This is a genomic window from Flagellimonas oceanensis (assembly GCF_003992595.1).
In the GTDB taxonomy this organism is placed as follows: domain Bacteria; phylum Bacteroidota; class Bacteroidia; order Flavobacteriales; family Flavobacteriaceae; genus Flagellimonas; species Flagellimonas oceanensis.
Map to the genome: position 1 here is coordinate 172,748 of NZ_RZNA01000052.1, position 57,444 is coordinate 230,191.

Below are 57,444 nucleotides of genomic sequence, written 5' to 3' on the forward strand. Positions count from 1 at the left end.
TCGTAATGCAGCAGGCGATCAGGAGCTGAAGGATAATGGCTGTAACGATTTCTTTTTTGAGGTAGGGACCTTTCAACTGCAATTGAACAGTCCTACGGAAAGTTTGACCTTGTTGAATCCGGGAAATAATTTATCCATAGCCGCATCAAGTTCGGTGGTGGCGGATTTTACCTTGACCGTTAACGGTAACATCGTGGATACATCCATTGGAACCGAATATATCTACGATGATGTGAACATCACAGAAAATTCACAGTATACCTTGGAAGCCGAAAGTGGAGGGGAAACCCGTACTGAAGGCTTCATGGTTGTGGTTAATGTGGAAGAAGAGGCAGTTCCCGTTGGAATGATGGACGGCATCAATTTGGACCCAAACGATGATACATCCGCAACATTGGTCCTTTATGCGCCCGGGAAGGAGATCGTCCATCTCATTGGGGATTTCAACAATTGGACCATTGGAAATGATTACTTGCTGAAAAAGGACAGTGCCCAAAATCGTTTTTGGATAGAGTTGACAGGGCTTACCCCTCAAACCAATCATCTATATCAGTATGTAGTGGATGGGGAGATTACAGTGGCCGACCCATATTCCACCCTTATTTTGGATGAAAACAATGATTCGTACATAGATAATTTTACCTATCCAAATTTGCCAGAATACCCCACGGGACAAACAGAACACGCTGTTACGGTACTCAGAACGGGAGACCCGGAATACAATTGGGTTAATAATGATGTGGCATTGCCGAGCAAGACCGATTTGGTCGTTTATGAACTGTTGATAAGGGATTTTGATGAACTGCACAGTTTCGATGCCGTACGCGCTCGGTTGGATTATCTACAAGCGCTTGGTGTAAATGCCATAGAACTAATGCCCGTTTCCGAGTTTGATGGAAACGAAAGCTGGGGCTATAATCCATCCTTCCATATGGCCTTGGACAAATATTATGGGAATGCCGAAGCCTTCAAACAATTGGTGGATGAATGCCACGGCAGGGGCATGGCTGTTATTTTGGACGTCGTTTTCAACCATGCTACGGGACAAAACCCATATTATCGACTATGGAATACCGACAACGGAGGTTATGGAGGAGCAGCTAGCGGGGAAAGTCCATTTTTCAATGCAGAACAGACCCATTCCTACAATGTTTTCAACGATTTCAACCATAGCCAACAAGCCGCCCAGGATTATGTGAAACGTATTTCACAGTTTTGGATTGAGGAATATAATATTGATGGTTATCGCTGGGATTTGACCAAAGGTTTTACCCAAAACTGCACTGCTTCCGATGAAGGCTGCACGGGCAGTTATCAAGCTGATAGGGTTGCCGTACTCAAAGAATATGCGGACTATCAATGGGAGGTCAACGAGGATTTCTTGGTCATTTTTGAGCATTTGGGTACCAATGAGGAAGAAACCGAGTGGGCCGAATATCGATTGGATGAAGGCAAGGGAATCATGTTGTGGGGCAATCTTAATGGTCCATACAGTGAGGCGGCTATGGGTTGGAACGACAACTCTGATTTCTCGTGGGTATCCTATCTAAACCGAAACTGGACGGTTCCTTCCAACGTGTCTTATATGGAAAGTCATGATGAGGAGCGCATGATGTATCGTAACCTGAATTACGGAAATGCATCAGGCGATTACAATATACAGGAACTCTCCACCGCTTTGGACAGATTGGAACTGGCAGGAGCCTTCTTCTTTACCATTCCGGGTCCGAAAATGATCTGGCAATTCGGGGAACTGGGATACGATTACTCCATAGACTACAACGGAAGAATCGGGAACAAACCCATCCGGTGGGATTATTTCGACAATGCCGATAGAAAAGAGGTATACGACACATGGTCGGACCTAAACCTTTTGGCAGTGGAAGAACCCATTTTTGAAACCGCTGATTTTTTCTTGGATGCGGATAGTTCCACTGGCTTAAAAACCATTCATTTAACCAATGCTTCAGCAGGAGTTGATGAAATTGGTTACGTGACCATTGTGGGGAACTTTGGAGTGGAAGAACAGGAAATCGACCCAAAATTTCAAGAAACAGGCGTATGGTACGAGTTTTTGGTGAACAATCTAAAACATGTCGTGGTCGATGTGAACGAACCGTTGGTTCTGGCTCCAGGGGAGTATCGCATATTTGGCAACAACCCAACTGGCCTTTTTCCAAACGATAATCCACCCGATGAAGATTCCGATGGGGTTGTTGATGCTAACGATCTTTGTCCAGGCACAACTCTCGGTGCAGTGGTAAATGTAGATGGTTGTGAGGTTTTTTCCTTGCCAGAGGAGAACTTTACTGTAATGACCAGCAGCGAAACCTGTAGAGGAAGCAACAATGGAAGCATAACAGTCACGGCTATCGAGTCACTCGCTTATACAGCGAGCTTATCAGGGAGTACAGAGGAATCTGCCAATTTTGAGGATGAAGTTGTGTTCGAAAACTTATCAGCAGGAAGCTATGAACTTTGTATCACGGTTTCTGGACAATCCAACTACCAGCAATGCTATGCATTGACCATTACAGAACCTGAGTCCTTGGAGGTGTATTCCAATGTCAACAAGAATAGTAATGTACTTTCCTTGGAACTCAAGGGTTCCGATTTTTATACGGTTCAAATCAATGATGAGGTGTATTTGACATCCAAGGGGTCATTCGAAATGAAGCTGAATCAATCGGTGAACAAGATGAAGGTATCTACCGATAAAGATTGCCAAGGAGTGTCCGAAGAAACGTTTTTGCTAGCAGATAAGGCAACAGCCTACCCGAATCCCATAGTTGATGAAAATACCGTGTCGGTCGATCTTGGTTTTGATATCAATAATGAAATGAACGTTCAAGTTTTTGATTTGAACGGAAAGCTCCATTGTTCCAACAGTATCGAAGCACAGTTTGGCAAATTTGACATCGACCTATCCGGTTTTGCCAATGGCATGTACTTTATTAAAGTATCCGGCAAGGAAACGTCACACGAATTTAAAATCATAAAACAATGAAAATAGTCTATAAATATCTCGTTCTTTTCATGGTGTTGCCGCTATTTTCTTGTGGAGGTGGAGGCGATGACCCAACACCACCTGAACCTGAACCAGAGGTGCCCGCTCCATCGGCAGCCACATTGATTTATCCAGATAATAACGAGGCGTGCACCGAGGGAGTATTGGTTTCCGAAACTGAGAGCCAGGTTACTTTTGAGTGGACAGCTTCTGAAAATACAGATACCTATACCCTTGTGTTGACCAATCTGGAGACTGGGGCGGAAAGCTCTACCAACACATCAAATATTGATATTCAGGTAACGTTGGAGCGAGGCACTGCCTATTCATGGTCGATTGTCTCCAGTGCTGAGGGAACCAATGAAACGGCTTCAAGCGAAATATGGCGTTTTTACAATGCAGGAGCCGCCATAGAAAATTATGCACCTTTCCCGGCATACGAACCTTACCCAAGAATGGGGGAAGCCATTAATGCTGGAACAATCAGTTTAGCATGGGAAGGAGCGGATTTGGATGGGGATGCCTTGTCCTACACCATTTATTTGGGTACATCAAGTCCGCCAAGCTCAGTTTTGGGGGAAACAGATGCAAATAGTTTTGAGACCACCATAAATGCTGATACGGTTTATTATTGGCAAGTGGTCACTGTGGATAGTGCAGGAAATAGTTCCACATCAGAAATTTTTGAGTTTAAGACCAACCCTTGAAATGGTCTTTTAGTTTAGTTGGGATAGGGGCTTTTTGCCCCTATTTTTTTGGTTGTGATCAAGAAAAAATAACGGTCTTGTTGTTGTAGACCATTGTTTTCCGTGCTACGTGAAGCTGCACGGCACGTGAAAGGACTATGCGTTCCAAATCCCTTCCCTTCGCTATGAAATCCTTGACGGCGTGGGTATGCGAAACCGTAGTGACGTCCTGTTCGATAATGGGTCCTGCATCCAAATCTTCGGTAACATAATGGCTGGTGGCACCGATGATCTTTACGCCCCTTTCAAATGCAGCATGATAGGGTTTTGCACCAGCAAAGGCAGGCAAAAAAGAGTGGTGGATATTGATTATTTTCTGCGGAAACACATCAATTACCTTTGGTGATACAATCTGCATGTACCTGGCCAAAACTATAAAGTCTACCTCGTACTGCTCCAAAAGTTCCAACTGTTTGTCCTCTGCTTCACTCTTGGTCGCTTTGGTCACAGGGATATGGTAATAGGGAATATCAAACTGCTCTGCGACATACTCCAAGTCCTTGTGGTTGCTCAAAATAAAAGGGATGTCCACAGCTAGTTCGCCCGAGTTGTATCGGCTCAGTAAATCATACAGGCAATGGTTGTACTTGGATACGAAAATGGCCATTTTGGGTCGGTACACATCGGTATAGGCATCCCATTCCATATGGAATTTGGTGGCCAACTCTTTTCCGAAATCCTTCTTGAACTGAGATAGGTCCAATTCCTGCTCAAATTCACTCTTCAAACGCATAAAAAACACGCCCGCTTGTTTGTCCACATGCTGGTCCAAATAGACCACGTTTCCCTTTTGCTGATGGATAAAAGTGGTTACGGAGCGGATGATTCCCGATTGGTCGGGGCAGTTGATGAGAATGGTCAGTTTCATTGGACACATTTAGGGGGATAAAATTATGGTATTCAAAAAAGGAAGCCCAAACATTTATTATTTTTTGTATAATCTTAATCAAAACCAATTTTCAGTTGCATTTTCTGTAAATTGCAGTGCAAAATCAGACCTTTTATTGCAGATGGAACAAATTAAACCCTACACGCCCAAACACAAAATAAGAATTGTTACCGCGGCCTCCCTATTTGATGGACACGACGCGGCCATCAATATTATGCGAAGAATCATCCAGGCCACTGGGGTAGAGGTGATTCATTTGGGGCACGATAGGAGTGTTGCCGAAGTCGTGGACTGTGCCATTCAAGAGGATGCCAATGCCATTGCAATGACCTCATACCAAGGGGGGCATAACGAATACTTCCGTTACATGTTCGATTTACTGAAGGAAAGAGGGGCTGGTCACATCAAAATATTTGGCGGTGGTGGCGGTGTCATCCTACCAGAAGAGATCAAGGAACTGATGGATTATGGTATCGAACGAATTTATTCCCCAGATGATGGCCGGGAAATGGGGCTTCAGGGAATGATCAATGATTTGGTGGAACGTTGTGATACTGAGGTTCCCGATTTGGATGTCCCCAAAGGGAAATCTTTGGAAGATGAATTGCAAGCAAAACGACCCAACACCTTGGCACGTTTGATCTCTTTGGCAGAGAACCGTCACGAAACGTTCGAGAAGTATCAAACCATTATTGAGAAAGAAGAAAATAGTGTTCCTGTTTTGGGGATTACCGGAACTGGCGGAGCCGGTAAGTCCAGTTTGGTAGATGAGCTGGTACGTCGATTTTTGATGGACTTTCCAGATAAACACATCGGAATTGTGTCTGTAGATCCATCTAAACGGAAAACAGGAGGTGCGCTTTTGGGGGATAGAATTCGAATGAACGCCATCGACAGTGATAGGGTATATATGCGCTCCTTGGCGACAAGACAATCCAATTTGGCCTTGTCCAAGCATGTTTCAGAAGCGGTCCAAGTGCTGAAAGCGGCAAAATACGACCTGATTATTTTGGAAACCTCTGGAATTGGTCAATCCGATACCGAAATACTGGAGCATAGCGATGTATCGCTCTATGTAATGACGCCCGAATTTGGTGCAGCAACTCAATTGGAGAAAATTGATATGTTGGACTTCGCCGATATTGTTGCCATCAACAAGTTTGATAAACGTGGGGCTTTGGACGCCATTCGCGATGTAAAAAAGCAATACGCCCGTAACCACGGCTTGTGGCATACCAATGAAGATGAACTTCCCATTTTTGGGACCATTGCTTCGCAGTTCAATGATCCAGGAATGAACAGTCTCTATAAAATGGTAATGGACACCTTGGTGGAAAAAGCAGGTTCCAGTTTAAATTCCACCATCGAGATTACCCAGGAAATGTCGGAGAAAATTTATGTGATCCCGCCCTCTAGAACGCGGTATTTATCAGAAATAGCTGAAAACAATAGAGGTTATGATGTCAAAGTGAAGGAAGAAGCCAAAATAGCCCAGAAGCTGTATGGTATCTTTTTAACGCTGGCATCGGCCATGGAAATGGACCAAGAGGAAGCCGAAAGATTATGTTTGGATAAAGCTGGTTTGAATGAAGAGGAAATTGAGAGGCACATCAAAAATGAGGAATCCAAGGAATTGATAAATCTCCTCATCAAAGAATTTGATCGAGTCAAGATGCACTTGAACCCTCATCATTGGGAAGCCATTTTAAAATGGAAGGAAAAGGTTGCCCGTTATAAAGCGGAAATCTACTCCTTCAAAGTGCGGGACAAGGAAGTGAACATAAAAACACATACCGAATCATTGTCGCATAGCCAGATTCCTAAAGTTTCCTTGCCCAAATACAAAGCTTGGGGCGATATTTTACAATGGATATTACAAGAAAATGTTCCAGGTGAATTTCCATATACTGCAGGACTTTATCCTTTCAAAAGGGAAGGGGAGGACCCGACCCGAATGTTTGCAGGCGAAGGTGGTCCGGAGCGCACCAATCGCCGGTTCCATTATGTGAGTATGGATATGCCCGCCAAACGCTTGTCCACTGCTTTTGATTCGGTGACTTTATATGGAAACGACCCCGACCACCGACCGGATATCTATGGAAAAATAGGAAACGCTGGAGTTTCTATTTGTTGTTTGGATGATGCTAAAAAGCTGTATTCTGGGTTCGACCTGAGTAGTCCAATGACCTCGGTGAGTATGACCATCAATGGTCCTGCACCGATGATCTTGGCCTTTTTTATGAACGCAGCCATAGATCAAAACTGCGAGAAGTATATCAAGGAAAATGGCTTGGAAAAGGAGGTCGAAGATAAAATCAAAACCATTTTTAAGGATAAAGGAATAGCGCAGCCCTCTTATTATGGTGAACTTCCCGAAGGGAACAATGGTCTTGGTTTGATGTTGTTGGGCGTAACGGGAGACCAAGTGCTACCTGAAAACGTTTACCAAGAAATAAAAACTAAGACGCTGAACCAAGTTAGAGGCACGGTACAGGCCGATATTTTAAAAGAGGACCAGGCGCAGAACACCTGTATTTTTTCTACCGAATTCGCGTTACGTTTGATGGGGGATGTGCAGGAATATTTTATTGAACAACAGGTGCGCAATTTCTACTCGGTCTCCATATCTGGCTATCATATTGCCGAGGCGGGTGCCAACCCCATTACACAGTTGGCCTTTACACTTTCCAATGGTTTTACCTATGTGGAATATTACCTGAGCCGCGGCATGGACATCAATAAGTTTGGTCCCAACCTTTCGTTTTTCTTTTCCAACGGCGTAGACCCGGAATATGCGGTTATTGGGCGCGTAGCTCGACGCATTTGGTCCAAGGCCCTAAAAGAAAAATATGGAGCCAATCCCAGGGCACAGATGTTGAAATATCACATCCAAACCTCAGGACGGAGCTTGCACGCCCAGGAAATCGACTTCAACGATATACGTACCACCCTTCAGGCATTGTATGCCATTTATGATAATTGCAATTCCTTGCACACCAATGCGTATGATGAAGCTATCACCACGCCGACAGAGGAGTCCGTCCGTAGGGCGATGGCGATACAATTGATCATCAACAAAGAATTGGGTCTGGCCAAAAATGAAAATCCAATACAAGGGTCATTCATTATTGAGGAGCTTACCGATTTGGTAGAGGAGGCCGTTTTACTGGAGTTTGATAGAATTACGGAACGTGGTGGCGTACTTGGTGCTATGGAAACAATGTACCAACGTTCCAAGATTCAAGAAGAAAGCCTTCATTATGAAACCTTGAAGCATTCTGGGGAGTATCCTATTATTGGGGTAAACACATTTTTGAGCTCCAAAGGTTCGCCGACTATTTTACCTGCAGAGGTGATTCGCGCTACCGAAACGGAAAAGGAAAATCAGATAAAGACCTTGCAGAATCTTCATAAGCGCGAAGCTGATGAAGCCGCGAAACAGTTGAACGAACTTCAGGAGGTCGCTATCAAGAATGAGAACATTTTTGAAAAATTGATGGAAGCCGCCAAATATTGCTCACTAGGACAAATTACGGAAGCATTGTTCCAAGTAGGAGGGCAGTACCGAAGAAATATGTAAAGGGAATCAATCGTTTTTGTTGATCAAGGACTTTCTCCATTTTTTAAAGGAAACACGGAATATGCGAATCTCTTTTCTTAGAAGGTTCAAGTATTCCTTCTCTTTGACCCCGTCGCGTTCCAAACCATTACAATAGGCCAAAATATTGCGGGTCATGATGTTTACGTAGGAAAGACTTCTCATACGAACGGATGGGCAATTGCTCAATGCAGCCTGTTCTACCTCTTTGGTGATCAAATCGGCATCGGCCAATAAGGATTTGGAAATATCATCCCGGAAAGAATCTATTTTGCGCAAGGACAAAATCTCCCTGTTCTGGGCAAAATAAGCCGCAACCGCCTCGCTCATATCACGAAGGGCCAAAGATCTACGGTATACACCAAGGGAGTTAAGAGAATTTCTCTCCATTTTCATAGCAATTTTGTAGTATAAAATTAAGCACGAATTAAATTTTTTTACTTTTGTTACTAAAGCAATTATTCGATTTTACTTTCGATAGTAAAAAAGTAGTGGTAAATTTCTTTATATATGAAGATAGATGACTTGAATTGGCAAATATTGAACCATTTGCAGCAAAATGCGAGGGAGTCGTTTGCCAATATTGGAAGGAAAGTTGGGTTGACGCCACCGGCTGTAGCGGAACGTGTAAAAAAGATGGAAGACCTTGGAATCATCGAACGTTATGGTGCCAACATTTCCTATGTGGAAGCAGGGTATCAGCTCAAGGCCATCATCATGTTACGGGCTTTTATGGGGAAGTTGAAACCCTTTTTGGACAAGGTGAAAACCTTTCAGGAGGTGGTGAACTGTTATCGGATAACGGGTAATGAGAACATTATCATGGAGGTGGTGCTTCGGGATCAATCCCATTTGGAGAAATTTATTGATGAGCTTATTGTGTACGGCGAATGTAGGACCCACATCGTGTTGTCCAATGTTGTAGCCAACTCGCCCATAAAAAAAAGTAGGGCCAATAAATAGTTTTCTTGTTAAATTGATGAATGAGTGGCATACTTTGGCCAGATTTTTGTGAAATTAGTATTATGAAAAAGATATACTCGCTAACCTTTCTGACCTTTTTTTGTGCATTTTCCCTTTTCTCACAACAAATGGTCTTTCAAAAAGGAGAGATTATTGGGAATCTCTCTATAACTGATACCACTGAAAATACATATTCCATTTATTTGCCCAAAGCATTTTCCATGGACAGGGAGTGGCCATTGCTCATGGTGTTTGATACGGATGGGAATGAAGAAAAAGCACTTTCCATGTTTATGACGTCAGCGGAAAAAGAAGGCTATGTGTTGGCTGCGCCAAAACTGGTGGATACCATCTCGCTGACTAAAAATATGATGTTGACTACCAGGGCCATTCAAAAAGTTGCGAGTTTGTTTCCAATCAAACGAGAGAGGGTCTATGCTGCTGGAGAAGGAGATGCAGCCCAGTTTGCTAATTTGATGCCTGTCCTTGTTCAAGGGGTAAATGGTGTTATTTCCATAAATGCAGCGCTGACCAATAGGGAATTGATGAATAGGAAGACTCCCTTTCATTTTGTTGGCATCGTTAACAAGGAAGACTTCAATTATCCATTTTTGCTTACAGATGCCAAACTTTTGGACAGATATAAGTTTCCTAATCAGGTTTTGTTGTACGATGGTACAGGTAAGTGGCCGCATGCATCCTATGTTCAAAAAGGAATGCAGCTTTTCACACTGGATGCCATGGGAAGAAAATGGATTCCAAAGGATACTGCATACATAAAGAACGCGTACAAAGATGACTTGGAAAAGGTAAATCAGCTGAAAGAAATCGGAGATCTATTATGGGCGGAACAGTACATGACCGAAATGATGTCCATGTATGGAGCATTGAAGAATATGGACTCCCTTAGGTCGGAGCAAAAGGATCTGCGCAGGGATAGGGCGTTCAAAGTGATGAAGAGGGCCGAAAACGCGGCTTTTCTAAAAGAATCCATGCTTCGGGAAGATTACCAGTACTATATAGAGGATGATGTATATACACATAACTTCAACAATTTGGGATGGTGGAAATATCAAATGACCGAAATAGACAAGTTCATCTCGGGTTCAAAGCCCTTTGAAAAACAAATGGGGCATAGGTTGAAGGGTTATGTGAATGCCTTGGCCGAGGACAACATCAGTCTTATTTTATCCGATGAAGTTATAGATGAAGATGCATTGGCGTTTTTGTACATGCTCAAAACCATTTTGGAACCGGACAATCATGAATTTTACCTCCATACCATATCACTGAGTGCCAAGAACGATGATTTTGGAACTTCCCTCTTCTATTTGGAAGAGCTCTTGAAAACTGGGTTCAACGACAAGGATGAACTTTACAGTTTGGAGAATACGGCACTTCTTCGGATTACCCCGGAGTTCAATGAGCTTGTTTCAAAGTATTTGGAAGATGCCAGGTACGATATCAAAATCGAGGAAAACAGACCTTAGGCAAAGATTTTATTTCTTACAGGTTTAAGCTGTATTTTAGCATAAATCTCATTCAGAATGAAATATACCATCTTACTTTCTCTATTTTTTTTGATGTCCTGCGGACAGGGTAAAAAGTATCATGATGACGAAGAAACCGTGAAGGTGGAATCCGATTTGGTCGCGGATATCCTGGAATTCCAAAAGGAACTGGATGAAAGCTTCAAAGACCCTGATTCATCCCCCTTGCCCGATAAGTACCGTAAAGATTTTGAAGGGCTTGATTTTTATAAACCCGATACCACTTATGTTGTAAAAGCCCGTTTTGAGCGTACTCCAGAAGCAGAACCTTTTTTGATGCCCACTACAACCGATAGGCAAACGCAAGAGGTTGTTTACGGAATCGCCCATTTTACTTTAAATGGGGAGGAGCATCAACTGGAAGTGTATCAAAGTTTGGGTTTAATGGATGATGAGAAATATGAAGATTACCTCTTTTTGCCTTTTTTGGACAATACAAATGGGGAAGAAACCTATGGGGGAGGGAGGTATATTGATTTGACCATTCCCGAAGGGAATACCTTGGTGATCGATTTCAATAAGGCCTATAATCCTTATTGTGTGTACAACAAAAAGTACTCCTGCCCTCTAGTGCCAAGGCAAAACTATTTGAGAACTAAAGTGAGAGCAGGAGTGAAAAATTTTAACAAGGACTAAAAAAAGCCCTCATCCTATTTGGAGAAAGGCTTTTTCATGTCATATCTATCTATGATGTTTCTTAGAAGGAGTATATGGCAGCTATCAAAATGGAAGACTGATTGCTGGTAAGAGCTCCGTCACTATCGGTATATGGTTCCACATCATTTCCCCATGTATCCAAACGAACTTCTGGTTTGATGATAAGGTTATCTTTTGTGAAGCTACCGGTTAACGTCAGTCCTAAAACAGGAGAGTCATCCTCAACGGCATCATCAGTGAAGGTCATGTACTCACCACGAAGTCCAATCGCAAAATTGTCGGATGTCGTCAATTGTGGGTAAATGGCTGCTCCATAGAAGCCAGTACCTGTTTCAGAGTTGTCATTATAAGCTGCATTGATTCCAAAGAAGAAATCCTCAGTCACGTCAAATCCACCGGTGTAGTCAATTTCAAAACCAAGACCACCGCTTTTTCCGCTGTCGTAGTAAAGGTTCAAGAATTGACCATAAAAACCTAGTTGACCACCCAAAGAATATTCTCCAGAATCGCTTATGTCGTTGGTGTCCCATGGATTCATTACCGCAAGCATTAAGCTAACATCATCGGATAGTGCAAAATCCGCTTTAACCCCCAAATGTGAAAATGGTCCGTTGGAGAATAGGTAGGAAACACTATAGTTGAAGTTTGCTTGTGGAGCGATTACTTCATAGCCCAAAAAAGTATTGAAACGACCCATGGTCAAGGTAGTACCCTCGGACACATTCCAATAAACGTATGCCTGATTGATGATACCGTTAAGAACATCGTTTTCAAAAGTGGCTTCGGTACCTCTTGGACCAAAAACCAAATCAACCACGACACCTGTGTCTCCCATATCGTATGTACCTACCAGATTGGCCATACCCAAAGCAAAACCAGTTTGGTTGGCAAAGGAGGTATAAGTACCGGTTGTGGCATCCCCTGCATCATGGAAGGTAGTTCTGTAATAGGCATCCACAGAGCCACTAAGGCTAAATTTTGAGGCCTCTTCCTCCTCCTGTGCGGAAGCTGAAAATGTTACTAATGAAACTATGGCAATAGCCAAAAATTTTCCGAAATTTGTATTTATAATCGTTTTCATATCATAATCGTTTAAGTTGTCCTTTTTTGTTTAAGGACAGTTGTTTAATTGTGAGTTTGATTGAAAAGGTTATTAAACGGAGCGTTTGGCAGAACGCTCCGTTCCTTTTTTTACAATCTTGTTTGTTGTTGTGAGTTTGAAAGACTTATTTTATTTGTCCTGGGAAATGTGTTCTGGGTAAGCTTCCACACCGTGTTCGTGGATATCCAGACCTTCAACTTCCTCTTTCTCAGATACTCTAAGGCCAATAGTTTTCTTCAAAATGAAGAGTACTATAAAGGAAGCAACGGCAGCCCAAACTATGTAAGCCAATGATCCATAGGTTTGTACCCAAAGTAGTTTTCCACTACCTCCGTAGAATAATCCGCCATCCAGTGCAAAGAGGCCGATAAGTACGGTTCCTAGGAAACCACATACTCCGTGAACGGAGATGGCACCTACAGGGTCATCTATCTTAAGCTTTTTATCGATAAATTCAATGGACAGTACCACGACGAGACCACATACCAAACCAATGGCAAGAGCTCCCCATGCATTTACGGAACCACATCCGGCGGTAATACCCACCAAACCGGCCAAAGCACCGTTCAAGGTCATGGAGATATCGGCTTTACCATATCTGGCCCAAGTAAAGAACAGGGCTGCAATGGCACCGATGGCGGCTGCTAGGTTGGTGTTGATGATAACGCTTGTGGCCCCGACAGTGTCACTACCGCCCCAAGCCAATTGGGAACCTCCGTTGAACCCGAACCATCCCAACCAAAGGATGAATACTCCAAGCGCACCGAAGGCCATATTGTGACCTGGAATCGCCTGTGCCTTTCCATCTACGTATTTACCAATTCTTGGGCCTACCAAAATAGCGGCTACCAAAGCAGCGGCACCACCTACGGCGTGTACTACGGAAGAACCTGCAAAATCGACAAATCCTGCGGTGTTCAACCAAGCATCGTCATCGAATGGCCAGTACCAGCTACCGGAAATTGGGTATATCAACGTGGTAAGGATAGCGGAGAAGATCAAATACGTAGAGAATTTGGTTCTTCCCGCAATGGCTCCGGATACAATAGTGGCTGCTGTGGCACAGAACACTGTTTGGAAGAACAGGTTGTACCAATCATCGGCACTGAAAAAGAAGTACCCTTGGTCAGATGGACTGGACCTAAAGAATCCGCCACCTACCAGGTCGCTACCATACATAATGGCATAACCTACTGCCCAGAACATGACCGAACCAACGGCCAAGTCCATTACGTTTTTCATAATAATGTTACCAGTGTTCTTGCTTCGGGTAAAACCTATTTCCAACAAGGTGAAACCTGCCTGCATGAAAAACACCAAAATCGCTGCTAGGGTAATCCACAAGGCACCCATGTCGCCAGTGATGGCCTCTACAGCTTTATCTATCGCTTCTTGTTCTTGTACAATCATAATCTAAGTTTTAAAGTTTTTTGGCTATTAATGTTAGTTGATTCCGGCGCTTCCGCTTTCCTTGGTCCTAATTCTGTAAGCCTCGATAACATCGGAGACGAAAATTTTTCCATCACCCACATTACCGGTACCTGCAGTGTCCAGTAAAACGTTTACGGTTTTTTCCAGAAAGTCATCGCTAACCACGATAACCAAATACCTTCGTTGGATATCGCTAGTGCTGTACGATATGCCACGATAGACATGTCCCTGTTTTTCATTTCCAACTCCAGTTACATCCCAGTAACTAAAGAAGTTGACCTCAATTTGATGGAGGGCTTTCTTTACCTCATCAAATTTGGATTTTCTAATAATTGCCTCGACTTTTTTCATAATTAAGTAGTTAATTGATGATTCAAATATATAGGAATTAGAATGAGACTATTAAAAAACGAAGGGTAGATGCGTGATTTTTATGGGTATAAGAAAAATACCCCCAAAATTTTAGGGGTATTCAATTTTAGATTAAGTTTTGTTATCTTTTTTTTGATTTAAACTTAATATTGGATGCTTTGAGGTTTGTTTTTATCAATAATAGAGCTCCAAAACATGTAAAATGTTTAGTTTTTAACAAATTTTAACTGTAAAAATGCAATTTGTAACTATGAAATGTGTTTGGCAAGCCACAATCCTAAAATAACTGCCAAAACACCCACACCGATACTGGAAATCATGTAGATAGCTAAATTGAATAGTTCGCCATTCTTTAAATAGGAGTGTTTTTCAAAGGCGAATGCTGAAAATGTGGTAAAGCCACCACAAAATCCAGTGGCAAGAAAAAGTGTACTGTTATAGGTAAGTAAATGACCCCTTGCGGAAAGTCCCAAAAATAACCCGATCAATAGGCAGCCAATGATATTGACCAAAAAGGTCCCCAAGAAAAAATTGTGGAAAAGCGGATTGAGGGGTCGAGAAATCAAATAGCGCAGAACACTTCCAAATCCCCCGCCCAAAAAAACAAGTAAGGCCTGTTTCATGCCCTAAAGGTACAAACTATACCGCTTCCTTATATTCGGTTTCCATGGCCTCACGAGGGAAAAGTCTGGTAGTTGAGGTTTTGGAAATCCGTTGCACCGGTTTAGTAAACCTTTCTTTAGCTCCGTTGACACTGAAAATCAACAGAATGGCGTTCACAGCAAGCAATACAAAAAGAATACTTAAAAATACAGTCATTACAGGTTAGGTGTAAAGTATTGTTAAACAAAAGTACGGTTTTTCCTATAATAACGAAATCAGGTCTCTGCTATTGTTGTGAAAACGAGAATTTTTGTGGTTAACGCAATTCCATTGTTAATTTTTGAGGAAGTATTTAATTAAGAACAGGATAATTATGAAAGTTATGAAGGAAATCAGTATCCAAATAACGCCTTTGTAATTCTTTTTGTGCAGTTTTTTATCCTTTTTGTATGAAAATGAGATGATTGCTACAAAGGCGATAAAGAATAGAGCCGCAAAAATTATCTGTCCTGTGCTGAACATATTTTATATTTTTACGCAAAGCTAAATCAAATAAGTGTAATGGAAAGTAAAATAAAAGCCGTGGAGCTCTTCCACAATTCTTTTGGATTGGGAGTTTCGCAAAAGCCAAAGGCCGATCTTGGAAAGGATAAAAACAAGCTTCGTTTCAATTTGATGGATGAAGAGAACCGGGAATATCTGGAAGCGGCAAATGATAACGATTTGGTGGAAGTGGCCGATGCATTGGGGGATATGCTGTACATTTTATGTGGAACCATTTTGGAGCACGGTATGCAATATAAAATCGAAGAGGTTTTTGAAGAGATACAGCGAAGCAACATGAGCAAGCTTGGTGCCGATGGAAAGCCCATCTACCGTGAAGATGGGAAGGTACTGAAAGGCCCAAATTATTTTAAGCCGGACATTCAGAACATAATCGATAAATAAAAAAAGCGCCAACTGGCGCCTTTTCTTTTTCTAGATGACTTCGTGTCGCCATCCAAACTTATCTTCAGCGCGGTTGTATTGAATATCCGTGATTCTTTTCTTTAAAAGGGAAGCATAGCTTTCCTCCAATTCAGGGAGGTCATAATCCTTCCCGTGGTATCCAAAACCTGATATAGGTGAGATCACTGCTGCTGTACCTGCACCGAACATTTCTTTCAAGGATCCATTTTCCGCAGCTTCCACCAATTCGTGAACGGATATTTTACGCACCTCGGTTTTGATGCCTTCGTCATTGGCGATGTCCAAAATGCTCTTTCGGGTTATCCCATCCAAAATACGGTCGCTGGTAGGGGCTGTCATCAAAGTGTCATTGATACGAACAAAAACGTTCATGGCGCCCGCTTCCTCGATATACTCGTGGGAGTTGTCATCTGTCCAGATGACTTGTTGGTAGCCTTTGTCCGCAGCCAATTTGGTTGGGTAGAACTGACCCGCATAGTTACCACCGGCCTTTGCATATCCTACACCACCGTTAGCGGCACGGGAGTATGTTTCCTCGATCAACACCTTTACCTTCCCAGAGAAATAAGCCCCTGAAGGAGCACAGGCAATGATGAATTTATATTCATCGGCAGGTGAGGCGTGGAACCCATTTCCCGAAGCAAACATAAACGGCCTTATATATAAGGAACTGCCAGGGTTTTGGGGAATCCAGTCACTCTCCAATTGAATAAGTGCATTGAGCCCTTCCATAAAATACGCCTCAGGTATTTCCGGAATGGCCAATCTTTTGGCGGATCTGTTCAAACGTTTCCAGTTTTCCTCGGGCCTAAAAAGCCATGCTTTGCCATTCTCGTCCTTGTAGGCTTTCATCCCTTCAAAAATAGACTGTCCATAATGGAAGATCTTTGCGGATGGGTCCAGGGTGATAGGTTGGTAAGGAACCACTTTGGGTTCGGACCACTTACCGTTTTTATAATCACAGACCAGCATATGGTCGGAATAAACACTTCCAAAAGAAAGGTTGTCAAAATCCACGTCATGGATTTTTGATGATTTTGTCTTCTCGATAGCAATTTTGTTAGCCATTGTTTCCATATCACTTACATTTACCGTGATAAAATTAGCTATTTATTGTTAGTTTTGGACAATTCGTAAATCTAAATGTTGGACTTGACTTACAATTACTTAAATGTTATCAAAAATGAGGATTTTTAACACTTTTACTACTGTTTTTTTACTAGGTATTGTGATGGTTTCCTGCAAACAAGAAACCATGCAAGGTGATTATTTTGGAGAGGAATTTGAAATTTCCAGAAAAGCTTCCAAAACATCGGCTCCTTTTGACAAGATTTCCGGTAAGGATTCCTTGCAGACCCAAATCGTTGGCGAGATCAAGGAAGTTTGCCAGGCCAAAGGTTGCTGGATGAAGGTACAATTGGAGTCAGACGACGAAGTTTTCGTCCGTTTTAAGGATTATGGATTCTTTGTTCCCAAAGATGCTGCAGGGAAAAAAGTAGTGATGAACGGCGCGGCCTTTTTTGAGGAAATGTCCGTTGAAGACCAAAAACACTACGCAGAGGACGAAGGAGCATCTGAAGACGAATTGGCACTAATAACCGCTCCCAAGAAAACACTTAGGTTCGAAGCGGACGGGGTGCTGATCGAAACCCAGCCTTGAAAAGGAAAATAATCACCACAGGGGATGGTTCCAAGACCATCCAAATTGAGGGTTGGGACGAACAGTACCATTCCAAGCACGGAGCTGTCCAGGAAGCCTATCATGTTTTTATGGAACATGGTTTGCGATTGTTTCAAAATGAAGAAGTCAAACTGTTGGAAATCGGCTTTGGCACAGGGTTAAATGCCCTTATCACTTTAATGGAAGCTCCCAAACAACAATTGAGTGTTGATTATGTTGGGGTTGAGGCTTTTCCGGTTTCAATGGAAGAAGTAGGTGCTTTGGACTATTGCCGGCAATTGGAAGCCGAAGTCCATCAAGCTGACTTTCAAAAAATGCACAGTTCACCTTGGGAAGAAACTGTAAGTATAACCCCTGGCTTTTCCCTTTTGAAGCAGCAAAAGGATTTCAAGGAAATCGATGATCAAAATTCTTTCAACCTCATATATTTTGATGCGTTCGGAGCACGGGTACAACCTGAACTTTGGACAGAAGGGGTTTTCTTGAAGATGTACCATGCACTCCGGCAAAATGGGGTTTTGGTAACCTACGCGGCCAAAGGTAGTGTGAGACGGGCCATGCAGGCAGTTGGTTTTACCGTGGAACGCTTACCGGGACCACCTGGGAAGAGGGAGATGCTGAGGGCCAAAAAGCTTTGATGAATGTCAATGATATCTTAACAAACAGCCTATCGAATTCATAAATACCCATAAAATTCCAGCTAAATATGTTAAACCTAAATTAACATCTCATATACAGTCGATTAAACCGATAAATTTGCATAAAATGATAGTATGAAGGTGTTGATAACAGGAGCTACGGGATTGGTAGGTCAAGCCATAGTAGAGGTGTTGAACCGCAGGGGGATACCCGTAAACTATTTGACCACAAGTAAAGGAAAAATTACATCCTCAGAAGATTTTCAGGGATATTACTGGAATCCCTCCAAAGCGGAGATAGACTTGGATTGTTTCAAAGATGTACAGGCCATTATCAATTTGGCAGGAACCAGTATAGCCAAACGTTGGACCCCTCAGCATAGAAAAAAGGTGCTTTCCAGCCGTCTCGATAGTTTGAGAACCCTAAAAAAGGGACTGGGAGATTCGGGAAACAAAGAAGTTGAGTGTCTTGTTTCTGCATCTGCCATTGGAATTTATCCAGATTCAAAATGTGATTACTACGAAGAAAGCGAAACAAAATTGGATGATGGCTTTTTGGGCGAAGTAGTGTCAAAATGGGAGGCCGAGGCGGGTACTTTTGAAAAACTTGGTGTTGATGTGGCCAAAATCAGAATCGGGTTGGTGCTTTCCAGAGATGGAGGAGCCTTGCCTAAAATGGCCTTGCCTGTCAAGAACTTCATTGGGGCGCCGATAGGGAGTGGAGACCAATGGCAATCTTGGATTCATATTGAAGATTTGGCGCAGATGTTTGCCTTTGCCGTTGAAAATAATCTACAGGGAACTTATAATGGTGTGGCCCCAAATCCAGTAACGAATACAAAACTTACCAAAGAACTGGCCAGAGTATTGGACAGGCCCCTTTGGATGCCCAATGTCCCCGCGTTTGTCCTGAAGGTGGTTTTGGGTAAAATGTCAACACTGTTGCTGGCAAGCCAGCGAGTGAGCAATAAAAAAATTGAGGAAGAGGGATTCGCTTTTCAATACACTAATGTTTGCCAAGCTTTAAAGAGCATTTATACTTCGGAAGAAGAAGGTGTCCCCGCATCGGTTGAAGCTTAGTCAATAGGTGTTCATGACGTTTTTAATCGATAAAGTCCGCTTAGGCGGCTTTTTTTATGTTTTGCGGTGACATTTTGACATTTTTGGACAATTGGCAGTACTTTTGCCACTTCAAATCGGAATAAAACAATAGAACATGAGCAATAAAAGTAAGGTTGAGGAAATGGAAGATGAGCCTAAAAAAGGGCAAACCGAAGAGAGTACTGAGCTGAACGATGAGCATATAGAGGCTGAAAACGCAGAAGAGAATAAAGAGGAACTTTCCGAAGAGGAAAAATTGCGCGAGGATTTGGCCAAAGAAAAAGAAAAGTTCTTGAGGCTTTTTGCGGAGTTTGAAAACTACAAGCGCAGGACTTCCAAGGAACGTATGGATTTGTTCAAAACTGCAGGACAGGAAGTCATGGTGGCATTGCTTCCCATTATGGATGACTTTGATCGTGCCCTCAAGGAACTTTCCAAGTCAGAGGATAAAGAAATGTTCAAAGGTGTGGAACTCATCAGCAATAAATTCAAGGAAACTTTGAAGAACAAGGGCTTGGAGCAAGTGGAAGTGGGGGAAGGTGATGTATTTGATGCCGAGGTGCACGAAGCCATTACCCAGATCCCTGCACCGAATGATAAAATGAAAGGGAAGATCATTGATGTGGTGGAAAAAGGGTTCAAACTCGGCGATCGCATCATAAGGCATCCAAAAGTCGTTGTTGGAAACTAAAGTTGTATGAAGGAAGATTATTACGAAATATTGGGAGTCTCCAAAGGGGCTTCAGCTGCAGAAATTAAAAAGGCCTATAGAAAAAAGGCCATCAAATATCACCCGGATAAAAATCCAGGCGATGCCAAAGCTGAGGAAATGTTCAAGAAATCCGCTGAGGCATACGAAGTGCTGGGCAATCCTGACAAAAAGGCAAAGTATGATCAGTTTGGCCATGCAGCCTTCGATGGTAGCGGCGGATTTGGCGGCGGAGGTATGAATATGGACGATATCTTCAGTCAATTTGGTGATATTTTCGGCGGCGCCTTTGGTGGCGGTGGCGGATTCAGTGGGTTTGGCGGATTTGGTGGCGGACAGCGCAGGGCCAAAGGAAGCAATCTTCGAATCCGAGTTAAGTTGACCCTCGAAGAAGTGGCCAATGGTGTGGAGAAGAAAGTCAAGGTAAGACGTAAGCTTCAAGCGGACGGAGTGACTTATAAAACGTGTCCCACTTGTAACGGTACCGGTCAAATCACAAAAATCACTAACACCATATTGGGTAGAATGCAGACTGCAACCACCTGTACCACATGTGGTGGGGCTGGGCAGGCTATTGATAAAAGACCTGCAGGGGCCGATGCACAGGGACTTCAGGTGGAAGAAGAGACCGTATCCATTAAAATACCACCAGGTGTGGAAGATGGCATGCAGTTGAAAGTGAGTGGTAAAGGGAACGATGCCCCAGGAAACGGTATTGCCGGGGATCTGTTGGTGGCTATTGAAACCTTAGAGCACGATACGCTCAAGCGTGAAGGTGATAACCTGCATTATGATCTGTACATAAGCATGCCCGAAGCGGTTCTGGGAAGCTCCAAAGAAATCGATGCCATAGGCGGAAAGGTCAGAATAAAATTGGAGGCTGGTTTACAGTCCGGAAAAATTTTAAGGCTTCGAGGCAAAGGGATCAACAGTCTTAACGGGTATGGAGCAGGAGATTTGTTGGTGCATGTAAATGTATGGACACCAAAGAACATCAATAAGGAGCAAAAGGAATTTTTTGAGCGCATGCAAGACGATGACAACTTTGTCCCAAGGCCCGAAAAATCAGATAAATCCTTTTTTGAGAAGGTAAAAGATATGTTCTCTTAAGAGAAAAACCTTCTGTTTAAATAAAAAACGTATATTTGGAACTGATGTTGGGTAACCGATATCTAATTTTCTTTTTCATAGCAATTTTTTTCCCATCCTTGAATTTTTTAAGGGTGGGTTTTTGTTTTTATAGGAAAACAGGTCTCTAGCAAATACATATCTTTGAAAAAATAGTTTACATGGATCATATCCTTGTTGCCAAAAATGTGACCAAAACTTATGGTGAATACACAGCACTGAGCAACATTTCATTACAAATCCCTGAGAATTGCATTTATGGACTTTTGGGTCCCAATGGGGCGGGGAAGACCTCGTTTATCAGGATAATCAATCAAATAACGCACCAAGACTCTGGTGAGATTCTGCTCAATGGCGAGCCATTGGCTCCAAAGCACATTGCATCCATTGGTTACTTGCCCGAGGAAAGAGGGCTGTACAAAAGCATGAAAGTGGGAGAGCAGGCATTGTACTTGGCACAATTGAAGGGATTGTCCAAAAGTGAGGCCAAAACCCGGCTTAAATTCTGGTTCGACCGTTTGGACATTGGAGACTGGTGGGACAAGAAAATCCAAGAGCTTTCCAAAGGAATGGCACAGAAAATCCAGTTTATCGTTACCGTGCTCCACGAGCCCAAACTATTGATTTTTGATGAACCCTTTAGTGGTTTTGACCCCATTAATGCCAATATCATCAAGGATGAAATACTTCAGTTGAAGGAAAACGGCACTTCCATTATTTTCTCCACTCACCGAATGGAATCTGTAGAAGAACTGTGCGAGTACATTGCCCTTATCCATAAATCGGAAAAAATCCTTGACGGAAAACTCTCCGATATCAAAAAGGCATACAAGAACAATATTTTCAATGTCGCCGTACAAATGGAACAGGATGCGGAAGCTTTTATGAAATCCCTGGAGCAAAAATTCAATATACTTTCTTCGGATGTTGATCTCATCGAAAAGCAATTGAACTTCAAAGTGCAACTACCTTCATCCCATACAGGCGATATTTTGATGGAACTTTCCAAAGTGGCCAACATCAATAAGTTTGAGGAAACCATTCCATCCGCCAACGATATTTTTATTCAAACCGTAAACAGCAAGGACAATGGCAAATAAACTTGGGTTGATCATAAAACGAGAATATTTGGCCAAGGTGCGTAACCGCTCCTTCATTGTCATGACCATTTTGAGCCCTTTGCTGATGGTGGGAATGATAGTCTTGATCGCTTATTTGGCCAAGGTAAATGATGATGAGACCAGAGTGGTGACCGTTTTGAACGAGAGCTCTTTTTTCCAGAATGACTTCAATCCCTCAAAAAACATATCCTATGTACATCTGGATGATCTTAGTTTGGAGCAGGCAAAGGATTCCACTACAGCTTTGGAATATTACGGATTGCTGTACATTCCAAACGAGCAGACTGTGGAACAGGTTGCCAAAGCTGCGTATCTGTTTACCAAGGACAATCCAAATACATCCGTCACGCAGGAGTTGGAGAATGTCTTCCAGACCCAGTTGAGGCAGCACCGACTTCAAAAACTCGGGGTTACTTCGGAACAGTTCTCCAGTGTGGAGGAACGTTTTGAAATCAATCTCTCCACTTTTGATGGCGAACGGAGCATGAGGGGCATTAACGAGATCAAAGCCATTATAGGTGGTGGGTTTGGTTATGCCATCATGATGTTCATTATAATTTATGGTGGTTTTGTGATGCGGAGCGTGATTGAGGAAAAAACCAGCAGGATTATAGAGGTCATCATATCATCGGTAAAACCGTTCCAATTGATGCTGGGCAAGATCATCGGCAACTCCTTGGCGGGAATCACACAGTTTTCCATTTGGATAGTTTCCGCATCTGCCCTGTTGTTCGTTGCTGTGATGATCTTGGGCATCGACCTGTCCGCACTTTCCGCCGATGGAACTGTACAGCCAGGTCCAATGGGCGGTATGTCCCAATTGGGAGGGATGGACAGTGAAATGATGATGTACGCCAAGGAAATCTATGATATCCCATGGGGACTCCTTATTGTCTCCTTCTTTATCTATTTTGTGTTGGGCTACCTTATTTATAGTTCCATATATGCGGCAATTGGTGCTGCTGTGGATAATGAGACCGATACACAGCAATTTATCTTCCCTATTATATTACCTTTAATGTTGGCAATTTATGTGGGGTTCTTTTCTGTTTTCAGTAATCCACACGGTCCCATTGCAGTTGGGTTTTCATTGTTTCCATTGACATCGCCCATTGTAATGCTGATGCGTTTGCCAGGGGGAATCGGGGAAGGAGGAGTGCCTTTATGGCAATTTTTGTTGTCCGTGTTCATTCTGATCATTACCTTTTTGGGTATTGTGTCATTGGCGGCCAAAATATATAGAACAGGTATCTTGATGTATGGTAAAAAACCAACGTACAAGGAGTTGATAAAATGGTTGAGATATTAAAATAGTATGCAAGAGGGCACACAGGAGATCAAAGAGATCATAACGCAGGATGTTTGGGGATCCATAAAGGATTTTTTGAACATAGGGTTTCATATTGGGGAAGGCGACAAAGCCATTGACCTTACCATTGGGCTATTATTGCTCTTGACGGTTACATTAGTGGTCACGAAGTTCTTGCTCAAATGGATGCGGCATCTTTTTACCCGAAAGATGCAACAGGAGGACAAACAGAAATTTGCCAGTGTGTTCAAGTTCACCAATTATGTGATCTATCTGATCGCGGTATTGGTAACCCTGAGTGCGGCGGGAGTGGACATCACGTTGGTGATTACGGCTTCGGCGGCACTATTTGTCGGTTTGGGCCTTGCGCTTCAGGAATTGTTCAAGGATATTCTGGGTGGAATTTTCATCATAATTGATAAGTCCTTACAAGTTGGTGATGTTGTAGAGGTCGATGGCAAGGTTGGCAAGGTGTTCGAGATCAAACTACGTACCACCAGAGCCATTACAAGGGACGACAAGGTATTGATATTGCCCAACCACAAGTTTATCAGTGACATCGTTTATAACTATACCCAAAACCACCGGACCACTCGGGAAAGGGTAAGTGTCGGGGTGGCTTATGGGAGTGATGTGGATTTGGTCACCAAAATTTTAGAGGAAGTGGCCCATACACAAAAGCAAGTATTGAAAAATCCAAAGCCATTTGTCCTCTTTGAGGATTTTGGAGACTCAGCGCTTATGTTTTCCATCTACTTTTTTACCAACGACACCTTCCGGGACCCAAGGATAAAAAGTGAAATGCGGTATAAGATAAATACCAAATTCAAGGAAAACAACGTTACTATTCCGTTCCCACAACGCGATGTACATATTATTCAGCCAAAACAATAGAGAGCGATAAAAAATTCAATTCATCATACTGCAATTTGGAAGTGCTTTGCTTTCATTGTAATACTGTGTGGCCCTTGTGCAAATGCCCAGAGCACGGATGTGTTCAGGTTGGAATACCTGAATATTCCAGAAAACGATACGGGCATAAAAACACAGCGCTATAAGGCATTGTTGAATTTGCCCATAAAACTAAACGCCAAGAAAGATTATCTGATAACCGGTGTGGAATATAACCGTTTTGATATGGGGTATTCCCAAAATCTGCCCTTTGATAAAAGTGAACTGATCCGTTTTCACATCATAGATTTGAACGTGGGACTGATCACCAAATGGAACGAGAATTGGAATTTGGTTACGATTCTTACACCCCGAATGGCCTCCAACTTTGTTACGGGTACCGTTACTGGGGATTTTTTTATGAACGCAACCGCTACCTTTTGGAAAGAACGTGCGGATGCTGATAAGCCATACCGTATTGTTCTCGGCCTTACCTATAATAGTACTACGGGCTTACCGGTCCCATTGCCCTTGATCAATTATTACCGCAGGTTTCACCCGGATTGGTCGTTTACTTTTGGAATACCCAAGTCGGGGTTGAGTTACCATATCTCCAAAAAACACTCTTTGGAAATGGCACTGTTATTGGATGGGTATTATATCAACCTGCAAAACAACATTCCCTTGGAAAACGGTCAGGTGGCTTCAAAGATCTCTTTGACCTCCTTGTTGGGCACATTGGTATATCAATACCATATTTCCAAAAGAATGTCTCTTTTTGCGATGGTCGGAAAAACGGTCATACAAGAAGGAATTTTGAGGAACGATGACGAAGACAAGGTTTTTTTATTGAATGACGAGTCAAATTTCTATATTAGAACAGGCTTCAAAATCGGAATATTTTAAATAGCAGCATATGTCAAAAATTTTGGTAATAGAAGATGAATCGGCAATTAGAAGGGTTTTGGTGAAAATACTGGCCGAAGAAAGCGATAGTTACAATGTAGTTGAGGCTGAGGATGGCCTTGCGGGAATGGATATCATCAAAAAAGAGGATTTTGACCTGGTGCTGTGCGATATCAAAATGCCAAAGATGGATGGTGTTGAGGTTTTGGAAGCTGCCAAGAAAATAAAACCCGAGATACCCTTTGTCATGATTTCTGGACATGGTGATTTGGATACAGCCGTGAACACCATGAGACTGGGAGCCTATGATTATATTTCCAAACCACCGGATTTGAACAGGTTGCTGACAACTGTTCGCAATGCCTTGGAAAGAAAGGAGCTTGCTGTTGAGAACAAAGTGCTCAAGAAAAAGGTCTCCAAGAATTATGAAATGATCGGCGATAGCAAGGAGATAGATGCCATCAAGGATATGATAGAAAAAGTGGCACCCACCGATGCCCGGGTGTTGATCACAGGCTCCAACGGAACAGGAAAGGAATTGGTGGCCCATTGGGTACATCAAAAAAGCCCACGATCATCCGCACCCTTCGTTGAGGTCAATTGTGCCGCTATTCCTTCGGAATTGATAGAAAGTGAGTTGTTCGGTCATGTGAAAGGAGCTTTTACCTCTGCGGTAAAAGACCGGGCAGGTAAGTTTGAAGCTGCCAACAAGGGAACCATATTTTTGGATGAGATTGGCGATATGAGTCTGTCCGCACAGGCGAAGGTACTCCGTGCATTACAAGAGAACAAAATCAGCCGTGTGGGCTCTGATAAGGACATTAAAGTGGATGTTCGGGTGCTTGCGGCAACGAACAAGGATTTGAAAAAGGAAATTGAAGAGGGAAAGTTCCGTGAGGACCTATACCATAGATTGGCTGTTATATTGATTAAAGTTCCTTCACTGAATGACAGGCGGGACGATATTCCATTATTGATAGAACATTTCGCCAAAAAAATAGCATCTGAGCAAGGAACAGGCGAAAAGAGTTTCTCCAAAAAGGCCATAAACCTGCTCAAAAGTTACGATTGGACAGGAAATGTCCGTGAACTTCGCAATGTGGTGGAACGATTGATCATTCTCGGTGGCAAGGAAGTATCCGAAGAAGATGTAAAGCTATTTGCCAGTAAGTAGATTAATCGCAACTGCCCAGCTTATCAAGAGCTTCCTTTGTCAAGGTTTTGACCCTTTGGTAATATTCTTTTTTGTGTTGTGATAGATTGGCGTTCAATAAGGTCAAACGTGCTTCTTCATAAGTGTTGGAGATAAATCTGTGGGCATCTTCGCAATCCACATCGGAAACCACTTTGTTCAAAGAGGATTCAAAGTCCAACAAGCACTGGTGCACCTGTTTTTTTATGGTGGAGCCTTGAGTCAACATCATTCCATTATTAAAATCAAGCACATCAGTGGTGTTCATGACCAACACATTGCTTCCGTATTCGCTGGAGGTTTCTTGTTCAAATTCCTCCAATACATTAATGCCAATAATGGTCTTTTCCAGGGCTTTGTGGAGTGCCAACTTCGTTTTGGGCAGTGCATTTGCTTTAGTGGCCGTCTTTAAATGGTCCAGTGTGGATTCGAGACTTTCTATGGCTCCTTCACAACCACAATCCAAAAAGTTGCTTCTTGTTTTTTCGATACCGTTCAAAGCTTTGTACGCATGGTATTTGGCCATGTTCACATCTTCGGCCATAACGGCATCCTGTATTTTACTTTTGATGTACTCCAGATTGGAACTTGCATATTGGCACGCACTTGCCGGGGTTGAGAATGAAGCCATGAGCCAAAGACCGAGTAGGCCAATGCCAAAGACCACAAGTAGGATAATCTTTCTATTGTTCATAACGCTTTTTAGATTTGGGACGCTGCGCCATTGATTTCCATAAAGTTACATTTTCATCGTTTTGGTGGATAAATAGATCGATTAAATAACCAACTTTGAGTATAAGTGGTCAAATCATCGATGAACGGCATGTTTGGATCATGGTCAGGTTGAAGGAATAATCAAAAAGAATTATATTCAACGCTATGAAAGAAATCAAAACTGAAGATTATAAGGTAGTTGATACGGTAAAGCTATCAGAAAAAGATACCTACGAGGATTTTGATGCATCCAAAAAGAAGCTCAAAAAAGAGTTGAAGAATATCCGAAAGGACCTTGGTGATTTTCAAGATACCCTTTACGCTCATGGAAAGTATGGTGTGCTGGTCTGTTTGCAGGGAATGGACACGGCGGGCAAGGATAGTCTGATTAGGGAGGTTTTCAAGGATTTCAATGTTAGGGGAGTGGTGGTGCATAGTTTCAAGGTGCCATCAACATTGGAAAAGAAACATGATTACCTATGGCGTCACTATATCGATTTGCCTGAAAGAGGCAAGTTTTCCGTCTTCAACCGCACTCACTACGAAAACGTACTGGTAACCAAGGTGCATCCTGAATATATCCTGGCAGAAAATCTCCCGAAAGTGGATTCCGTGGATGATATTGATGAAGCATTTTGGGAAAGACGATATCAGCAAATCAATGATTTTGAAAAACATGTCGCCGATAATGGTACCATCATCTTCAAGTTTTTCCTGCACCTTTCCAAAGAAGAGCAGCGACAGCGACTGTTGCGAAGAATTCGTTTAAAACGAAAAAATTGGAAGTTCTCCCCAAGCGACCTTGAAGAAAGGGAGTTGTGGGACAACTATCAAAGGTGTTACGAAGAAGCATTGAACAAGACCTCCAAAGAACATGCCCCTTGGTTTGTGATACCTGCCGACAACAAAAAAGCAGCCCGGGTCATTGTGGCCTCCATAATGATGGAAGCGTTAAAAAAGTACAAAGATATAGAAGAGCCCGAGCTGGACGATGAAATAAAAGCTAACTTAGAAACCTTTAAACAAGAACTGGAAAAAGAAACCACATGAGAACCACGCTACTTTTGGCCTTTTTGATGGTCAGTACCCCATTTTTTTCTCAATCCGAAGACGAAAAACAAATTAAAGCCATTTACGACGAGGCCCTGACCAATGGTAAGGCCTATGATTGGCTCAATTATCTGTCCAATCAGATCGGAGGACGCCTTTCAGGTTCCGTGCAAGCACAACACGCTGTGGAATACACTAAAGCGCAGTTGGATTCCCTTGGGTTGGACAAGGTTTGGCTCCAGCCCGTTATGGTGCCCAAATGGGTAAGGGGTATCCCCGAATTCGCCTATTTGGAAACAAAACCAGGGTTGAGCACCAATGTTCCCATTTGTGCCCTTGGAGGCTCTGTGGCAACGCCAGCAGGAGGCATAAAGGCCAGTGTGGTGGAAGTAAAGGGCATTGAGGACCTGGAAAAATTGGGTCGAGACAAAATAGCGGGCAAGATTGTTTTCTATAACCGTCCGATGGACCCCACATTGATCAACACTTTTTCGGCCTATTCAGGATGTGTGGACCAGCGCTACGCTGGTGCCGCCGAAGCAGGTAAGTATGGTGCGGCAGGGGTTATTGTGCGTTCCATGAACCTTCGTTTGGACGATTACCCGCACACGGGTTCCATGGGATATGGAGACACCCCGGTAAATGAACGGATTCCAGCAGCGGCGATCAGTACCAATGGAGCGGAATTGTTGAGTGCCACCCTTAAATTGAACCCAGATGCCAAGTTTTACTTTAAGCAAAACTGCAAACAATTGGAGGATGTGCAATCCTACAATGTAATCGGGGAAATAACCGGAACTACGTACCCCAACGAAATCATGGTCGTTGGCGGACACCTGGATTCATGGGATTTGGGAGATGGTTCCCACGATGATGGTGCTGGTTGTGTACAGAGCATGGATGTGTTGCGACTTCTAAAAGAGACGGGCTATGAGCCAAAACGAACATTACGCGTTGTATTGTTTATGAACGAAGAGAACGGAATGCGCGGGGGCAATAAATATGCAGAGGTGGCTCGTAACAAAAACGAGCAACATGTATTTGCCCTGGAGAGTGATTCCGGTGGGTTTACCCCCAGGGGTTTCTCGATTGATGCATCCGACGAAAATGTCAATCAGATTCAAGGTTGGAGGGATTTGTTCGAGCCCTATTTGATACATATGTTCTACAAAGGAGGCGGGGGAGCAGATATTGGTCCCTTGAAAGAAGATGGAATGGTATTGGCAGGATTACGACCCGATACCCAGCGTTATTTTGACCACCACCATGCCGAAAACGATACGTTTGAGCATGTGAACAAGCGTGAACTGGAATTGGGAGCGGCCACAATGGCGAGTTTGGTCTACTTGATCGATAAATATGGAACCATTCCCACCAAAAAAATAAAGGGATAAAATAAATTTATATTGTAAGATGGTTGAACCGTTCAGGCTCTTGGTCTGGACGGTTTTTTTATGTGAGAGCTTTGTTTTTGCTGGCTTTTCTCATCCGTTTTGGGCCATACCATAACCAAAACCCTGTAATGGTAAAAATCAAGAGGGACACACCCATTACAGTGGAATACACAAGTTTTATATAGCCGTCTGTCCCCAAGTAATCGTCTAGTATGGAACCGTCGTGTATGTTTTCAAACAAGTCGGACCTTCGTTGCCCAATGGATAGCACATTACCAGTGGCCCCGTCCAATTGTACTTCATAAAAGGAGTCCACGAACACGAATTTCACAGACCCTTTTTCCTTTCTCATGTCAATACGGTCTATTTCCAAAGAGAGCTCGGGCGATACCTCATTGTGCAAAGTGGTGCAGGCGATGGTGTGCAGACTATCTACGGGCAACCATTTTTGTAGGTCCGCTGTGGTTCCTATTTGTGTTTTTGGCAGAATGTATCCGTTGGAATTCTTTTTCCAGCCCAAAATGAGTCCGGTTACGGATATGAAAAGGAAAAAAATGAATAATAAAGCTCCTGTGGTTCGGTGTACTTTTCTAAAAATGCGTAATACTTTGGCTTGCTTCTTCCTTTTGCCCATTCCAGCTAGTTAAAAACCTTAAAGATCGGCAAATTTTGTCAAAATGGACTAACTGCCTGCCAATGGCGTACCAAAAACACCAACGGCCAATTCCGCCCAAACAAGAAGAAAAAGAACAACAATGGCTGTGATGACCAAATACCTTTTGTTGATGGTTTTGGTTTTTCTGATGGCAAGGTCGATAGCGAAACCCAGTGCCAATAATAAGCCACCTACGACCATAAAATCGAACAAAGACCAATTTACTTCGGATGAGAATTGCATAACTGTAAACGGAATCGCCAGCAATGCGAAAATGGAGGACAGAATTATAACTTGTCTTTTACGGATTATCATGGGTAAATATATTTTCCAACTAAATTATACTTTAAAGCGTTTGGTTGGAAATATTTAGGGAAAAAATTAACGAGGTTTAGCTCCTATCATTTGGTAATACGGTATTGATTGGGGCAAAACATGGAAGAGATCTTACAGGTTGTACTTATCGGTTAGCTAAATATCGATTCAATGATTTTTAGCGTACGATACCGAAACTAGTTCGGCACAGGTAAGTGAAGTTATTGATAAAGAATTGGAAATTCCACAATTAATTGATGGATGCAGCTTATGAATTGACGAATGTTTCAACCTACCGATACGCATCATTCAGCCCGATACCTTCTTTGATCATGGGCAGGATTTTTTCCAACCTACGTAGTTTCGTTTTCTCCTGTTTGGCTCCTGCAATGTGTTCGCAGAACTCTTTTTGTTTGTAAGGGGTAAATTTTTCAAAAGCAGTTTTTAAAGCGGAGTCTTTATTTAATTCCGACTGCAATAATTCTGGAACAACCACCTTTTGTGTTTTCTCAGCTTTTACCTCCAAGCCATTTTTCTGGTTGTCCAATGCTTCTTTCATGTAGCCAAGCACAGCTTTACCATCCACCTCGTTCAAACGCTGGAACTTCCAGTGTCGCATACCCTTGGTTTTACCTTCCTGCGCATTTTCCAATACCTTTTTTGGGTCTTTTAAGAACACGCCATTAAAAAACCACACCCCAAAATGATGTTTGAACCTACAAATGCCAAATACATTGCTATTGTTCAAGGTGTACACGGGAATACTCCATTTAAAATCCTCAACTGCTTCCGTTTTCATGGCAAGTTCCCTCAAGTAGGCTATTTCCTCTTTGAACGGATGCTCCTTCCCGTAATACCCCTCCAGTTTTTCAGACTTGTCCACAACTACTTGATTTGACTAGCCGTAAGTTCGCAAATTTTTACGATAACCATCACGGCTTTTTGCATACTCTCCAAAGGAACATATTCGTATTTGCCATGGAAATTGTGTCCGCCAGCAAAAATATTGGGACAGGGCAGCCCCATAAAGCTCAGTTGTGAACCATCCGTTCCACCTCGAATGGGTTTGATGATGGGTTCAATTTGAAGGGACTTCATCGCCTCTTCGGCAATCTCGACAATGTGGTACATGGGCTCCACTTTTTCTCGCATGTTCTTGTACTGGTCTTCAATGATCACATTGACAAATTCCCCATATTTTTTGTTGAGTTTTTCCTTGATGTCGTTCAGAAGGTCTTTCCTTGCTTGAAAATGCACCGCATCGTGGTCACGGATAATGAGTTCTATCTCCGCTTTTTCAATTTCGCCCTTGATTTTGTGTACATGGAAAAAACCTTCACGACCCGTGGTATGCTCGGGGACTTCGCTGGGAGGTAGGTGGGTCAGGAAGTCGTTGGCTATGCCAATGGCATTTACCATCTTGTTTTTGGCGTAACCGGGGTGCACGCTTTTGCCTGTTATGCTTATGTTGGCTTTTGCCGCATTGAAATTTTCGTATTCTAGCTCGCCCACTTGGCTGCCATCCATGGTGTAGGCCCATTCGGCGCCGAACTTTTCCACATCAAACTTATGTGCTCCCCTACCAATTTCCTCATCAGGGGTAAAAGCTATACGTATTTTACCATGTTTGATCTCAGGATGCTTGATGAGGTACTCCATTGCAGTAATGATTTCCGCAATACCCGCCTTGTCGTCCGCACCCAACAAGGTTGTACCATCCGTAGTAATCAGGGTCTGGCCTTCGTATGCATTTAAATCTTCAAAATAGTCGGGAGACAGTACAATGCCCTTCAATTTGTTGAGGACAATATCCGTGCAATCGTAATTTTCAACGATCTGTGGTTTTACATTTCTGCCCGAAAAGTCTGGAGAGGTATCAAAATGGGAAACAAAACCTATGGTTGGTACTTTTTTGTCCATATTGCTGGGTAAAGTGGCCATAATGTAGGCGTTCGCATCTATGGATACCTCCTGCATGCCAATCTGGTGCAGTTCCATAACCAGTTTTTTTGCCAAATCCCATTGCTTTTCCGTACTGGGTGTGGTTTTGGAATAGGGGTCACTTTGTGTATCCGTGGTCACGTATTCCAAAAATCGTGGGAGTAACTTTTCCATGGTCGTTGTTGAGTTTTACCAAAAATAAAGCTTATTCAAACGTAATCTTGCAAATCAATGGCATTAATACCTATCTTTCGCAAAACCATTAATTGTAATCTGAATTGAAGGCGGTTGTATTTTTTGTTTTTTTGAGTTTGAGCTTTAGCGGATTTGCTCAAATGGACTGTATTTTGGGTGTGGGTGGACGCGATAATGAAACTATAACCAAGGTCTTTGAATTGACGGAAGAACAGCAAAAGAACCTGAAGGATTGGAGTGCCGAACTCAAGATTCGTAATGACATCTTCAAGGGTAAGGCGGAATATCTCATGAAACAGAATGAAGAGAGTTCTCCCGAAGTATTGATAGAGGTGTCCAAAAAGTACCAATCCTTTATCGATAGTATGACCAAAAATGTCCGAATGATGGATAAAAGACTGTTGACAAGCTTCAATGAAGTCCAGTATGAGCGGTATTTGAAATTATGCCGCCAAATGACTTTGCGTCCTATCCATATTAATAGGTCTGTTGACGAAAATTGACCGAAATGCCAAGAACTGTTTTAAGAGTTTTTATTTTTGTCTTAAATCCATTTTGAATGTATAAAATCCTTATCCGCCCGGTACTTTTCTTGTTCGATCCAGAAGCCGTGCACCACTTTTCATTTCGGGCCATTAGGTTTTTTTCAAGATTGGGTTTGATTGGTCTTTTCAGGAAGATGTTTATCGTAAGCGACCCAAAATTGGAACGTGAGGTGTTTGGTGTGAAGTTCAAGAACCCCGTGGGACTAGCCGCAGGTTTTGATAAGGATGCCAAATTGTATAACGAATTCTCCGACTTTGGCTTTGGATTTGTGGAAATAGGGACGGTAACCCCAAAACCCCAGCCGGGAAACCCCAAAAAGCGGCTCTTCCGTTTAAAAGATGATAAGGCCATCATCAACCGAATGGGCTTCAATAACAAAGGGGTTTTTGAGGCAGTGGAACAGTTGAAAAAGAAGCATCGGGTAATTATTGGCGGAAATATTGGCAAAAATAAGGTAACGCCCAACGAAGCTGCCATCAAGGATTATATGATCTGTTTTGAAGCGCTTTTTGAACATGTGGATTATTTTGTGGTCAATGTGAGTTCGCCGAATACCCCTGGACTTCGAGAGCTTCAAGATAAGGAGCCATTGACAAAATTGTTGAAGAAACTAAAAAGTCAGAATAAAAAATTGGCAAAAAGTTTCAAGTTGAAAGAAAAGCCCATTTTATTGAAAATAGCTCCGGATTTAACGGATGATCAGTTGTTGGATATCATAGAGATCGTTGCGGATACCAAAATAGATGGCGTTATTGCGACCAACACGACCATAGAACGAAAAGGGCTGAAATCACACTTGATATTGTCCGAAGAAAAAGGAGGACTCAGTGGAAAACCTTTGGCCAAGAGAAGCACCGAAGTTATTCGGTTTTTATCTGAAAACAGTAGAAAGGCTTTCCCGATCATAGGGGTAGGTGGTATCCATTCCGCAGAGGATGCCTTGGAAAAGTTGGAGGCCGGGGCTGACTTGGTACAGCTCTATACTGGATTTATTTACGAAGGTCCAGGACTCATCAAAAAAATCAACAAGGCCATTTTGGAGAAAGTGGACTAAGATATATGCACAGTTTGTTTTTATTTCTGGAAACCGTCAATTACCCCATATTGATAGGATTTCTAGTGTCCTCATTGGCTTTGGCCATTTCGCCGGGACCTGACAATATTTTTGTGTTGACCCAAAGCATCAGTAACGGTACAAAATCAGGGTTGGCCACGGTTTTTGGCTTGGTCTCAGGCTGTTTGGTACACACAACTTTGTTGGCTTTTGGGGTTTCGGAAATCATCAAACGCAGCGATACCTTGTTTTTTGCAATCAAACTGTTTGGGGCCTTGTATCTTTTGTACTTGGCCTATCAGGTGTACCGAAGTGATGCCTCTATTCTTTTAGACAACGGAAATAAACAAACCCAAGCGCTCTCAAAACTTTTTTGGAAAGGTTTTACCATGAATGTGCTCAACCCCAAGGTAACCATCTTCTTTTTGGCTTTTTTTCCAGGTTTCTTATTTAGCACCGAATTCAATACCGTTGTTCAATTCTATGTTTTAGGGTTGCTTTTCATGCTCTCCGCGCTTATTGTTTTTGGTGCGATTGCTGTACTTGCCGGAAACATCTCCAAATATCTGACCAGTCATGAAAAGGCGGGTGTTTACTTAAAATGGGTGCAGATCGTTGTTTTTGTAGGGATTGCCATTTATCTATTTCTATCGGATAAATAAGTGCTATTTTTACGGAAGCCTATGCCAAAAGTAAAACTCATAGAATGTCCTCGGGACGCCATGCAGGGAATCAAAACCTTTATCCCCACGGATGAAAAAGTGAAGTATATCCAATCTTTGCTGGGTTGCGGTTTTGATACCATCGACTTTGGAAGTTTTGTGTCCCCAAAGGCCATCCCGCAAATGCAGGACACTGCGGAAGTGCTTGCCCGATTGGATTTGTCGAGGACCCAAAGCAAGCTTTTGGCTATTGTGGCCAATGTTCGGGGCGCACAAGATGCATGCAAGCATAAAGCCATTGATTATTTGGGCTTTCCTTTTTCCATTTCGGAAAACTTTCAGATGCGCAACACGCACAAGACCATTGCTCAATCGGTAGAAACCTTAAAAGGAATCTTGGAGTTGGCGAATGCGCATGATAAAGAAGTCGTGACCTATATTTCCATGGGATTCGGGAATCCGTATGGAGATCCTTGGGATGTGGAAATTGTAGGGGAGTGGACGGAGAAATTGGCCGATATGGGAACCAAAATCCTCTCTTTGTCGGATACCATTGGAAGTTCCACCCCAGAGGTTATTGATTACTTGTTCTCCAACCTGATAATAAAATATCCGGAAATTGAGTTTGGTGCACATTTGCACACCACGCCCACCAAATGGCATGAAAAGGTGGATGCGGCCTACAAAGCGGGGTGTCGTCGTTTTGATGGTGCCGTGCAGGGTTTTGGCGGTTGTCCCATGGCTAAGGATGAGTTGACCGGTAATATGCCTACCGAGAGAATGCTTTCCTATTTTACCACGGAAAAGGCGGATACGGGCGTTAATTGGATGGTTTTTGAAGCGGCATTCAATAAGGCCACGGAGCTTTTTTCCCAGTACCATTAAAACATCTGACAAACTTAAGGGGTTGATTTGTTATTTAGATTCGGTCTAAATGGATATATTTGATGCTTCAATGATGTATCCTATGAAGTACAATGGTTTATTGCCGACACTGCCCAAAGAACTGCGACTTTTTATTTCCGTTTTTGTAATCGTACTTTCCGTGGGATATTTTACAGGACTGCTTTTTATACAAGAAACAGAATCGACCACTCCCGCTGGGATTGAGGAAAATTACCTGGGCAATGAAGAAGATGAAGATGCCGAGGTCATGAAATTTAAAAAAGGGGGGCGTGAAATGCTTACAGTGATCCATACCCATGTGCTTTCCATGTCATTTATTTTCTTTCTACTGGGTGGATTGGTCTGGTTGACGAAGGCTCCAAAAAAACTAAAGTTCTTTTTGACCATTGAACCGTTTCTTTCCATCATCCTGACCTTTGGTGGGATTTATGTGATGTGGTCGGGGGTAAATTGGTTTCGGTACGTTGTGGTTTTTTCAGGAATTTTAATGACGATTACCTACACTGGTTCCGCTGTCATGGTACTGTGGCAATGCGCACTTCCAAAAAAGTTCCAAAACACCTTGCCGGCTTAGTTTTCTATGAACTGATAGTCTATTTCGTCATGCGAGAGTAGCTGAACCTGCTGTTTTTCAAATCGAAGCAAGCTCAATAGTTCGTCCACTTCTTCTTTGTTCACTAAAATGATAAAGTGCTTTCTCCCAACCGAAATAGGGATTTTACGCTGTTGGCTCCAATGTTTCAAATGATTTTCCCAATAGGGGATATCCAATTGTTCAATGTATTCCTTCAATGCTTCCAACTCCCACTCATACAATTCAAAACAAAGATTGTTGTATAGGAGTTGAAACAATTTGGTACGGTTACAGAAGGTCAACACTCCGTTTTTAGATCGGCCCATTACGTTTAAATAGCTACACATATAAAAGATTTGAGCCATAAATATAACAATTATATAGAATGATTCTAAATAATTGGACTAAATTCCGAACAGTCTTCAAAATGGAGTGGTGGCACAAGGCGGTATTCAAATAAATTAGTGGTATATTTGCACGCAATTAATCCGTAATTGCAATGGAAGCTCACCAAAACAAAATTGTTGGAGAAGGCCTTACGTACGACGACGTTCTTCTTGTGCCCGCTTACTCCGAAGTACTTCCCAGGGAAGTAAACATCCAGTCAAAATTTACCAAGAACATTACCATCAATGTCCCTATTGTTTCAGCGGCCATGGATACGGTAACCGAATCCCGTATGGCCATTGCCATGGCAAGGGAAGGAGGAATCGGTGTTCTTCATAAAAACATGACCATAGAGCAGCAGGCGCTCAAGGTTAGAAAAGTAAAGCGTGCCGAGAGCGGCATGATCATGGACCCGGTGACGCTTCCTTTGGAGTCAGTGGTTCGAGATGCGAAGGCAAGTATGAAGGAGCATAGCATCGGGGGTATTCCGATAGTGGATGCACAAAATAAATTGATAGGGATCGTTACCAATCGCGACCTTCGTTTTGAGAAAAACGATAATCGTCCCATTGCAGAGGTCATGACTTCGGAAAACTTGGTCACTGTGGGAGAGGGAACATCCTTGCAACAAGCAGAGGTTATCCTTCAGGAAAATAAAATCGAGAAATTGCCAGTGGTCAACGATAAGGAAGAGCTTATCGGATTGATTACGTTCAGGGACATTACCAAGCTAACCCAAAAGCCGATTGCCAATAAGGATCAATATGGTCGTTTACGTGTGGCTGCCGCCATTGGTGTAACTGCTGATGCTGTAGAAAGAGCAGAGGCATTGGTAAAGGCCGGTGTTGATGCCATCATTATTGATACGGCACACGGACACACCAAAGGTGTGGTCAGTATATTGAAAGAAGTAAAGAAATCGTTTCCGGAATTGGAGGTTGTGGTTGGAAATATCGCAACTGCAGAAGCTGCCAAATATTTGGTGGAAGCAGGTGCTGACGCTGTTAAGGTTGGTATTGGACCGGGCTCTATTTGTACCACACGTGTGGTGGCTGGAGTGGGTTTTCCACAGTTTTCAGCGGTTTTGGAAGTTTCCGCAGCTTTGAAAGGAACCGGTGTCCCCGTAATTGCCGATGGAGGAATTCGTTACACCGGAGATATACCTAAAGCATTGGCCGCAGGGGCCGATACCGTAATGTTGGGCTCGTTATTGGCGGGTACCAAAGAATCCCCAGGTGAGACCATTATCTACGAAGGGCGTAAGTTTAAATCGTACCGTGGGATGGGGTCTGTTGAGGCAATGAAAAAAGGTAGTAAGGACCGATACTTCCAAGATGTGGAGGATGACATCAAAAAATTGGTTCCCGAAGGTATTGTGGGCCGAGTGCCATACAAAGGCGAATTGGTGGAAAGTATGCACCAATTCATTGGTGGGCTACGTGCTGGAATGGGATATTGTGGTGCGGGCGATATCGAGGCCTTGAAAAACAATGCCCGTTTTGTGAAAATCACTTCTAGTGGTATCCACGAAAGTCATCCGCATAACGTGACCATTACCAAAGAAAGCCCGAATTATAGTAGGTAATTAAAATAAAAATGTACGCTGGGGAATTTATTTCCCAGCGTAGCTTTGCCAATCCTTGTCTTTGTAGATATTATCGCCAAAGTATTTGGCAATCTGCATGAATGGCTCCACTTGTTGATACCCGGGCACAGGGGACAACATATTCAATTGTTCGTCCAGAAATACCACGGTAGGGTAGCTCATTTTACCCTGTAGCAGAGCGGCTGCCAATTCATGATAACCTCTTCTTCCAGATGGTACAAACTTGAAGGTCCTACCCTGATACTCAATGGGGTCTTTGCCTTCGGCATCCATTTTTACCATATAGAAATTATCCTGCATATATTTGGAGACATCAGGATGTTGAAAGGTGTTTTTATCCATTTTTTTGCACCATCCACACCAATCGGTGTAGACATCGACAAATATCTTTTTGGGCTGGGCATCCGTTTGGGAAAGTTGCACGGCCTCTTCCCAAGAAATCCATTGGATGTCTTGAGCATGAGCAGTAAAGCTCGTGAATACTATAAAAAGTAAGCTGATTTGGGTAAAAATTGCGCGCATAGTCTAGTTTTTTGACGTAATCGTCGTCCTATCAATACAAAACTAACGAAAATTGTGCCAAAAAAGTATGCGCTTTAACAGTCTGATAAGGCGAATAACCTACTTTACAGTTTCTTTTTCTGGTGCATCAAAAAGCTCCTTCACGTCCACTTGATTGTGTAGGATGTCATCAAAAGTTTCCCTTTTTCTGATCAAATGACCTTTACCTTTGTACCAAAGTACTTCGGCAGGTCTGTATCTGGAATTATAGTTGCTTGCCATCGTGAAGCAATAGGCTCCTGCATTTTTAAAGCAAAGAATGTCCCCTTCCGTGATTTCATTGATCCTGCGATTGCTTCCGAAGGTATCCGTTTCGCATATATAGCCCACTACCGAGTAATAACGTTCTCTTCCTTTTGGGTTGGAAATGTTGGTGATTTGGTGGGTGGAACCATACAACATGGGTCTAATCAAGTGGTTGAACCCAGAATCTATACTGGCAAAAACGGTTGAGGTGGTCTGTTTTACCACATTTACCTTGGCCAAGAACACACCTGCTTCACTTACCAAGAATTTACCCGGTTCAAAGGCTAGGGTAAGCTCTTTGCCGTACTCCTTACAGAATTCGTTGAATCTTTTGGTCAGTTTCTTGCCCAATTCATCCACATTGGTTTGGATATCGCCTTCTTTGTAGGGTACTTTAAATCCGCTACCAAAGTCGATGAATTCCAAATCCTTGAAGTTTTTTGCTGCTTCGAAAAGGATTTCCGAAGCGTAAAGAAACACATCAATATCCAAAATATCACTACCGGTGTGCATGTGGATTCCGTTGATGTTCATGTTGGTCAACTCCACAATGCGCAATAAATGCGGGATTTGATGCACACTGATGCCAAACTTGGAATCAATATGTCCTACGGAAATATTGGAGTTTCCTCCAGCCATCACGTGTGGATTGATACGGATACAAACGGGAATATCGGGATGTTTGCTTCCAAATTGCTCTAAAATGGACAGGTTATCTATATTCACTTGAACCCCGAGTGCCGCGGCTTCTTCAATTTCCTCCAAGGAAACACCGTTGGGCGTAAAAATGATGGACTCTGGTTTGAAACCAGCCAAAAGTCCCAATTTTACTTCTTGGATGGATACGGTGTCCAAACCGCTTCCCAAGCTGTTCAGCAGTCTAAGGACACTGATATTGGACAATGCCTTGGCGGCATAGTTCAGCTTTAGATTAGGAACACCTTTGAATGCATTGGTCAATTTTTTGTACTGCGAAGTGATTTTATCCGCATCATATACATAAAGAGGGGCGCCGAATTGCTCCGTAAGCTGAAGTAAGTCCTTAGAATTCATATTAAAACGAGTATTTTGAACAAATCTAGCTTATGTAGCCCTTACACACAAGGATTCCGTGTAATTTATCAAAATATAACAAATTGTTGTGTTTTCAACATTTAGAATCAACTGAGCTTGTGACTTTAGGTTTTGATATGTATTTTTAGACAAATCACAAGCATGAAATTACCTTTATTTCCATTGAAATCCGTGTTTTACCCTGGTGAAACTGTTCCCCTTCACATTTTTGAAGATCGCTACAAACAATTGATCGCCGATTGCAGGAGGGAGGCTCTAACCTTTGGAATTCCCGTGTACATTAATGATGTTGTATCCTACGGGACGGAAGTGCAGTTGGTAGAGGTGGTGAACACATACAAATCAGGGGAGATGGATGTGGTTTGTGTGGCACGTCAGGTGTTTAAGGTGTTGAGCTTTGAAAAACAAATGAACGGAAAGCTCTATGCTGGAGGTGAAGTGGAATTTCTGGAAATGGAAAATGATGCCAATGATGGTTTGCGGGAGGAGGTGCTTCAAAAAGTGGAGGTTTTATACGATGTAATGGGGGTGCCATTTACCAAAATATCCCCAAAGCAGTTCAACAGTTACTCATTGGCCCACAAAATGGGACTCTCCTTTGAGCAGGAATATGAATTATTGCTTATGCCGAAAGAGACGGACCGCCTGAATTTCATCAAAAAACATTTGGAGGCGACCACCAATGTCCTGAGCGAAGTAAACCGTACCAGAGAAGTGATTGAAATGAACGGACATTTCAAAAATTTTGACCCACTGGACTTCCAAGATTTCAAGTTGTAATGTTTCCTTTTGAAGAAAGGGGCACTTTCTTCGTATTTATCACTAATTAATCATTTAACATCTTCAATTTGTCAGCGGTGTTTTTTATTTTTGTCTGCAAACAAAAGTAAATTCACAGATGAATCTTCACGAATATCAAGGAAAAGAGATTTTAGCCAGTTTTGGTGTTAGAATCCAAAGGGGAATTGTTGCCCACAACGCCAAAGAAGCGGTAGATGCCGCAAAACAACTTACACAAGAAACCGGAACCGGATGGCACGTAATCAAAGCGCAGGTGCATGCTGGTGGCCGTGGTAAGGGCGGTGGCGTAAAATTGGCCAAAAACTTGAAAGAGGTGGAAGAGTTGGCAGGTAGCATTATAGGTATGAACCTTGTTACCCCACAAACATCTGCTGAAGGTAAAAAGGTACACCAAGTATTGGTGGCCGAGGATGTGTATTATCCAGGCGATAGCGAAACCAGTGAATTTTACATGTCTGTTCTTTTGAATAGGGGAACGGGTAAGAATATGATTATGTATTCTACCGAAGGAGGTATGGATATCGAAGAGGTTGCTGAAAAGACACCGCACCTGATTTTCACCGAAGAGGTAGACCCGGGGTTGGGCTTATTGCCTTTCCAAGCAAGAAGGATTGCGTTCAACTTGGGATTGTCAGGAACCGCTTTTAAGGAAATGGTAAAATTCGTAACGTCCTTATACAAGGCTTATGTTGAAAGTGATTCCAGCCTTTTTGAAATCAACCCGGTACTTAAGACATCCGATGATTTAATTATGGCGGTCGATGCCAAGGTGACCATAGATGATAATGCATTGTACAGAAGAAAGTCCTATGCGGAAATGAGGGACCTTCGCGAAGAAAATCCAATTGAGGTTGAAGCTCGCGAGGTTGGACTTAACTACGTGGACTTGGATGGTAATGTAGGTTGTATGGTAAATGGGGCCGGATTGGCGATGGCCACTATGGACTTGATTAAAATGGCCGGTGGCGAACCAGCTAACTTCTTGGATGTTGGAGGGACCGCAGATGCAAAAAGGGTGGAGGAAGCCTTCCGCATTATTCTTAAGGACCCTAACGTAAAAGCAATCTTGATTAACATTTTCGGGGGTATCGTACGTTGTGACCGTGTGGCACAAGGTGTTGTTGATGCCTACAAGAATATGGGGGATGCCATCCAGGTGCCAATCATTGTGAGACTGCAAGGAACCAATGCGGAGTTGGCCAAGGAAATCATAGACAATTCTGGTTTAGCCGTACACTCAGCTGTTCAGTTTAAAGAAGCTGCGGACAAAGTTGAGGAAGTTTTGAGCTAGATTCATTTCAATAATAGAAAAAAGGGCAACACTTTTTTAAGTGTTGCCCTTTTTTATTTTCTGATTTTCAAGGTTTTTTTCCATTGTTTGGTGCTGTAAAATCGTACCACTTTCGTTTTGAGAAACTTCTGTAATCTGACCTTTGGAATTGATGAAATTGCGGTATTAGCCCAAGGTTAAGGACATTAAACATTTGTTAAATAACTCTAAAGTGTAACAATTATGTTTTTTTATCGTCTTATTTTTGAAGTGTCGTTAAAATGGAGCCTTAATCAAGCTCTGATATTGACATATTATTAATCATCAGTTTAATCAAAAAACAAAATCATGAAAAAATTAAAAACTGTTTCAGTAGCGTTGGCATTATTTGCCACAATGAGTGCATTCGCAACAAAAGGTAAGAAAGTGACCAAAGAAAACAATCTTACGGGTCAAATCTACGAGTTGCTAAAAGAGCATGAATTTAAATTGGATTCAGAAGAATTGACAGCAGAAGTTCGCTTTATTTTTAATGAAGAAGGTGAATTAGTGGTGTTGTCAGTCAAGACTGATCATGATATTGTGGAAGGTTTCGTAAAAAACCGTCTCAACTACAAAAAGGTGCAATCGGAAGAGATTGTTCCTGGTAGGGTTTATGAGCTTCCAGTCCGTATTACCGCTTAAAAACCGGGAATTGTTTGAGTTAGTTAGAAAAAAGCCCTGAATTTCAGGGCTTTTTTATGTACTAAAAAGGAGTGTTTTGGAGTTATCTAATTAGGATAACCAACCAGAACCAGACCTCATGGGTACTTACAAGGAAAAATTGAGCATTCTTTCGGAGATGATCGGCTTTGCTAGAGTTGATCATTCCCTGAAACAGTCCGAATATGAATTTTTGTTGAAAGTGGCCCAGAATTTAGGGGTAAGCAAAGATGTTTTTGACGGATTGTTAAAGGAGAAATCCCCCAAAGTTCGCCTAAAGACACAAGCAGAACGCATTGTGCAATTCCATAGACTTATTTTGCTCATGAACGTGGATCATGAACAGCATAAAAAAGAAATCAATACACTTTATAATATTGGACTCAATATGGGCTTACCACCAGCCGCAATCAGTCAGGTGTTGGAAATAATGCATCGCTATCCCAATAAAATTGTCCCTCCCGATGTGCTCATTAATATCTTCAAGGCACATTACAACTAATGTCAAAATGACATCTATTTTTTCTTGAATCATGTCAAATAGACATGGTTTTTCCATTGGTACAGGTTTTGACTTATACAGGTTGATTTGAATGTTTAACTAAAAATTGAATCGCCATGAGTATAGTAAAAAGAAACAACCTGTTTTTTCCATCCTTGATGAACGATTTTGTAAGTCCTGATTGGTTCGGTGGAACAGAAAAGTGGAATGCTTCCATGCCCGCTGTGAACATAAAGGACAATACCGAAGGATTTGAATTGGAACTTGCGGTTCCAGGTATGAAAAAAGATGATTTTACTGTGGAAATCGACAACGATGTGTTGACCATTTCCAGCGAAGTGAAATCCGAGAACGAGGAAAGCAACGATAATTATACACGAAAAGAATTCTCTTATTCTTCGTTCAAAAGAGCTTTTACACTACCAGAAACCGTAGATGGATCTAAAATCGATGCCAAGTACGAGGATGGGGTGTTGAAATTGACTTTGCCCAAAAAACAAGAGGCATTGCCAAAACCAAAAAGATTGATTGAGATAGGGTAAAACATTAGAACACCAACTATAGGTGTTTCATGATGGTTGGATTAGTTGGTTAGTTGAGGCGCGCTCTCGCACATGCGGGGGCGCGTTTTTTTATTCCTTTTCCTGAAGCATTTTTATTTCGTCCCTAAGTTTGGCCGCTTCCATAAAATTGAGCTCCTTGGCCGCTTTTTCCATGGCCTTTCTTTTTTCCCGAATCAGTTTTTCCTTCTGATCTTCGGTAATGTACTTCAAGTCGGGTTCTGCAGCTCGCAACTCTTCCTTCTGGAAATGATAGGTGGAAACTGAGTTTTTGGCCAGTGCGCTGTCCAAGTTTTTCTTAAGGGCCGTAGGGGTTATATTGTTCTCTTTGTTGTAGGTCATTTGTTTGTCCCTACGATAATTGGTCTCATCGATGGTCTTCTGCATGCTTTCGGTAATTGTATCGGCATACATGATGGCTTTTCCGTTCAAATTCCTTGCTGCCCTTCCCACGGTTTGCGTCAACGAGCGGTTACTTCGTAAAAAACCTTCTTTGTCAGCATCCAAAATAGCAACTAGGGATACTTCGGGCAAATCCAATCCTTCACGCAGGAGGTTGACACCGATAAGTACATCGAAAAGACCTTTTCGAAGATCTTGCATGATTTCCACACGTTCCAGCGTGTCCACATCACTGTGGATGTAGCGGCAACGCACATCAATTCTTGATAAATATTTAGTGAGTTCCTCTGCCATACGTTTGGTAAGGGTCGTGACCAAGGTGCGTTCGTCCAATTCCACACGTTGCTGAATCTCCTCAACAAGATCATCGATTTGGTTTTCGCTGGGGCGAACTTCAATCACTGGGTCCAATAAGCCTGTTGGACGGATAATCTGTTCGACATAAACCCCCTCGCTCAATTCCAGTTCGTAGTCCGCGGGTGTGGCACTCACATATAGCACTTGATTTTGAAGGGTCTCAAACTCTTCAAACTTCAACGGGCGGTTGTCCATGGCAGCAGGTAAGCGAAAACCGTATTCCACCAAATTTTCCTTTCTGGAGCGGTCGCCACCATACATGGCATGCACTTGCGGTATGGTCACGTGGCTTTCGTCCACCACCATCAAATAATCATCCGGGAAATAATCCAACAAGCAGAAAGGTCGGGTCCCTGGTTTTCTGCCGTCCAAATATCTTGAGTAATTCTCGATTCCCGAACAATAGCCTAGCTCTCGAATCATTTCCAGGTCAAAATTGGTGCGCTCCTCCAAGCGTTTGGCTTCCAATGGTCGACCGATTTCCTTAAAGTAGTCTATTTGTTTTACCAAATCATCCTGAATCTCCTTTATCGCGTTTTGAAGCACATCGGGAGAGGTCACGAACATATTCGCAGGGTAGATGTTCAGGGTGTCATAAATTTCAATGACCTTATTATTGTAAGGGTCCAATGCTTCGATTTCCTCAATCTCATCCCCAAAAAAATGAATACGGAAGGCATGGTCGGCATAACCGGGAAAAACATCCACGACATCGCCTTTTACCCTAAAGTTCCCGTTCCTGAAATCAGCCGTGGTTCGCGCATATAGACTTTGAACCAACTGCTTTAAAAACTTGGTTCTTGAAATCACTTGATCCCTATGGATGGTAATGACGTTCTTTTGAAACTCTATGGGGTTCCCTATTCCATACAGGCAGGAAACAGAGGCGACCACAAGTACATCCCGCCGTCCTGAAAGAAGGGAAGAAGTGGTGCTCAAGCGCAATTTCTCGATATCCTCATTGATGGAAAGGTCCTTTTCTATATAGAGTCCACTTGTGGGAATATAGGCTTCGGGCTGATAGTAATCGTAGTAGGATACAAAGTATTCCACCGCGTTATTTGGAAAAAACTGCTTGAACTCCGAATACAATTGTGCGGCCAGGGTCTTGTTGTGGGCCAAAACCAAGGTAGGCTTCTGAACCGATTCCACTACATTGGCCACCGTGAATGTTTTACCAGATCCAGTCACGCCAAGCAACGTCTGATGCTGGGTCTTGGATTCGATGCCCTCTACCAGTTGTCGTATGGCTTCGGGCTGATCGCCCGTCGGCTTAAATTCGGAAACTACCTGAAATTTCATTACGTAAAAATACTAAAGGTAGGTGCCAAATAGAAGCAAAGCTTTAATATTCTCACCGAGAGAAACTACAAATCACGTTTCTTCAATATAGCATAGGATAAATAGATGAAAATGGCGGTCCAAACGATAACAATCAAGAATTCATACCAGTACACATGGTAATCGAATCTCATGTCCTCACCTATTTGTTGACCAATGTTCTGCACTGCTGAAAGTCTGGTGGCAGGTTCTTTTATCAAGTTCGCCATGGATTCCAAAGGGAAGAAACGTTTGACCATTTTGGCAGCTTCCCAACTCATGACTTTCCATCCCAATAAACCAAATACCACTTGCTCCAATATGGTCCACAGAATCAGAAAACCAAGCGCAAAGGCGGAACGTTTTACCAACATACCCAAGAAAAGGCAGAAGGAGAAGAAGGCGACCAACTTAAAAAAGAAGGCGGGCAAGAACTCCAAATCAGAGAAAATGATTGACATTTCATTATAATCGGAATAAACCAGCCCAAGGATCAAGGATCCCACAAAAACAAATATGGTGGAAATCAAGGCAAAACTGATAACGGTAAGGACCTTGGAGAGAATAAATTCTTTTTTGGACAATCCATCGATAAGATTTTGCTTGATGGTTTTGTTGCTGTATTCGTTGGACATCATGGAGACAATGACAATGGCCAAAAACAGCTTGAACAAAGCCGTGACATAGGTGTTGAAATGCCAGATGTAAGGGAAATTGAAAATCCCTTGATCGGCCAAGTGAAATTGTACAGGGCCAATATCAAATTTTATGGCCGCAATCAGCGCAATGGAAGTGAGGAGCACAAAATAGGAGATGATCAGCACCTTGCTGGCTCTATTGTTCCAAAGTTTTATGAATTCTATTTGTAGGAGACGTAACATTCGTTTTTTGATTATTGGTTCTTGGTCAAGGTTAAAAATTGTTCTTCGAGGCTTTCTTTTCGTTTCACAAGATGGGATAGCACGATTCCTTTGTCAAAGAGCATTTGGTTCAAGCTTTCGGCATCCATTTCCTCTTTTAGATAGGCTGTGAGCGTGCCATTGAAGTTCTCAATTTTTCCGAAACTGGCACTTTTCTCCAATAGTTTCTGCAGTTGATCAAGATCATTGGACCTCAATTCAAAAAAGCCATGACTCGCCAGCATACTGTCTACCGGTCCTGAATACAGGTTTTCGCCCTTACGGAGAATGATGACGTGCGAACAGACCTTTTCCACCTCGTCCAATAAGTGGGAGGCCAATAAAATGGTGGTGCCTTGACTCGCAATTTTCTTGATGATTTCCCTTATCTGATGGATTCCCTGAGGGTCCAAACCATTCGTGGGTTCATCCAAAATCAATATTTCCGGGTCGTTCAGCAAGGCCGATGCAATGGCCATACGCTGTTTCATCCCCAATGAATAGGTCTTGAACTTACTATTGCGACGATCCCACAAGCCTACCAATTCCAGTTTTTCCTGAATTTTGGTTTCAGGAACATCCTTTATTTTACAGACCAAACGCAAATTCTGGATGGCGTTCATGTAAGGATAAAAGTTGGGACGTTCTATAATGGCGCCTACTTTTTTCAAGGCTTCGTGGGTGGATGTGGTGCCATCGAACCAACTGAATTCTCCCGAAGTTCGGTTCACTACGTTGAGAATAATGCCCAAGGTTGTGGATTTACCGCTTCCGTTAGGTCCCAGAATACCGTAAACATTTCCTTTCTCAATGGTAAAGGAAAGATCTTTTACGGCTGTGAGGTACCCAAACTTTTTGGTGAGATGGCTTACATTAAGTATTGTTTCCAAAAGATGCTATCGTTTTTTGAATGGTTTATACTAACTTGACGAAGTATATTGCAATTTGTTACAAAATAATCGAATACAATGTCGGAAGAAAAGTTGATGTCGAAAAAGAAACCTGCTTACCCCATAAGCAAGGAACTGGATGAATATTTGAAATATTACAATAGAAAAATTGAGATTCCCATTCATTATGATGACCTGCTCCGGTTCTCGGGAAGCGTTGCCGTATATGATGCGAATGATGAAGATACCCTTTGGGTACGGGTGTTCTACCCTGAGTTTGATCGCGATGAAATTGACCTGGCATTAAAACGGGTGTACTCCAATTTTGTGTCGGATGGTAGCGATTCCATTTTTCAATATTTAAATGTGGATTATGTGGACTACTGCACATTTGGGAACTCAAAACCTTTCAGGATCAAGGTGCGTAACATTTTGAACGATAATTACACCCTGTTCTATGTAAAAAAGACCGATGCCTCCCGTGTTTACGGTTTGGAACTGGAACATATGCTATCCCCGTACAACCTCAATTTTGTGATTTACGAAAACACCTTGATCGAGGAGCATATAGTGGGCATACCCGGTGATGTTTTTATGAAGAAAAACCTTCCCGAATGTACGGAGTTTGACAAAGCCCAGATTGCCAAGGAATTTGTGAAGTTCAATGAGCGTTGTATGATTCGTCTCTTGGGCGATATGCGCTCCTATAACTATGTAATAGTGCCGACCCACGATTTTGACAGTGTGGTCTATAAAATCAGGGCCATAGACTTTGACCAGCAGTGTTACGAAGGTAAAATAAAGGTATACCGTCCCCAGTTCTTTAAGGAAAACAAAACCATGGTCGATTTGGTGCAGGACAAGTTGACCGTTGACTCCGTTAACCAGTACATTGTTGAAGAGCGTTCCATTATCGCCAAAAGGATTTTGAGCTGGGGCAGAAGGTTAAAACGGTTGTTGGATGTGTGTCAAATTGATACCATTGCTCCGCCAGAAAATACCGAAATGCTCAAAACCCAATTATTGGAACTTACCGGTGACATCAATTTCAGGGACAGCAAAACCATGGGTGAAGTATTGATTCACGCCTTGGATTTTGTGAAACGAAATTATGAAGACGTAAGCATGAAGCAGATTATAGACAAAAAGTTCTAACTCTTCTGCTCTTTGTTGAAATACACGAGGTAATAGTACATCTGGCGCTCTTCGTCCCATCCCTTTTCCACAAACTTTTCTGCGGATTCCGGGTTGATGAAATCCATCTTGATTTGGATATTGGTATCCAAATTGATGACATTCTTGATTTTCTTTCGGGCATCGCTCACAGCCTTGTTGGCAATGTCAAAATTGGAAACGTCCTCAATACTGTATTTTGGTCCTTTCTCTACTTTGTAGTGTTTGAACTCAGGTATAAGCTCTGGGTTCTCCATGACCTCGTTCAAGAATGAGGTCTCCTCAAAATTATCGTTTTTGGCGAAATGGTTCACAGCTCGGTTCATGAACATCACTTCTTGTTGCTTGTCCTCGGCTGGCAAAACCACATCTTTAGCGAAGTTTTGGCAGAACTTAAGGTAGTTTTTGGTGTAGAAGTTCTCATCGGTCAAAGGAAGAACGCCCAAGAAATTTTCCAACCAATATTTGGCATCGTATCGGTTACTGTCCACCGAAAGTACCTTGTAACCTTCTTCTTTACCAAGATTGAAAACGATACAACCCTTGTCCAGTTTGTTGATATTGATTCCTTGGCGAATCAAAATCTCCAAATTGTGTTCGTTTTCCTCAAACTGTAGAAAATCGTGCTTCAGTTCACTTTTAAAAATACCTACGGCATCCGTTTTTTGGTTGTCTATTACCATATCGGAAAAGTGAACCACATAAACCTCTCCGCTTTTAATATGCGGATGGTTGGACTGCTCGTACAGGTGCGTGGTTAATTTTTTGGATAACCTATGGTTGTCGGATGGATTGTCGAATATCCCAGAAACTGCGGTATATACCTCATTGAACTCCAAATCCACCTCGTGGCCAAACTTATAGTAGTTCTCCTCTTTTTCCCTGAAGGGTTTGAAAAAATACTCTTTCAGCAGACCGGACATTTCATCGTTGAGCGAAAATGGCTCTGCGGATAAAAAAGCGGATTCGTTTTTACTTTTATTGCCTACACGGTGAAGCGATATGCTTTCAATTTGGGCGTTATACAGGTTCAGCATTTTTTGGGGTGTGATTAATGGTTAAAACTTAGGTCTAATATCGTTTAGTTCCAGTTCTCGTCAAAGTCCATATCGTCATAACGATCTAGGAGGTCGTCATAATCGCCTTCGTCATCGCTTGGCTTTGCCTCAAACTGTTTTTCCGGCGGGGCATCTGGCAATTCCCCAAAAGTGAACAGCAAGTTGGGATAGACCCGGCCGTCCTCTTTATCAACAATATCGGCTAATTCCACAAAAAAGGTCCACATGCTGAAAAAGTCGTACACGTAGATCATTTTTGGATTGTCCTCGGTTAAAACATCGTCAAGGGACGTTTCGTTCATCAATCGGATATCGGAACCGCTCTCGCTCATGTCGAAAAGGGCAATTTCCTCATCTTGGTTCCATTCTTCGTCACATGTATAAAAAGAGGCCATTTCACTTCCCTCAAAACCAAAAGCTTGGGTTATGGCATTGTGGAAATCCTCCAAATTACTTTGGTCCTCAATTTCGATATCACGAAAGATATCTTCCTCAGCATCAAGTATTATCCTGATTTTATAAATCATCCATCAAATTTTAGAGTGGGCACAAAGGTACAATAAATAGACCTTATTTCGAGAACCTGTGCAGGGTAAAAGTCATGGCGGCCAAAAGGAAAAAAGCACCGATTTGATGCGCAATTCCCAGCCAGAGCGGTACCGCGTAAACCAACGTGAGCACACCCAATACAAATTGTATAAAAACCAGGGCGAGTAAGCTTTGCAATCCCTTTTCCTGTAGGGTTGTCCTTGGTGTTTTTCGCGTTCTGAACCAAATAAGGCCAATAAAGCCGACTACAATGTAAGCTAGGTACCGATGTACGAACTGAACCCCACTTTTTCCTTCAAAAAAGTTTTTGATGACAGGTTGCTGCTCTATGTAAACGGTTTCGTGAATGAGTTTACCATCGCTCATCAATGGCCAGTGGTTGTGTATGAAACCTGCATCCAATCCTGCAACAAAGGCGCCCCAAATGATTTGAAGCAATAAAAGGACAAGTCCAACTCGAATCAGGTTTCTGATGTTCTTGTTGATTTCTTTCCGCTTTGGATAGATAAGGTCCAAGGCCACCCATAAACTGTAGGCAAAAGTCAGGAATGCCGTGGTCAAGTGTGCTGCTAACCTAAAGTGGGACACATCCGGACGGTCCACCAAACCACTTTTGACCATGTACCAGCCCAAAAAGCCCTGGAATCCACCCATGAAGAGCAGAATCAAACATTTTTTGATGGTGGGCCTGTCCAATTTTTTGGTAATCAAAAAGAAAAGGAATGGTATAATGAACACAACTCCAATGAATCTTCCAATAACCCTGTGCAACCATTCCCAGAAGTAGATGTCCTTAAATTCTTCGATTCCGAAATGATAATTGAGCTTCTGGTATTCTGGATATTGCTTATAGAGTTCAAAGGCTTCTTGCCATTCCTGCTCGTTCATTGGGGGAATGGTTCCGTGAATCAATTTATAGTCGGAAATGGACAATCCCGAGTGGGTAAGACGCGTGATGCCCCCGACCAAGACCATCACAAAAATGAGAAAACACCCAGTTAACAACCAATACACTACATATTTGCTCTTTTTCATTCGGAGTGGACTTTTAGGTTCATTTTTTTGCCTTTTTCCAACATAAATTGATAGGCAGCCTCATATTCATTGGGTATTTCCCCTTCCAAAATGGCTTCTTTGATGGCGTCTTTGATGATGCCTATTTCCTTGGAGGGTTTTAAGTTGAAGGTTTCCATGATTTCTTCACCGGAAACAGGAGGTTGAAAGTTTCGGATATGGTCACGTTCTTCGACCTCTACTATTTTTTGACGAACTATTTTAAAGTTGTTCTTGTATTTTTTCTGCTTGCGGGGATTCTTGGTGGTAATATCCGCTTCACATAAGGTCATCAAGTCTTCCACAAAATCCCCAGCATCAAAAACCAATCGTCGAACTGCGGAATCGGTCACGTGATCTTCGGATAGGATGATGGGGCGTGAACTCATCAATACCATTTTCTGAACGAATTTCATTTTCTCGTTCAATGGCATCCGGAGTCTTTTAAAAAGTTTATAGACCATTTTTGCTCCCACAAACTCGTGCGCATGGAAGGTCCAACCAATCTTTTTGTGGAACTTTTTGGTGGGTGCCTTACCGATATCGTGCAATAATGCGGCCCAGCGCAACCATAGGTTGTCCGTTGTTTCCGCAATGTTGTCCACTACCTCCAGGGTATGCCAAAAGTTGTCCTTGTGACGTTGCCCCTCTATTTCTTCAATGCCTTGTAACGCTGTAAGTTCCGGTAGAATCAGGGACAACAATCCTGTTTGGTGCATCAGTTTGAAACCAAGTGATGGTTTGGAACTCATCAATATTTTGTTGAGCTCGTCCACGATACGTTCCTTGGAAACAATTTTGATGCGGTCCTTGTTCTCGGTTATCGCTTGAAGTGATTGCAGTTCAATGGTAAAATGCAATTGTGTGGCAAATCGGATGGCACGCATCATCCGCAATGGGTCATCGGAATAGGTAATGCCTGGTTCCAGTGGCGTTCGAATGATTTGCCTGTCCAAATCGTCCAAACCGTCAAAAGGGTCTAAAAGCTCCCCAAAATTGGATTGGTTCAATGCCAGGGCCATGGCGTTTATGGTAAAGTCACGACGGTTCTGATCGTCTTCCAACGTACCATCTTCCACAATGGGCTTTCGGCTATCCCGATTATAGCTTTCCTTTCGTGCACCCACAAATTCAAGCTCCAATTCCTTGTGCTTGATCATGGCCGTGCCGAAATTCTTGAACACGGAAATCTCTGGTTTGCCCTTTAGTTTGGAAGCCACTTTTTTGGCAAGTTCTATGCCGCTACCAATGGCAACAATATCAATATCCTTCGGGGTATTTCTTTTTAAAAAGTAATCCCTCACAAAACCACCGATGACATAAGCATCTACGCCCAGCTCATCTGAAGCTTCGCCAATAAGTTTAAAAATAGGATGTTGTATTGCCTCTGTATGGAATTCCTTCGCCATTGTTACTCCCGAATAACCTTCACTTGTCCGTCCGTACTCAATTTAATGATGGAGGAGGGGGAAGGGTTTATATTTTCATCGGGCAAATTTACCACATAGTCCACTCCTTTTAAAATTTCTTCATCAATATCCTTGAATTGTTTTGGGGTGGGATTGCCCGAAATATTGGCCGATGTGGATACAATGGGCTTTCTGAATTTATTGATGAGATATTGGCAGAATTTATCCGAAGCCACTCTAATGGCCAAAGTGTTGTCTTCCGCCACTAAATTGCTGGCTATGCCCATGGGGTTGTCGAATACGATGGTGGTGGGTTTTGTGGCCAAGTCCATAATATCGTAGGCGACATCGGGCACTTCTTTTATGTGGCGCTCCAACATGGCCTGATTGGACACCATACAAATTAGTGCCTTGGAATCCTCTCGCTTTTTTAAAGCGTATACTTTTTTGACCGCTTCGGGGTTTGTGGCATCGCAGCCTATGCCCCAGACCGTATCGGTAGGGTAGAGGATGAGCCCGCCTTCCTGCAGTATTTTATTGCAATTGTTGATTTCTTCGATCATTTGATTTGATTTTCTTCAAGAAAATTGATGTAGTTGTTTTTCTGCGCTTCAAAACTCCACTTGCTTTCCAGATATTTCTTTTTCTCTACTTGTCCCTGACTGATTTGCTCCAAAACCATGGAGAGTCCTTTTGCTCCATCATAAAGTATGGAATGTTTGCCAATGTCAGGGATATGGCTGAGGCCGATAGGGGAAATCAAGGTTTTCCGGTACCCAAAGGCTTGATTGTAGCACCCCATGATTTTATGCTTTGCATAATTATCCCCGATAGCATTCAATGGGATGAGAATGTAATCTGATTTTTTCAAATAGTCATGGAATACATCATTGTCCAAGAAGGAATCAAAGGTCATAAAATGCTCTTCAAGGTCATTTTTTTGGATGAATTCTAGGAATTCACTGCTTCTAGGGTCATTGGAATTGGTGCTACCCAAAATCAGAATTTTCAAATTGCTTTTTGATGGTGTTTTTTGAAGAGCCTCTGCAACAAGATAGTAGTCCCTTCTTCCAAAATCAAGTTTGCCGGGTATGCTGATCCAAACCTCTTCTTTTGGTTTTTTGAGGGTCGTTTCCTCGTAGGTTGGAAAAAAGATAGGATAAAAACGCTGCAGTTGTATCGATGTGTCTTCCAGTTCGATGGAGTTTTCTAAAAAATCATTGAGTACAAAATAGTTTTTTATGGACCTGTTGATGAGCTTTTGGGAAAAGCTGTGGTTTACTTTTTTTAGATTATGCAGAATGCCAAATAACGCGGTTCGCTTATTCAATAAAAAACCCAACAAAATCACTTCCAGCCTTGAACTTGCCGTATTGAATATGACTGTTATTATGTCTCTTTGATTTAATTGCCTTTTAAGTTTCCATGAGAACGAAATACGACTGAAGAGATTCTTTTGATGTGAACGGTCAAATGTTATCACCTCATCGGGAATATCCAAATATTCAGAAGCCCGGTCCTTTATTTGACTGCTTACGACCAAGATCTGTGAATATCCAGCGGAGTCGAGGATTTTAAGCTGCGAATACAGGCATTCATCATGATATGGGTTCAACTCGACAATTGCTACTTTCTTCATTGGGAGTTTTTGGATAAAACCAAAGGTTCTTTTTACAAAGTTATCTTTTAAATGATAGACTTTACTATTTTTGCTCAAATGAGCCCAAAGGAAAAGGAATCGCCGAAAATATCAGTAATCGTAAGCACTTATAATGCCGAGGAATGGTTGAAAAAAGTGCTTTGGGGTTTTAACTGCCAAATTTTCAAGGATTTTGAGGTGGTTATTGCTGATGATGGTTCTGGCCCGAAAACCAAGGAGCTTTTGGAGGAAATGTCCGAAAAGGTCTTTTACGATATCGTCCATGTGTGGCAAGAGGATGATGGCTTCCAAAAGTCGAGAATTTTGAACAAGGCCGTTGAGGCCTGCAATGCGGATTACATCATTATGACGGATGGTGATTGTATTCCGCGGGAAGATTTTGTCGAAGTACATTACATCAACAAAGAACCCGGTTATTTTATTTCTGGGGGATATTACATGCTCCCGATGAACATTTCCAAGATGATTACGTTGGAAGATATCGAGAATCAAAATTGTTTCAATATCCAATGGCTCAAGGAAAAAGGTATTCCCAAGACGTTCAAGAACAATAAATTAACGGCGAACGGAATTGTTTCCAAGTTGCTGAATACATTTACACCGACCAATGCCAGTTGGAACGGTCATAACTCATCAGGTTGGAAAAAGGATATTTTAAATGTGAATGGCTTTGACGAGCGCATGCAATATGGTGGCCAAGACCGTGAATTGGGCGAGCGCTTGTTCAATTTTGGGATAAAATCCAAGCAATTACGCTATAGCGCGGTGTGCGTACATCTAGATCATAAGCGAGGCTACAAAACACCGGAATCCATTGCCAAAAATCAAGCCATACGAAAGGAAACCAGGTCCAGTAAGTTAGTTTGGACGCACTACGGCATTACCAAATAATAGGCAAGTTCATTTTTCTTTTCCAAGCGTTTCAATTCCCTGAATCGCTCCAATACGCCAAGAGCATTAAGATAGCAGATGGTCCATCCCTTTTTGCCATCTAATATGCCTAAACGAAGGATGTAATGGTTAAAGAACTTCCAAAACGGTTTTACCGTCATCAAAAGGTAATTGAAGTGCTTTTCTTTGTAAAAGTCCTCTTTGGCTTTTAATTGGCCATATTTGAGCATTTTGCCTTTGTAGTCCTCGTAGTTTTTGTAGCAAAAATGGGTTAGTTTTTCCTTCAGGATCCCGGATTTGCCATCAACCACCAAGGTTTCGTGTACAATCTTACGATCGGTAAAATGCGCTTTGCTTTTTTTGAAAAGTCTATGGTTTTTATCGGTTTGCCAGCCACTGAAGTTCAAGGGTTCATTTTGGAACATGAACTTTCTGTAAAACCAATAAGCTTCATGAGCATCTGGATTATTTATAGTTTCGATGATTTCTTTTTGAAGATTTTCGGTAACCACTTCGTCGGCATCCAAAAACAAGACCCAATCGTTGCTGGCTTGCTTTAATGTAAATGACTTTTGGGCGGTAAAATTTTCAAAAGGATTCTGAATTACCTTTACTTTCGGATGGTCCAAAAGATACTCATAAGTACCATCAGTACTGAAGGAATCAACCACTAAGATTTCATCTGCAAAAGAAACGGAATCGATGCATTTTTCAATGTATCCCATTTCATTGTAGGTAATGATAAGTGCTGATAATTTTTGCTTTGGGGTGCTCAATCCAGCCATAATTTATTGGTGTAGTGTTTTGGTGTTTACAAATCTATAACAAAAAAACAGGTTAAAAATTGTCCAACTGTTTATTTTTCTTACAACAATTAAGTGTGCAATTTTCCTGCCTATTTTTTGTCAAAATCGTATAATCGATTCGTCTTATATTGTTTAGACGGGAACAAGAGAGGAGCGTTGCGTGGGATTATGGGATTTTTCTTAAAAAAATGAAATAATCAGTCAAACATCTTTTTGGTCTTGGATAAAGCAGCGCCGATTACTTGGTGCATATCATAATATTTGTATTCGGCCAGCCTCCCTCCAAAAATAGTGTTCTCCTTTTTCGCCATGTCCTGATAAGCTTTGAAAATAGCCGTATTCTTGCTATCGTTGATAGGGTAATAGGGTTCTTTTTCCGAAGAAGCTTCCAAGGGATATTCCTTGGTAATTACTGTGGTTTTTTGCTTGCCAAATTCAAAATGTTTGTGCTCTATGATTCTGGTATATGGAATTTTGGCTTCTGTGTAATTCACTACTGCATTTCCTTGATAATTGGTTGTTTCCAGTATCTCATGTTTGAAATCCAAGCTTCGATATTCAAGCTTTCCGTGGCAATAATCAAAATATTCATCAATTTTACCGGTAAAGACCACTTGTTGGGCTAAACTGGTCAAAGTTTCTTTTTCTTTGAAAAAATCAACATTGGTCCTGCACTCCACATTTTCGAGCAAACCTTCG

The 57,444-nt window shown here is 42.3% G+C and carries 58 protein-coding genes and 1 pseudogene (2 of these 59 only partly in view); 32 read left to right on the top strand and 27 right to left on the bottom strand.

Annotated features, from left to right (window positions below):
• Nucleotides 1-3,007: the 3' portion of an alpha-amylase family glycosyl hydrolase gene (locus EO132_RS18075; RefSeq protein WP_127139206.1), read on the top strand. 356 nt of this gene lie to the left of the window's left edge; the window shows 3,007 of its 3,363 coding nt (coding positions 357-3,363); its start codon lies beyond the left edge, outside the window; it ends in the stop codon at nt 3,005-3,007.
• A complete protein-coding gene (locus EO132_RS18080) occupies nt 3,004-3,714 on the top strand; it encodes a fibronectin type III domain-containing protein (protein ID WP_127139207.1) in 711 nt (236 codons plus the stop codon). Before EO132_RS18075 ends, EO132_RS18080 begins: the two co-directional genes overlap by 4 nt.
• Before the next feature lie 58 nt (nt 3,715-3,772).
• Here the strand turns inward: EO132_RS18080 and purU are convergent, their stop codons facing one another.
• Entirely contained in the window at nt 3,773-4,621 is an 849-nt protein-coding gene (purU, locus tag EO132_RS18085; RefSeq protein ID WP_127139208.1) for a formyltetrahydrofolate deformylase, read from the bottom strand.
• A gap of 142 nt (nt 4,622-4,763) precedes the next feature.
• Between purU and EO132_RS18090 the strand changes: the two genes are divergently transcribed.
• Complete coding sequence (locus EO132_RS18090; RefSeq protein ID WP_127139209.1) at nt 4,764-8,222, top strand: methylmalonyl-CoA mutase family protein; 3,459 nt, start codon at nt 4,764-4,766, stop codon at nt 8,220-8,222.
• 6 nt (nt 8,223-8,228) lie between these two features.
• Here the strand turns inward: EO132_RS18090 and EO132_RS18095 are convergent, their stop codons facing one another.
• Nucleotides 8,229-8,630: a hypothetical protein gene (locus EO132_RS18095; RefSeq protein ID WP_127139210.1), complete on the bottom strand. Its 402-nt coding sequence runs from the start codon at nt 8,628-8,630 to the stop codon at nt 8,229-8,231.
• A gap of 120 nt (nt 8,631-8,750) precedes the next feature.
• Between EO132_RS18095 and EO132_RS18100 the strand changes: the two genes are divergently transcribed.
• The 3 genes from EO132_RS18100 (at nt 8,751) to EO132_RS18110 (ending at nt 11,389) form a co-directional block, all read left to right on the top strand.
• Nucleotides 8,751-9,203 (top strand): Lrp/AsnC family transcriptional regulator, encoded by a 453-nt coding sequence (locus tag EO132_RS18100; protein ID WP_127139211.1) that lies wholly within the window; start codon nt 8,751-8,753, stop codon nt 9,201-9,203.
• A gap of 62 nt (nt 9,204-9,265) precedes the next feature.
• Nucleotides 9,266-10,693 carry an alpha/beta hydrolase gene (locus EO132_RS18105; protein WP_127139212.1) on the top strand — a complete coding sequence of 476 codons (1,428 nt, stop codon included), beginning with the start codon at nt 9,266-9,268 and terminating at the stop codon, nt 10,691-10,693.
• 57 nt (nt 10,694-10,750) lie between these two features.
• Nucleotides 10,751-11,389, top strand: coding sequence for a DUF1684 domain-containing protein (locus EO132_RS18110; protein ID WP_127139213.1), 639 nt, complete (start codon nt 10,751-10,753; stop codon nt 11,387-11,389).
• Nucleotides 11,390-11,450: 61 nt separating this feature from the next.
• Here EO132_RS18110 and EO132_RS18115 read toward each other — a convergent pair whose 3' ends face one another.
• From EO132_RS18115 to EO132_RS18135, 5 genes are all read right to left on the bottom strand, one after another.
• Nucleotides 11,451-12,491, bottom strand: a complete 1,041-nt coding sequence (locus EO132_RS18115; protein WP_127139214.1) for an outer membrane beta-barrel protein — start codon at nt 12,489-12,491, stop codon at nt 11,451-11,453.
• 150 nt (nt 12,492-12,641) lie between these two features.
• On the bottom strand, nt 12,642-13,922 hold the full coding sequence (locus EO132_RS18120) for an ammonium transporter (protein WP_127139215.1): 1,281 nt from the start codon (nt 13,920-13,922) through the stop codon (nt 12,642-12,644).
• A 33-nt stretch (nt 13,923-13,955) separates the two neighbouring features.
• A complete protein-coding gene (locus EO132_RS18125; protein WP_127139216.1) occupies nt 13,956-14,294 on the bottom strand; it encodes a P-II family nitrogen regulator in 339 nt (112 codons plus the stop codon).
• A 269-nt stretch (nt 14,295-14,563) separates the two neighbouring features.
• Nucleotides 14,564-14,938: a fluoride efflux transporter CrcB gene (crcB, locus tag EO132_RS18130; RefSeq protein WP_127139217.1), complete on the bottom strand. Its 375-nt coding sequence runs from the start codon at nt 14,936-14,938 to the stop codon at nt 14,564-14,566.
• Between the two features lie 16 nt (nt 14,939-14,954).
• A complete protein-coding gene (locus EO132_RS18135; protein WP_127139218.1) occupies nt 14,955-15,134 on the bottom strand; it encodes a hypothetical protein in 180 nt (59 codons plus the stop codon).
• Nucleotides 15,135-15,479: 345 nt separating this feature from the next.
• On the opposite strand from EO132_RS18135, the gene EO132_RS18145 reads away from it, so the two are divergent.
• Nucleotides 15,480-15,866: a pyrophosphohydrolase domain-containing protein gene (locus EO132_RS18145; RefSeq protein WP_127139220.1), complete on the top strand. Its 387-nt coding sequence runs from the start codon at nt 15,480-15,482 to the stop codon at nt 15,864-15,866.
• A gap of 30 nt (nt 15,867-15,896) precedes the next feature.
• Here EO132_RS18145 and EO132_RS18150 read toward each other — a convergent pair whose 3' ends face one another.
• The gene (locus tag EO132_RS18150) at nt 15,897-16,964 is read right to left on the bottom strand and encodes a branched-chain amino acid aminotransferase (RefSeq protein ID WP_205780384.1); all 1,068 of its coding nucleotides are present in this window, start codon (nt 16,962-16,964) and stop codon (nt 15,897-15,899) included.
• Between the two features lie 106 nt (nt 16,965-17,070).
• Here EO132_RS18150 and EO132_RS18155 point away from each other — a divergent pair, with 106 nt between their 5' ends.
• From EO132_RS18155 to EO132_RS18200, 10 genes are all read left to right on the top strand, one after another.
• On the top strand, nt 17,071-17,547 hold the full coding sequence (locus EO132_RS18155; RefSeq protein WP_127139222.1) for a DUF4920 domain-containing protein: 477 nt from the start codon (nt 17,071-17,073) through the stop codon (nt 17,545-17,547).
• Nucleotides 17,544-18,206 carry a tRNA (5-methylaminomethyl-2-thiouridine)(34)-methyltransferase MnmC2 gene (gene mnmC2, locus EO132_RS18160; RefSeq protein WP_127139223.1) on the top strand — a complete coding sequence of 221 codons (663 nt, stop codon included), beginning with the start codon at nt 17,544-17,546 and terminating at the stop codon, nt 18,204-18,206. Before EO132_RS18155 ends, mnmC2 begins: the two co-directional genes overlap by 4 nt.
• A 135-nt stretch (nt 18,207-18,341) precedes the next feature.
• On the top strand, nt 18,342-19,286 hold the full coding sequence (locus tag EO132_RS18165) for a TIGR01777 family oxidoreductase (protein WP_127139224.1): 945 nt from the start codon (nt 18,342-18,344) through the stop codon (nt 19,284-19,286).
• 136 nt (nt 19,287-19,422) lie between these two features.
• Complete coding sequence (locus tag EO132_RS18170) at nt 19,423-19,998, top strand: nucleotide exchange factor GrpE (protein ID WP_127139225.1); 576 nt, start codon at nt 19,423-19,425, stop codon at nt 19,996-19,998.
• 6 nt (nt 19,999-20,004) lie between these two features.
• Complete coding sequence (gene dnaJ / locus EO132_RS18175; protein ID WP_127139226.1) at nt 20,005-21,126, top strand: molecular chaperone DnaJ; 1,122 nt, start codon at nt 20,005-20,007, stop codon at nt 21,124-21,126.
• A gap of 179 nt (nt 21,127-21,305) precedes the next feature.
• Nucleotides 21,306-22,244 (top strand): ABC transporter ATP-binding protein, encoded by a 939-nt coding sequence (locus tag EO132_RS18180; protein ID WP_127139227.1) that lies wholly within the window; start codon nt 21,306-21,308, stop codon nt 22,242-22,244.
• The gene (locus tag EO132_RS18185) at nt 22,234-23,574 is read left to right on the top strand and encodes an ABC transporter permease (protein WP_127139228.1); all 1,341 of its coding nucleotides are present in this window, start codon (nt 22,234-22,236) and stop codon (nt 23,572-23,574) included. The genes EO132_RS18180 and EO132_RS18185 overlap by 11 nt, the downstream gene beginning before the upstream one ends.
• Nucleotides 23,575-23,580: 6 nt before the next feature.
• Nucleotides 23,581-24,468: a mechanosensitive ion channel family protein gene (locus tag EO132_RS18190; RefSeq protein WP_127139229.1), complete on the top strand. Its 888-nt coding sequence runs from the start codon at nt 23,581-23,583 to the stop codon at nt 24,466-24,468.
• 99 nt (nt 24,469-24,567) lie between these two features.
• On the top strand, nt 24,568-25,371 hold the full coding sequence (locus EO132_RS18195) for a DUF6268 family outer membrane beta-barrel protein (protein ID WP_235856507.1): 804 nt from the start codon (nt 24,568-24,570) through the stop codon (nt 25,369-25,371).
• 10 nt (nt 25,372-25,381) lie between these two features.
• Nucleotides 25,382-26,545: a sigma-54-dependent transcriptional regulator gene (locus tag EO132_RS18200; RefSeq protein WP_127139231.1), complete on the top strand. Its 1,164-nt coding sequence runs from the start codon at nt 25,382-25,384 to the stop codon at nt 26,543-26,545.
• A 1-nt stretch (nt 26,546) separates the two neighbouring features.
• Here EO132_RS18200 and EO132_RS18205 read toward each other — a convergent pair whose 3' ends face one another.
• On the bottom strand, nt 26,547-27,257 hold the full coding sequence (locus EO132_RS18205; RefSeq protein WP_127139232.1) for a hypothetical protein: 711 nt from the start codon (nt 27,255-27,257) through the stop codon (nt 26,547-26,549).
• Nucleotides 27,258-27,442: 185 nt separating this feature from the next.
• Between EO132_RS18205 and EO132_RS18210 the strand changes: the two genes are divergently transcribed.
• Together EO132_RS18210 and EO132_RS18215 are read left to right on the top strand one after the other, a co-directional pair.
• Nucleotides 27,443-28,327 carry a PPK2 family polyphosphate kinase gene (locus EO132_RS18210; protein ID WP_127139233.1) on the top strand — a complete coding sequence of 295 codons (885 nt, stop codon included), beginning with the start codon at nt 27,443-27,445 and terminating at the stop codon, nt 28,325-28,327.
• The gene (locus EO132_RS18215) at nt 28,324-29,721 is read left to right on the top strand and encodes a M20/M25/M40 family metallo-hydrolase (RefSeq protein ID WP_127139234.1); all 1,398 of its coding nucleotides are present in this window, start codon (nt 28,324-28,326) and stop codon (nt 29,719-29,721) included. Before EO132_RS18210 ends, EO132_RS18215 begins: the two co-directional genes overlap by 4 nt.
• 58 nt (nt 29,722-29,779) lie before the next feature.
• On the opposite strand, the gene EO132_RS18220 is transcribed toward EO132_RS18215, so the two are convergent.
• The 4 genes from EO132_RS18220 to pepT form a co-directional block, all read right to left on the bottom strand.
• On the bottom strand, nt 29,780-30,355 hold the full coding sequence (locus EO132_RS18220) for a PepSY-associated TM helix domain-containing protein (protein WP_127139235.1): 576 nt from the start codon (nt 30,353-30,355) through the stop codon (nt 29,780-29,782).
• 48 nt (nt 30,356-30,403) lie between these two features.
• Nucleotides 30,404-30,691: a hypothetical protein gene (locus EO132_RS18225; RefSeq protein WP_127139236.1), complete on the bottom strand. Its 288-nt coding sequence runs from the start codon at nt 30,689-30,691 to the stop codon at nt 30,404-30,406.
• Nucleotides 30,692-30,983: 292 nt separating this feature from the next.
• Complete coding sequence (locus EO132_RS18230; protein WP_127139237.1) at nt 30,984-31,574, bottom strand: YdeI/OmpD-associated family protein; 591 nt, start codon at nt 31,572-31,574, stop codon at nt 30,984-30,986.
• A gap of 2 nt (nt 31,575-31,576) precedes the next feature.
• Entirely contained in the window at nt 31,577-32,806 is a 1,230-nt protein-coding gene (gene pepT / locus EO132_RS18235) for a peptidase T (protein ID WP_127139238.1), read from the bottom strand.
• A gap of 161 nt (nt 32,807-32,967) precedes the next feature.
• Here pepT and EO132_RS18240 point away from each other — a divergent pair, with 161 nt between their 5' ends.
• The 5 genes from EO132_RS18240 to EO132_RS18260 all read left to right on the top strand — a co-directional run bounded on the left by EO132_RS18240 (nt 32,968) and on the right by EO132_RS18260 (nt 36,569).
• Complete coding sequence (locus EO132_RS18240) at nt 32,968-33,330, top strand: hypothetical protein (protein WP_127139239.1); 363 nt, start codon at nt 32,968-32,970, stop codon at nt 33,328-33,330.
• Nucleotides 33,331-33,386: 56 nt separating this feature from the next.
• Nucleotides 33,387-34,427 carry a quinone-dependent dihydroorotate dehydrogenase gene (locus EO132_RS18245; protein WP_127139240.1) on the top strand — a complete coding sequence of 347 codons (1,041 nt, stop codon included), beginning with the start codon at nt 33,387-33,389 and terminating at the stop codon, nt 34,425-34,427.
• A 5-nt stretch (nt 34,428-34,432) separates the two neighbouring features.
• Nucleotides 34,433-35,089, top strand: coding sequence for a LysE family translocator (locus tag EO132_RS18250; protein ID WP_127139241.1), 657 nt, complete (start codon nt 34,433-34,435; stop codon nt 35,087-35,089).
• Between the two features lie 21 nt (nt 35,090-35,110).
• Nucleotides 35,111-35,974 carry a hydroxymethylglutaryl-CoA lyase gene (locus EO132_RS18255; protein WP_127139242.1) on the top strand — a complete coding sequence of 288 codons (864 nt, stop codon included), beginning with the start codon at nt 35,111-35,113 and terminating at the stop codon, nt 35,972-35,974.
• A gap of 82 nt (nt 35,975-36,056) precedes the next feature.
• On the top strand, nt 36,057-36,569 hold the full coding sequence (locus tag EO132_RS18260) for a hypothetical protein (RefSeq protein ID WP_127139376.1): 513 nt from the start codon (nt 36,057-36,059) through the stop codon (nt 36,567-36,569).
• Here the strand turns inward: EO132_RS18260 and EO132_RS18265 are convergent.
• The gene (locus EO132_RS18265; protein ID WP_235856508.1) at nt 36,566-36,916 is read right to left on the bottom strand and encodes a DUF6686 family protein; all 351 of its coding nucleotides are present in this window, start codon (nt 36,914-36,916) and stop codon (nt 36,566-36,568) included. The genes EO132_RS18260 and EO132_RS18265 overlap by 4 nt on opposite strands.
• A 152-nt stretch (nt 36,917-37,068) precedes the next feature.
• Between EO132_RS18265 and guaB the strand changes: the two genes are divergently transcribed.
• Nucleotides 37,069-38,541, top strand: coding sequence for an IMP dehydrogenase (gene guaB / locus EO132_RS18270; protein WP_127139244.1), 1,473 nt, complete (start codon nt 37,069-37,071; stop codon nt 38,539-38,541).
• Nucleotides 38,542-38,568: 27 nt separating this feature from the next.
• Here guaB and EO132_RS18275 read toward each other — a convergent pair whose 3' ends face one another.
• A complete protein-coding gene (locus tag EO132_RS18275; protein WP_127139245.1) occupies nt 38,569-39,084 on the bottom strand; it encodes a thioredoxin family protein in 516 nt (171 codons plus the stop codon).
• A 99-nt stretch (nt 39,085-39,183) separates the two neighbouring features.
• Nucleotides 39,184-40,428: pseudogene (gene lysA, locus EO132_RS18280) on the bottom strand (diaminopimelate decarboxylase); the annotation flags it as partial.
• A gap of 156 nt (nt 40,429-40,584) precedes the next feature.
• On the opposite strand from lysA, the gene EO132_RS18285 reads away from it, so the two are divergent.
• The 5 genes from EO132_RS18285 (at nt 40,585) to EO132_RS18305 (ending at nt 44,260) form a co-directional block, all read left to right on the top strand.
• Entirely contained in the window at nt 40,585-41,223 is a 639-nt protein-coding gene (locus tag EO132_RS18285) for an LON peptidase substrate-binding domain-containing protein (protein WP_127139247.1), read from the top strand.
• A gap of 118 nt (nt 41,224-41,341) precedes the next feature.
• Nucleotides 41,342-42,535 (top strand): ADP-forming succinate--CoA ligase subunit beta, encoded by a 1,194-nt coding sequence (gene sucC / locus EO132_RS18290; RefSeq protein ID WP_127139248.1) that lies wholly within the window; start codon nt 41,342-41,344, stop codon nt 42,533-42,535.
• A gap of 327 nt (nt 42,536-42,862) precedes the next feature.
• Nucleotides 42,863-43,198: a hypothetical protein gene (locus tag EO132_RS18295; protein WP_127139249.1), complete on the top strand. Its 336-nt coding sequence runs from the start codon at nt 42,863-42,865 to the stop codon at nt 43,196-43,198.
• A gap of 118 nt (nt 43,199-43,316) precedes the next feature.
• Nucleotides 43,317-43,718 carry a TerB family tellurite resistance protein gene (locus EO132_RS18300; RefSeq protein WP_127139250.1) on the top strand — a complete coding sequence of 134 codons (402 nt, stop codon included), beginning with the start codon at nt 43,317-43,319 and terminating at the stop codon, nt 43,716-43,718.
• Between the two features lie 116 nt (nt 43,719-43,834).
• Nucleotides 43,835-44,260, top strand: a complete 426-nt coding sequence (locus tag EO132_RS18305) for an Hsp20/alpha crystallin family protein (RefSeq protein ID WP_127139251.1) — start codon at nt 43,835-43,837, stop codon at nt 44,258-44,260.
• A 90-nt stretch (nt 44,261-44,350) separates the two neighbouring features.
• Here the strand turns inward: EO132_RS18305 and uvrB are convergent, their stop codons facing one another.
• The 3 genes from uvrB to EO132_RS18320 form a co-directional block, all read right to left on the bottom strand.
• Nucleotides 44,351-46,339 (bottom strand): excinuclease ABC subunit UvrB, encoded by a 1,989-nt coding sequence (uvrB, locus tag EO132_RS18310; protein WP_127139252.1) that lies wholly within the window; start codon nt 46,337-46,339, stop codon nt 44,351-44,353.
• 65 nt (nt 46,340-46,404) lie between these two features.
• Nucleotides 46,405-47,238, bottom strand: coding sequence for an ABC transporter permease (locus EO132_RS18315; protein WP_127139253.1), 834 nt, complete (start codon nt 47,236-47,238; stop codon nt 46,405-46,407).
• An 11-nt stretch (nt 47,239-47,249) separates the two neighbouring features.
• Nucleotides 47,250-48,146: an ABC transporter ATP-binding protein gene (locus EO132_RS18320; protein WP_127139254.1), complete on the bottom strand. Its 897-nt coding sequence runs from the start codon at nt 48,144-48,146 to the stop codon at nt 47,250-47,252.
• A 78-nt stretch (nt 48,147-48,224) separates the two neighbouring features.
• Here EO132_RS18320 and EO132_RS18325 point away from each other — a divergent pair, with 78 nt between their 5' ends.
• Nucleotides 48,225-49,301: a hypothetical protein gene (locus tag EO132_RS18325; RefSeq protein ID WP_127139255.1), complete on the top strand. Its 1,077-nt coding sequence runs from the start codon at nt 48,225-48,227 to the stop codon at nt 49,299-49,301.
• On the opposite strand, the gene EO132_RS18330 is transcribed toward EO132_RS18325, so the two are convergent.
• From EO132_RS18330 to EO132_RS18355, 6 genes are read right to left on the bottom strand one after another with little or no spacing between them, the layout of a single operon-like run.
• Nucleotides 49,298-50,356 carry a nucleoid-associated protein gene (locus EO132_RS18330; RefSeq protein ID WP_127139256.1) on the bottom strand — a complete coding sequence of 353 codons (1,059 nt, stop codon included), beginning with the start codon at nt 50,354-50,356 and terminating at the stop codon, nt 49,298-49,300. The genes EO132_RS18325 and EO132_RS18330 overlap by 4 nt on opposite strands.
• A gap of 44 nt (nt 50,357-50,400) precedes the next feature.
• Nucleotides 50,401-50,904, bottom strand: a complete 504-nt coding sequence (locus tag EO132_RS18335; RefSeq protein WP_127139257.1) for an IS1096 element passenger TnpR family protein — start codon at nt 50,902-50,904, stop codon at nt 50,401-50,403.
• Nucleotides 50,905-50,947: 43 nt separating this feature from the next.
• The gene (locus EO132_RS18340) at nt 50,948-51,961 is read right to left on the bottom strand and encodes a COX15/CtaA family protein (RefSeq protein WP_127139258.1); all 1,014 of its coding nucleotides are present in this window, start codon (nt 51,959-51,961) and stop codon (nt 50,948-50,950) included.
• On the bottom strand, nt 51,958-53,388 hold the full coding sequence (locus EO132_RS18345) for a CCA tRNA nucleotidyltransferase (protein ID WP_127139259.1): 1,431 nt from the start codon (nt 53,386-53,388) through the stop codon (nt 51,958-51,960). Before EO132_RS18345 ends, EO132_RS18340 begins: the two co-directional genes overlap by 4 nt.
• Before the next feature lie 2 nt (nt 53,389-53,390).
• Nucleotides 53,391-53,951: an L-threonylcarbamoyladenylate synthase gene (locus EO132_RS18350; RefSeq protein ID WP_127139260.1), complete on the bottom strand. Its 561-nt coding sequence runs from the start codon at nt 53,949-53,951 to the stop codon at nt 53,391-53,393.
• Nucleotides 53,948-55,027, bottom strand: a complete 1,080-nt coding sequence (locus EO132_RS18355; RefSeq protein WP_127139261.1) for a hypothetical protein — start codon at nt 55,025-55,027, stop codon at nt 53,948-53,950. Before EO132_RS18355 ends, EO132_RS18350 begins: the two co-directional genes overlap by 4 nt.
• A gap of 51 nt (nt 55,028-55,078) precedes the next feature.
• On the opposite strand from EO132_RS18355, the gene EO132_RS18360 reads away from it, so the two are divergent.
• Entirely contained in the window at nt 55,079-55,939 is an 861-nt protein-coding gene (locus tag EO132_RS18360; RefSeq protein WP_235856509.1) for a glycosyltransferase family 2 protein, read from the top strand.
• Here the strand turns inward: EO132_RS18360 and EO132_RS18365 are convergent.
• Nucleotides 55,921-56,724: a glycosyltransferase family 2 protein gene (locus EO132_RS18365; RefSeq protein WP_127139262.1), complete on the bottom strand. Its 804-nt coding sequence runs from the start codon at nt 56,722-56,724 to the stop codon at nt 55,921-55,923. The genes EO132_RS18360 and EO132_RS18365 overlap by 19 nt on opposite strands.
• 218 nt (nt 56,725-56,942) lie before the next feature.
• Nucleotides 56,943-57,444: the 3' end of a UDP-galactopyranose mutase gene (glf, locus tag EO132_RS18370; RefSeq protein WP_127139263.1), read on the bottom strand. It continues 608 nt past the right edge of the window; the window shows 502 of its 1,110 coding nt (coding positions 609-1,110); its start codon lies beyond the right edge, outside the window — the gene reads right to left on this strand; its stop codon occupies nt 56,943-56,945.

Excerpts from the sequence above, each read along its gene's own strand:
- EO132_RS18345 (WP_127139259.1), bottom strand. The coding sequence starts at position 53,388 with ATGGCGAAGGAATTCCATACAGAGGCAATACAACATCCTATTTTTAAA.
- EO132_RS18335 (WP_127139257.1), bottom strand. The coding sequence starts at position 50,904 with ATGATTTATAAAATCAGGATAATACTTGATGCTGAGGAAGATATCTTT.
- EO132_RS18145 (WP_127139220.1), top strand. The coding sequence starts at position 15,480 with ATGGAAAGTAAAATAAAAGCCGTGGAGCTCTTCCACAATTCTTTTGGA.
- EO132_RS18300 (WP_127139250.1), top strand. The coding sequence starts at position 43,317 with ATGGGTACTTACAAGGAAAAATTGAGCATTCTTTCGGAGATGATCGGC.
- EO132_RS18165 (WP_127139224.1), top strand. The coding sequence starts at position 18,342 with ATGAAGGTGTTGATAACAGGAGCTACGGGATTGGTAGGTCAAGCCATA.
- EO132_RS18100 (WP_127139211.1), top strand. The coding sequence starts at position 8,751 with ATGAAGATAGATGACTTGAATTGGCAAATATTGAACCATTTGCAGCAA.
- EO132_RS18170 (WP_127139225.1), top strand. The coding sequence starts at position 19,423 with ATGAGCAATAAAAGTAAGGTTGAGGAAATGGAAGATGAGCCTAAAAAA.
- EO132_RS18200 (WP_127139231.1), top strand. The coding sequence starts at position 25,382 with ATGTCAAAAATTTTGGTAATAGAAGATGAATCGGCAATTAGAAGGGTT.
- crcB (WP_127139217.1), bottom strand. The coding sequence starts at position 14,938 with ATGAAACAGGCCTTACTTGTTTTTTTGGGCGGGGGATTTGGAAGTGTT.
- EO132_RS18180 (WP_127139227.1), top strand. The coding sequence starts at position 21,306 with ATGGATCATATCCTTGTTGCCAAAAATGTGACCAAAACTTATGGTGAA.
- EO132_RS18090 (WP_127139209.1), top strand. The coding sequence starts at position 4,764 with ATGGAACAAATTAAACCCTACACGCCCAAACACAAAATAAGAATTGTT.
- EO132_RS18155 (WP_127139222.1), top strand. The coding sequence starts at position 17,071 with ATGAGGATTTTTAACACTTTTACTACTGTTTTTTTACTAGGTATTGTG.
- EO132_RS18210 (WP_127139233.1), top strand. The coding sequence starts at position 27,443 with ATGAAAGAAATCAAAACTGAAGATTATAAGGTAGTTGATACGGTAAAG.
- EO132_RS18360 (WP_235856509.1), top strand. The coding sequence starts at position 55,079 with ATGATAGACTTTACTATTTTTGCTCAAATGAGCCCAAAGGAAAAGGAA.
- EO132_RS18315 (WP_127139253.1), bottom strand. The coding sequence starts at position 47,238 with ATGTTACGTCTCCTACAAATAGAATTCATAAAACTTTGGAACAATAGA.
- EO132_RS18260 (WP_127139376.1), top strand. The coding sequence starts at position 36,057 with ATGAAGTACAATGGTTTATTGCCGACACTGCCCAAAGAACTGCGACTT.
- guaB (WP_127139244.1), top strand. The coding sequence starts at position 37,069 with ATGGAAGCTCACCAAAACAAAATTGTTGGAGAAGGCCTTACGTACGAC.
- EO132_RS18350 (WP_127139260.1), bottom strand. The coding sequence starts at position 53,951 with ATGATCGAAGAAATCAACAATTGCAATAAAATACTGCAGGAAGGCGGG.
- EO132_RS18355 (WP_127139261.1), bottom strand. The coding sequence starts at position 55,027 with ATGAAGAAAGTAGCAATTGTCGAGTTGAACCCATATCATGATGAATGC.
- EO132_RS18080 (WP_127139207.1), top strand. The coding sequence starts at position 3,004 with ATGAAAATAGTCTATAAATATCTCGTTCTTTTCATGGTGTTGCCGCTA.
- EO132_RS18120 (WP_127139215.1), bottom strand. The coding sequence starts at position 13,922 with ATGATTGTACAAGAACAAGAAGCGATAGATAAAGCTGTAGAGGCCATC.
- uvrB (WP_127139252.1), bottom strand. The coding sequence starts at position 46,339 with ATGAAATTTCAGGTAGTTTCCGAATTTAAGCCGACGGGCGATCAGCCC.
- EO132_RS18250 (WP_127139241.1), top strand. The coding sequence starts at position 34,433 with ATGCACAGTTTGTTTTTATTTCTGGAAACCGTCAATTACCCCATATTG.
- EO132_RS18220 (WP_127139235.1), bottom strand. The coding sequence starts at position 30,355 with ATGGGCAAAAGGAAGAAGCAAGCCAAAGTATTACGCATTTTTAGAAAA.
- EO132_RS18115 (WP_127139214.1), bottom strand. The coding sequence starts at position 12,491 with ATGAAAACGATTATAAATACAAATTTCGGAAAATTTTTGGCTATTGCC.
- EO132_RS18285 (WP_127139247.1), top strand. The coding sequence starts at position 40,585 with ATGAAATTACCTTTATTTCCATTGAAATCCGTGTTTTACCCTGGTGAA.
- EO132_RS18295 (WP_127139249.1), top strand. The coding sequence starts at position 42,863 with ATGAAAAAATTAAAAACTGTTTCAGTAGCGTTGGCATTATTTGCCACA.
- EO132_RS18105 (WP_127139212.1), top strand. The coding sequence starts at position 9,266 with ATGAAAAAGATATACTCGCTAACCTTTCTGACCTTTTTTTGTGCATTT.
- EO132_RS18215 (WP_127139234.1), top strand. The coding sequence starts at position 28,324 with ATGAGAACCACGCTACTTTTGGCCTTTTTGATGGTCAGTACCCCATTT.
- EO132_RS18150 (WP_205780384.1), bottom strand. The coding sequence starts at position 16,964 with ATGGAAACAATGGCTAACAAAATTGCTATCGAGAAGACAAAATCATCA.
- EO132_RS18185 (WP_127139228.1), top strand. The coding sequence starts at position 22,234 with ATGGCAAATAAACTTGGGTTGATCATAAAACGAGAATATTTGGCCAAG.
- sucC (WP_127139248.1), top strand. The coding sequence starts at position 41,342 with ATGAATCTTCACGAATATCAAGGAAAAGAGATTTTAGCCAGTTTTGGT.
- EO132_RS18265 (WP_235856508.1), bottom strand. The coding sequence starts at position 36,916 with ATGTGTAGCTATTTAAACGTAATGGGCCGATCTAAAAACGGAGTGTTG.
- EO132_RS18225 (WP_127139236.1), bottom strand. The coding sequence starts at position 30,691 with ATGATAATCCGTAAAAGACAAGTTATAATTCTGTCCTCCATTTTCGCA.
- EO132_RS18330 (WP_127139256.1), bottom strand. The coding sequence starts at position 50,356 with ATGCTGAACCTGTATAACGCCCAAATTGAAAGCATATCGCTTCACCGT.
- EO132_RS18205 (WP_127139232.1), bottom strand. The coding sequence starts at position 27,257 with ATGAACAATAGAAAGATTATCCTACTTGTGGTCTTTGGCATTGGCCTA.
- EO132_RS18125 (WP_127139216.1), bottom strand. The coding sequence starts at position 14,294 with ATGAAAAAAGTCGAGGCAATTATTAGAAAATCCAAATTTGATGAGGTA.
- EO132_RS18095 (WP_127139210.1), bottom strand. The coding sequence starts at position 8,630 with ATGGAGAGAAATTCTCTTAACTCCCTTGGTGTATACCGTAGATCTTTG.
- EO132_RS18340 (WP_127139258.1), bottom strand. The coding sequence starts at position 51,961 with ATGAAAAAGAGCAAATATGTAGTGTATTGGTTGTTAACTGGGTGTTTT.
- EO132_RS18275 (WP_127139245.1), bottom strand. The coding sequence starts at position 39,084 with ATGCGCGCAATTTTTACCCAAATCAGCTTACTTTTTATAGTATTCACG.
- EO132_RS18305 (WP_127139251.1), top strand. The coding sequence starts at position 43,835 with ATGAGTATAGTAAAAAGAAACAACCTGTTTTTTCCATCCTTGATGAAC.
- EO132_RS18240 (WP_127139239.1), top strand. The coding sequence starts at position 32,968 with ATGGACTGTATTTTGGGTGTGGGTGGACGCGATAATGAAACTATAACC.
- EO132_RS18110 (WP_127139213.1), top strand. The coding sequence starts at position 10,751 with ATGAAATATACCATCTTACTTTCTCTATTTTTTTTGATGTCCTGCGGA.
- purU (WP_127139208.1), bottom strand. The coding sequence starts at position 4,621 with ATGAAACTGACCATTCTCATCAACTGCCCCGACCAATCGGGAATCATC.
- EO132_RS18190 (WP_127139229.1), top strand. The coding sequence starts at position 23,581 with ATGCAAGAGGGCACACAGGAGATCAAAGAGATCATAACGCAGGATGTT.
- EO132_RS18365 (WP_127139262.1), bottom strand. The coding sequence starts at position 56,724 with ATGGCTGGATTGAGCACCCCAAAGCAAAAATTATCAGCACTTATCATT.
- EO132_RS18245 (WP_127139240.1), top strand. The coding sequence starts at position 33,387 with ATGTATAAAATCCTTATCCGCCCGGTACTTTTCTTGTTCGATCCAGAA.
- EO132_RS18135 (WP_127139218.1), bottom strand. The coding sequence starts at position 15,134 with ATGACTGTATTTTTAAGTATTCTTTTTGTATTGCTTGCTGTGAACGCC.
- pepT (WP_127139238.1), bottom strand. The coding sequence starts at position 32,806 with ATGGAAAAGTTACTCCCACGATTTTTGGAATACGTGACCACGGATACA.
- dnaJ (WP_127139226.1), top strand. The coding sequence starts at position 20,005 with ATGAAGGAAGATTATTACGAAATATTGGGAGTCTCCAAAGGGGCTTCA.
- EO132_RS18325 (WP_127139255.1), top strand. The coding sequence starts at position 48,225 with ATGTCGGAAGAAAAGTTGATGTCGAAAAAGAAACCTGCTTACCCCATA.
- EO132_RS18255 (WP_127139242.1), top strand. The coding sequence starts at position 35,111 with ATGCCAAAAGTAAAACTCATAGAATGTCCTCGGGACGCCATGCAGGGA.